The organism is Plantibacter flavus, assembly GCF_900177615.1.
GTDB lineage: Bacteria > Actinomycetota > Actinomycetes > Actinomycetales > Microbacteriaceae > Plantibacter > Plantibacter flavus.
Window position 1 is genome coordinate 1 of the sequence record NZ_FXAP01000009.1, and the last position, 55,461, is coordinate 55,461.

The 55,461-nt window shown below is 70.6% G+C and carries 55 protein-coding genes and 1 pseudogene (1 of these 56 only partly in view); 20 read left to right on the forward strand and 36 right to left on the reverse strand.

The annotated features are described in order from the left end of the window. The 3 genes and pseudogenes from B9Y95_RS19735 to B9Y95_RS19745 all read right to left on the reverse strand — a co-directional run. Positions 1 to 395, reverse strand: a pseudogene (locus B9Y95_RS19735) (hypothetical protein); the annotation flags it as partial. A gap of 466 nt (positions 396 to 861) precedes the next feature. Further along, entirely contained in the window at positions 862 to 1,344 is a 483-nt protein-coding gene (locus tag B9Y95_RS19740) for a hypothetical protein (RefSeq protein ID WP_085514361.1), read from the reverse strand. Between the two features lie 53 nt (positions 1,345 to 1,397). After that, positions 1,398 to 1,823 (reverse strand): VOC family protein, encoded by a 426-nt coding sequence (locus B9Y95_RS19745; protein ID WP_085514362.1) that lies wholly within the window; start codon positions 1,821 to 1,823, stop codon positions 1,398 to 1,400. 136 nt (positions 1,824 to 1,959) lie between these two features. Here B9Y95_RS19745 and B9Y95_RS19750 point away from each other — a divergent pair, with 136 nt between their 5' ends. Together B9Y95_RS19750 and B9Y95_RS19755 are read left to right on the forward strand one after the other, a co-directional pair. Next, entirely contained in the window at positions 1,960 to 3,189 is a 1,230-nt protein-coding gene (locus tag B9Y95_RS19750; RefSeq protein ID WP_085514363.1) for a glycosyltransferase, read from the forward strand. Then, positions 3,186 to 3,953, forward strand: a complete 768-nt coding sequence (locus B9Y95_RS19755) for a PIG-L deacetylase family protein (RefSeq protein WP_085514364.1) — start codon at positions 3,186 to 3,188, stop codon at positions 3,951 to 3,953. The genes B9Y95_RS19750 and B9Y95_RS19755 overlap by 4 nt, the downstream gene beginning before the upstream one ends. On the opposite strand, the gene B9Y95_RS19760 is transcribed toward B9Y95_RS19755, so the two are convergent. Together B9Y95_RS19760 and B9Y95_RS19765 are read right to left on the reverse strand one after the other, a co-directional pair. Further along, positions 3,950 to 5,173, reverse strand: coding sequence for an MFS transporter (locus B9Y95_RS19760; RefSeq protein WP_085514365.1), 1,224 nt, complete (start codon positions 5,171 to 5,173; stop codon positions 3,950 to 3,952). The genes B9Y95_RS19755 and B9Y95_RS19760 overlap by 4 nt on opposite strands. Before the next feature lie 21 nt (positions 5,174 to 5,194). Next, entirely contained in the window at positions 5,195 to 6,238 is a 1,044-nt protein-coding gene (locus B9Y95_RS19765) for an NAD(P)-dependent alcohol dehydrogenase (RefSeq protein WP_085514366.1), read from the reverse strand. A gap of 260 nt (positions 6,239 to 6,498) precedes the next feature. Between B9Y95_RS19765 and B9Y95_RS19770 the strand changes: the two genes are divergently transcribed. Next, complete coding sequence (locus tag B9Y95_RS19770; RefSeq protein ID WP_085514367.1) at positions 6,499 to 6,819, forward strand: hypothetical protein; 321 nt, start codon at positions 6,499 to 6,501, stop codon at positions 6,817 to 6,819. Between the two features lie 64 nt (positions 6,820 to 6,883). Here B9Y95_RS19770 and ligD read toward each other — a convergent pair whose 3' ends face one another. From ligD to B9Y95_RS19785, 3 genes are all read right to left on the reverse strand, one after another. After that, positions 6,884 to 7,909 (reverse strand): non-homologous end-joining DNA ligase, encoded by a 1,026-nt coding sequence (gene ligD / locus B9Y95_RS19775; RefSeq protein WP_085514368.1) that lies wholly within the window; start codon positions 7,907 to 7,909, stop codon positions 6,884 to 6,886. A gap of 70 nt (positions 7,910 to 7,979) precedes the next feature. Next, positions 7,980 to 9,461 carry an MFS transporter gene (locus tag B9Y95_RS19780; RefSeq protein WP_234994189.1) on the reverse strand — a complete coding sequence of 494 codons (1,482 nt, stop codon included), beginning with the start codon at positions 9,459 to 9,461 and terminating at the stop codon, positions 7,980 to 7,982. A 173-nt stretch (positions 9,462 to 9,634) separates the two neighbouring features. Then, positions 9,635 to 10,567 (reverse strand): alpha/beta fold hydrolase, encoded by a 933-nt coding sequence (locus tag B9Y95_RS19785; protein ID WP_085514428.1) that lies wholly within the window; start codon positions 10,565 to 10,567, stop codon positions 9,635 to 9,637. Positions 10,568 to 10,683: 116 nt separating this feature from the next. Here B9Y95_RS19785 and B9Y95_RS19790 point away from each other — a divergent pair, with 116 nt between their 5' ends. Together B9Y95_RS19790 and B9Y95_RS19795 are read left to right on the forward strand one after the other, a co-directional pair. After that, on the forward strand, positions 10,684 to 11,520 hold the full coding sequence (locus B9Y95_RS19790; RefSeq protein ID WP_085514369.1) for a DUF1206 domain-containing protein: 837 nt from the start codon (positions 10,684 to 10,686) through the stop codon (positions 11,518 to 11,520). Positions 11,521 to 11,612: 92 nt separating this feature from the next. Continuing rightward, positions 11,613 to 13,451, forward strand: coding sequence for a DEAD/DEAH box helicase (locus tag B9Y95_RS19795; protein ID WP_085514370.1), 1,839 nt, complete (start codon positions 11,613 to 11,615; stop codon positions 13,449 to 13,451). An 89-nt stretch (positions 13,452 to 13,540) separates the two neighbouring features. Here the strand turns inward: B9Y95_RS19795 and B9Y95_RS19800 are convergent, their stop codons facing one another. The 3 genes from B9Y95_RS19800 to B9Y95_RS19810 are packed head-to-tail and all read right to left on the reverse strand — an operon-like array spanning position 13,541 to position 16,190. After that, the gene (locus B9Y95_RS19800; protein ID WP_085514371.1) at positions 13,541 to 14,104 is read right to left on the reverse strand and encodes a hypothetical protein; all 564 of its coding nucleotides are present in this window, start codon (positions 14,102 to 14,104) and stop codon (positions 13,541 to 13,543) included. 57 nt (positions 14,105 to 14,161) lie between these two features. Beyond that, positions 14,162 to 15,520, reverse strand: coding sequence for a sensor histidine kinase (locus B9Y95_RS19805; protein WP_085514372.1), 1,359 nt, complete (start codon positions 15,518 to 15,520; stop codon positions 14,162 to 14,164). Continuing rightward, positions 15,513 to 16,190 (reverse strand): response regulator transcription factor, encoded by a 678-nt coding sequence (locus B9Y95_RS19810; RefSeq protein WP_085514373.1) that lies wholly within the window; start codon positions 16,188 to 16,190, stop codon positions 15,513 to 15,515. Before B9Y95_RS19810 ends, B9Y95_RS19805 begins: the two co-directional genes overlap by 8 nt. 122 nt (positions 16,191 to 16,312) lie before the next feature. Here B9Y95_RS19810 and B9Y95_RS19815 point away from each other — a divergent pair, with 122 nt between their 5' ends. From B9Y95_RS19815 to B9Y95_RS19840, 6 genes are all read left to right on the forward strand, one after another. Further along, positions 16,313 to 17,140 carry a helix-turn-helix domain-containing protein gene (locus B9Y95_RS19815; RefSeq protein ID WP_085514374.1) on the forward strand — a complete coding sequence of 276 codons (828 nt, stop codon included), beginning with the start codon at positions 16,313 to 16,315 and terminating at the stop codon, positions 17,138 to 17,140. 240 nt (positions 17,141 to 17,380) lie between these two features. Further along, complete coding sequence (locus tag B9Y95_RS19820; protein ID WP_085514375.1) at positions 17,381 to 18,406, forward strand: iron-siderophore ABC transporter substrate-binding protein; 1,026 nt, start codon at positions 17,381 to 17,383, stop codon at positions 18,404 to 18,406. After that, positions 18,406 to 19,449: a FecCD family ABC transporter permease gene (locus B9Y95_RS19825; RefSeq protein WP_412458841.1), complete on the forward strand. Its 1,044-nt coding sequence runs from the start codon at positions 18,406 to 18,408 to the stop codon at positions 19,447 to 19,449. Before B9Y95_RS19820 ends, B9Y95_RS19825 begins: the two co-directional genes overlap by 1 nt. Before the next feature lie 2 nt (positions 19,450 to 19,451). Then, positions 19,452 to 20,522 (forward strand): FecCD family ABC transporter permease, encoded by a 1,071-nt coding sequence (locus B9Y95_RS19830; RefSeq protein WP_234994193.1) that lies wholly within the window; start codon positions 19,452 to 19,454, stop codon positions 20,520 to 20,522. A 34-nt stretch (positions 20,523 to 20,556) separates the two neighbouring features. After that, positions 20,557 to 21,360, forward strand: coding sequence for an ABC transporter ATP-binding protein (locus B9Y95_RS19835; protein WP_085514377.1), 804 nt, complete (start codon positions 20,557 to 20,559; stop codon positions 21,358 to 21,360). Positions 21,361 to 21,398: 38 nt separating this feature from the next. Next, positions 21,399 to 21,584 (forward strand): hypothetical protein, encoded by a 186-nt coding sequence (locus tag B9Y95_RS19840; RefSeq protein ID WP_085514378.1) that lies wholly within the window; start codon positions 21,399 to 21,401, stop codon positions 21,582 to 21,584. A gap of 6 nt (positions 21,585 to 21,590) precedes the next feature. Here the strand turns inward: B9Y95_RS19840 and B9Y95_RS19845 are convergent, their stop codons facing one another. Further along, positions 21,591 to 22,055, reverse strand: coding sequence for a carboxymuconolactone decarboxylase family protein (locus B9Y95_RS19845; RefSeq protein WP_085514379.1), 465 nt, complete (start codon positions 22,053 to 22,055; stop codon positions 21,591 to 21,593). Positions 22,056 to 22,144: 89 nt separating this feature from the next. Beyond that, entirely contained in the window at positions 22,145 to 22,363 is a 219-nt protein-coding gene (locus B9Y95_RS19850; RefSeq protein WP_085514380.1) for a hypothetical protein, read from the reverse strand. 25 nt (positions 22,364 to 22,388) lie between these two features. Between B9Y95_RS19850 and B9Y95_RS19855 the strand changes: the two genes are divergently transcribed. Continuing rightward, a complete protein-coding gene (locus B9Y95_RS19855) occupies positions 22,389 to 22,934 on the forward strand; it encodes a CGNR zinc finger domain-containing protein (RefSeq protein WP_085514381.1) in 546 nt (181 codons plus the stop codon). Here B9Y95_RS19855 and B9Y95_RS19860 read toward each other — a convergent pair. The 7 genes from B9Y95_RS19860 to B9Y95_RS19890 all read right to left on the reverse strand — a co-directional run bounded on the left by B9Y95_RS19860 (position 22,923) and on the right by B9Y95_RS19890 (position 31,461). Further along, positions 22,923 to 24,107 (reverse strand): sensor histidine kinase, encoded by a 1,185-nt coding sequence (locus tag B9Y95_RS19860; RefSeq protein ID WP_085514382.1) that lies wholly within the window; start codon positions 24,105 to 24,107, stop codon positions 22,923 to 22,925. The genes B9Y95_RS19855 and B9Y95_RS19860 overlap by 12 nt on opposite strands. Positions 24,108 to 24,230: 123 nt before the next feature. Beyond that, positions 24,231 to 25,412, reverse strand: coding sequence for a M20 metallopeptidase family protein (locus B9Y95_RS19865; protein WP_085514383.1), 1,182 nt, complete (start codon positions 25,410 to 25,412; stop codon positions 24,231 to 24,233). Continuing rightward, positions 25,409 to 27,046, reverse strand: coding sequence for an amidohydrolase (locus tag B9Y95_RS19870; protein WP_159453472.1), 1,638 nt, complete (start codon positions 27,044 to 27,046; stop codon positions 25,409 to 25,411). The genes B9Y95_RS19865 and B9Y95_RS19870 overlap by 4 nt, the downstream gene beginning before the upstream one ends. Positions 27,047 to 27,078: 32 nt before the next feature. Then, positions 27,079 to 28,542, reverse strand: a complete 1,464-nt coding sequence (locus B9Y95_RS19875) for an amidohydrolase (protein ID WP_085514385.1) — start codon at positions 28,540 to 28,542, stop codon at positions 27,079 to 27,081. Continuing rightward, entirely contained in the window at positions 28,539 to 29,213 is a 675-nt protein-coding gene (locus B9Y95_RS19880) for an FMN-binding negative transcriptional regulator (RefSeq protein ID WP_085514386.1), read from the reverse strand. The genes B9Y95_RS19875 and B9Y95_RS19880 overlap by 4 nt, the downstream gene beginning before the upstream one ends. Continuing rightward, a complete protein-coding gene (locus B9Y95_RS19885) occupies positions 29,210 to 30,166 on the reverse strand; it encodes a hydroxymethylglutaryl-CoA lyase (protein WP_234994190.1) in 957 nt (318 codons plus the stop codon). The genes B9Y95_RS19880 and B9Y95_RS19885 overlap by 4 nt, the downstream gene beginning before the upstream one ends. A 20-nt stretch (positions 30,167 to 30,186) precedes the next feature. After that, positions 30,187 to 31,461, reverse strand: coding sequence for a hydroxymethylglutaryl-CoA reductase, degradative (locus B9Y95_RS19890; RefSeq protein WP_085514388.1), 1,275 nt, complete (start codon positions 31,459 to 31,461; stop codon positions 30,187 to 30,189). 202 nt (positions 31,462 to 31,663) lie between these two features. On the opposite strand from B9Y95_RS19890, the gene B9Y95_RS19895 reads away from it, so the two are divergent. Next, on the forward strand, positions 31,664 to 33,469 hold the full coding sequence (locus tag B9Y95_RS19895; protein ID WP_200811452.1) for a GAF domain-containing protein: 1,806 nt from the start codon (positions 31,664 to 31,666) through the stop codon (positions 33,467 to 33,469). A gap of 14 nt (positions 33,470 to 33,483) precedes the next feature. Here the strand turns inward: B9Y95_RS19895 and B9Y95_RS19900 are convergent, their stop codons facing one another. The 12 genes from B9Y95_RS19900 to B9Y95_RS19955 form a co-directional block, all read right to left on the reverse strand. Continuing rightward, positions 33,484 to 33,909 (reverse strand): cupin domain-containing protein, encoded by a 426-nt coding sequence (locus B9Y95_RS19900; RefSeq protein ID WP_085514390.1) that lies wholly within the window; start codon positions 33,907 to 33,909, stop codon positions 33,484 to 33,486. Positions 33,910 to 33,945: 36 nt separating this feature from the next. Continuing rightward, on the reverse strand, positions 33,946 to 34,719 hold the full coding sequence (locus B9Y95_RS19905) for an ATP-binding cassette domain-containing protein (protein WP_085514391.1): 774 nt from the start codon (positions 34,717 to 34,719) through the stop codon (positions 33,946 to 33,948). Continuing rightward, on the reverse strand, positions 34,716 to 35,585 hold the full coding sequence (locus B9Y95_RS19910; RefSeq protein WP_085514392.1) for an ABC transporter ATP-binding protein: 870 nt from the start codon (positions 35,583 to 35,585) through the stop codon (positions 34,716 to 34,718). Before B9Y95_RS19910 ends, B9Y95_RS19905 begins: the two co-directional genes overlap by 4 nt. A gap of 58 nt (positions 35,586 to 35,643) precedes the next feature. Beyond that, entirely contained in the window at positions 35,644 to 37,215 is a 1,572-nt protein-coding gene (locus B9Y95_RS19915) for an ABC transporter substrate-binding protein (protein WP_085514393.1), read from the reverse strand. After that, on the reverse strand, positions 37,212 to 38,192 hold the full coding sequence (locus tag B9Y95_RS19920) for an ABC transporter permease (RefSeq protein ID WP_085514394.1): 981 nt from the start codon (positions 38,190 to 38,192) through the stop codon (positions 37,212 to 37,214). Before B9Y95_RS19920 ends, B9Y95_RS19915 begins: the two co-directional genes overlap by 4 nt. Next, on the reverse strand, positions 38,189 to 39,139 hold the full coding sequence (locus B9Y95_RS19925) for an ABC transporter permease (RefSeq protein WP_085514395.1): 951 nt from the start codon (positions 39,137 to 39,139) through the stop codon (positions 38,189 to 38,191). The genes B9Y95_RS19920 and B9Y95_RS19925 overlap by 4 nt, the downstream gene beginning before the upstream one ends. Before the next feature lie 4 nt (positions 39,140 to 39,143). Continuing rightward, complete coding sequence (gene solA / locus B9Y95_RS19930) at positions 39,144 to 40,304, reverse strand: N-methyl-L-tryptophan oxidase (protein ID WP_085514396.1); 1,161 nt, start codon at positions 40,302 to 40,304, stop codon at positions 39,144 to 39,146. A 145-nt stretch (positions 40,305 to 40,449) separates the two neighbouring features. Next, positions 40,450 to 42,396, reverse strand: coding sequence for a helix-turn-helix domain-containing protein (locus B9Y95_RS19935; protein WP_085514397.1), 1,947 nt, complete (start codon positions 42,394 to 42,396; stop codon positions 40,450 to 40,452). 57 nt (positions 42,397 to 42,453) lie between these two features. Further along, on the reverse strand, positions 42,454 to 43,233 hold the full coding sequence (locus tag B9Y95_RS19940) for an enoyl-CoA hydratase/isomerase family protein (RefSeq protein ID WP_085514398.1): 780 nt from the start codon (positions 43,231 to 43,233) through the stop codon (positions 42,454 to 42,456). Beyond that, positions 43,233 to 44,519 carry a CaiB/BaiF CoA transferase family protein gene (locus tag B9Y95_RS19945; protein WP_085514399.1) on the reverse strand — a complete coding sequence of 429 codons (1,287 nt, stop codon included), beginning with the start codon at positions 44,517 to 44,519 and terminating at the stop codon, positions 43,233 to 43,235. The genes B9Y95_RS19940 and B9Y95_RS19945 overlap by 1 nt, the downstream gene beginning before the upstream one ends. Positions 44,520 to 44,698: 179 nt before the next feature. Then, complete coding sequence (locus B9Y95_RS19950) at positions 44,699 to 46,402, reverse strand: ABC1 kinase family protein (RefSeq protein WP_085514430.1); 1,704 nt, start codon at positions 46,400 to 46,402, stop codon at positions 44,699 to 44,701. Positions 46,403 to 46,463: 61 nt separating this feature from the next. After that, positions 46,464 to 46,955, reverse strand: coding sequence for a PadR family transcriptional regulator (locus B9Y95_RS19955; protein ID WP_085514431.1), 492 nt, complete (start codon positions 46,953 to 46,955; stop codon positions 46,464 to 46,466). Positions 46,956 to 47,154: 199 nt separating this feature from the next. Between B9Y95_RS19955 and B9Y95_RS19960 the strand changes: the two genes are divergently transcribed. Beyond that, complete coding sequence (locus B9Y95_RS19960) at positions 47,155 to 48,027, forward strand: oxidoreductase (protein ID WP_085514400.1); 873 nt, start codon at positions 47,155 to 47,157, stop codon at positions 48,025 to 48,027. A 21-nt stretch (positions 48,028 to 48,048) separates the two neighbouring features. Here B9Y95_RS19960 and B9Y95_RS19965 read toward each other — a convergent pair whose 3' ends face one another. Further along, complete coding sequence (locus tag B9Y95_RS19965) at positions 48,049 to 48,534, reverse strand: glutathione peroxidase (protein ID WP_085514401.1); 486 nt, start codon at positions 48,532 to 48,534, stop codon at positions 48,049 to 48,051. Positions 48,535 to 48,719: 185 nt separating this feature from the next. Here B9Y95_RS19965 and B9Y95_RS19970 point away from each other — a divergent pair, with 185 nt between their 5' ends. The 4 genes from B9Y95_RS19970 (at position 48,720) to B9Y95_RS19985 (ending at position 51,412) form a co-directional block, all read left to right on the forward strand. Beyond that, the gene (locus B9Y95_RS19970) at positions 48,720 to 49,346 is read left to right on the forward strand and encodes a dihydrofolate reductase family protein (RefSeq protein ID WP_085514402.1); all 627 of its coding nucleotides are present in this window, start codon (positions 48,720 to 48,722) and stop codon (positions 49,344 to 49,346) included. Beyond that, positions 49,343 to 50,752 carry a flavin monoamine oxidase family protein gene (locus B9Y95_RS19975; protein ID WP_085514403.1) on the forward strand — a complete coding sequence of 470 codons (1,410 nt, stop codon included), beginning with the start codon at positions 49,343 to 49,345 and terminating at the stop codon, positions 50,750 to 50,752. Before B9Y95_RS19970 ends, B9Y95_RS19975 begins: the two co-directional genes overlap by 4 nt. Positions 50,753 to 50,796: 44 nt before the next feature. Further along, positions 50,797 to 51,120: a YciI family protein gene (locus B9Y95_RS19980; RefSeq protein WP_085514404.1), complete on the forward strand. Its 324-nt coding sequence runs from the start codon at positions 50,797 to 50,799 to the stop codon at positions 51,118 to 51,120. Between the two features lie 103 nt (positions 51,121 to 51,223). Further along, positions 51,224 to 51,412, forward strand: coding sequence for a hypothetical protein (locus B9Y95_RS19985; RefSeq protein WP_085514405.1), 189 nt, complete (start codon positions 51,224 to 51,226; stop codon positions 51,410 to 51,412). A gap of 25 nt (positions 51,413 to 51,437) precedes the next feature. Here the strand turns inward: B9Y95_RS19985 and B9Y95_RS19990 are convergent, their stop codons facing one another. Then, positions 51,438 to 52,295, reverse strand: coding sequence for a helix-turn-helix transcriptional regulator (locus B9Y95_RS19990; protein ID WP_085514406.1), 858 nt, complete (start codon positions 52,293 to 52,295; stop codon positions 51,438 to 51,440). Between the two features lie 242 nt (positions 52,296 to 52,537). Here B9Y95_RS19990 and B9Y95_RS19995 point away from each other — a divergent pair, with 242 nt between their 5' ends. Continuing rightward, positions 52,538 to 53,458, forward strand: coding sequence for an SDR family oxidoreductase (locus B9Y95_RS19995; protein ID WP_085514407.1), 921 nt, complete (start codon positions 52,538 to 52,540; stop codon positions 53,456 to 53,458). 121 nt (positions 53,459 to 53,579) lie between these two features. Here B9Y95_RS19995 and B9Y95_RS20000 read toward each other — a convergent pair whose 3' ends face one another. After that, positions 53,580 to 54,569, reverse strand: a complete 990-nt coding sequence (locus B9Y95_RS20000; protein ID WP_085514408.1) for a helix-turn-helix transcriptional regulator — start codon at positions 54,567 to 54,569, stop codon at positions 53,580 to 53,582. Between the two features lie 96 nt (positions 54,570 to 54,665). Between B9Y95_RS20000 and B9Y95_RS20005 the strand changes: the two genes are divergently transcribed. After that, a complete protein-coding gene (locus B9Y95_RS20005; RefSeq protein ID WP_085514409.1) occupies positions 54,666 to 55,064 on the forward strand; it encodes a VOC family protein in 399 nt (132 codons plus the stop codon). A gap of 15 nt (positions 55,065 to 55,079) precedes the next feature. On the opposite strand, the gene B9Y95_RS20010 is transcribed toward B9Y95_RS20005, so the two are convergent. Continuing rightward, positions 55,080 to 55,461, reverse strand: the 3' portion of a protein-coding gene (locus tag B9Y95_RS20010) for a TetR/AcrR family transcriptional regulator (protein ID WP_123539722.1). It continues 248 nt past the right edge of the window; only the last 382 of its 630 coding nucleotides appear in the window; its start codon lies beyond the right edge, outside the window; its stop codon occupies positions 55,080 to 55,082.

The window sequence follows — 55,461 nt, forward strand, 5'->3', positions numbered from 1 at the left end:
AGGCGCTCGCGCAAGACACGGGCGCTCGTGCGGAGGCCAGCGGCCGTGGTGCGCTCGGCGACGACGAGAACCTGTTCGAGGAACACCGCCCGCCCGGCAGCTGGGACGTCGCAGAGTTGGTCGGTGATCACCTGCGCGTGTCGGGCCGAGATGCGGCCTGCCTCGAGCGATTCGAGCACTGCTGGTGCGTCGTTGACGAGACGTTCGGCGTCGTTGGTCGCCCGTTGGACCGTCCGTTCCGGCATCCGGATCGCCATCGCGAGGGCCGCACACGTCGACCGGCGGGAGAGGGCCTGACGCTCGGTCGGCGGGAAGACGGCCGGGACCGTGGCGTCGGCGAAGGAGTCGGCGTAGGCGGCGGAGCGGGCCAGGAGGCGCGCTTTGCGTGCGTCCAAGGCGGCCTGTTGCCGGTGGATCTCCGTCCACTCGTCCGAGAACTGCGCCAGCTGCGCGGCTTAGTCGTCGCTGACGCGGATCGCAGCGGAGGTGGTCTCGGTCATGGAACCAGTCCACCATGGACCACTGACATTCCAGATGCCGAGTCGAGTCGGTTGTGGAAGTTGTTCGTGTGCCCTTCGACAGGCTCAGGGACCGGTGGGGGGTGCTCAGGGACCGGAGGGGGGTGCTCAGGGACCGGAGGAGGTTGCTCGGGGACCGGTGGGGGTTGCTCAGGGACCGATGGGGGGTGCTCAGGGACCGGGGGGTGCTCAGCGACCGGGAGAAGATCACCGGAGCCGTAGCTCCATCGTGTGCCCTTCGACAAGCTCAGGGACCGGTGGGGGCGCTCAGGGACCGATGGGGGCGCTCAGGGACCGGAGAGCGTTGCTCGGAGGCGCTCTGGCGCTCAGGGGTCGGAAGAGGCTACCGGAGGATCTCCACGAGCAGCACCCATGCACCGACCACGGAGCCGACGAACACGAGGATGAAGCCGGCAGCCAGCCAGCCGAGACCGACCGATGAACCGAGGAGGAGCAACACGCCGCCGATCGCGAACGGGACCACCTGCAACACCGGCACCGCAGCCTTGAGGGCGCGCGGTCCACGCCCGGCATCCTGGTGGCGGAGGATCCGGACCGCGGCGTCGACCGCGAACCCCAGGGCGAGGGCGGTCAGGAGCAGGACCTCGACACCGTACAGGACGTCGGCCTGACCGGGGATGAGACCTGCAGCGGCCACGACGACGATCAACACGAGGGAGCTGATCGTCGCCGCCGCCCGCGCCGGCATGGCCGGGATCTCGATGATCTTGGCGATGTTCACGGACATCGCGACGATGATCAGTCCGGCGAGCGCCGCCGCAGCGCCCGCCGTCGCGACGAAGAAGTCGTTCCATGCTTCAGTCATCGCTGCTCCTCGGGCCGCTGTCCCCTCGCGACACCACCGCCGTCACGCTCACGTCACCCCTCGGCAGGGGCGGCTATGTTCACCAGCCAGGTGATCCCGAAGCGGTCCTGCACCATGCCGAAGGAGTCGCCCCAGGGGGCCACGCTCAGCGGCTGCTGGACGGTGCCGCCATCAGAGAGCCGCTCGAAGTACTCGCGCAGTTGGGCCTCGTCGGTGTCCGACCCGCTCAGCGACATCGAGAAGTTGCTGCCCTCGCGATAGTCCATGTGCTTCGGCGTGTCCGATCCCATGAAGACGACCCCGGCGTCGCCGGTCAGCTGGGAGTGCATCACCAGATCGACCTCGTCCGGCTCGACCGCGGCTCCGAAGTCGCCGAACGTCGACACCGTCAGTTCGCCGCCGAAGACCCCCTGATAGAACTCCATCGCCTCGCGGGCTGTCCCGCGGAAGCCGAGGTACGGGTTGAGCGTCGTCATGATCGTCCCTTTCGCCTGGGCGGGCGCATCGTCGCGCTCGTCTCGCGATCATCCTCACGCTCCGGCGTCGGATGCGCGAGCACGTTCTGGTGCCTCCGTCACGAGGAGCCGGGACGCCCACGGCTACTAGGCTCGTCTGGTGCCCTCGCAACCCCAGCCCCTCCGCATCGCGATGATCTCGCTCCACACCAGTCCCGGTGACGAGCCGGGTTCCGGTGATGCCGGCGGGATGAACGTCGTGGTCCGTCATCAGGCCGTCGCGATGGGCGCAGCGGGCCACGAGGTCGACGTCATCACCCGGCGGTCTTCGGCCGACCAGCCGTCCGCCGCCTCCCTCGCCCCCGGCGTGACCCTGCGCTTCCTCGACGCCGGTCCCGCCGAGCCGGTCGCGAAGGGTCGGCATGAGGAGTTCGTCGAGGACTTCCGCTCGGAACTCGCTCGACTGCCGCGATACGACGTCCTGCACGCCCACCACTGGTTCTCCGGCATGGCCGCACTCCCCCTCGCGCGGGAACTGGGGATCCCGCACGTGCAGAGCTTCCACAGCATCGCCGCCGAGTCCACCACGCCGCTCTCGCACGGCGAGCGCGCCGAGTCCCCCGGGCGCCTGGCCGGCGAGGCACGGCTCGCCGCGGAGTCGGACGCGGTCGTCGCGATCAGCGCGGCCGAAGCCGACACCGCGATCACCCGGCTCGGAGCCCGCCCCGATCGGGTGTCGATCGTGCCACCCGGTGTCGACGGGACGCTGTTCCAGCCGCTCGACGGTCCTCGTGCAGGTCGTCCGACCGCGGTGGTCGCCGGTCGCCTGCACCCTTTGAAGGGCTTCGACCTCGCCATCGAGACCATCGCCGCGGTCGCGCCCGAGCTACGCCCCGAACTCGTCATCGCCGGGGACGTCTCGGTCGACTACGACCGCTACGCCGAGGAACTCGCCGCCCTCGCCCGCGACCTCGGCGTCGCCGACGACGTCCGCTTCGTCGGGCCGCAGTCGCGCGTCGGGCTCGCCACGCTGTTCCGCAAGAGCACGCTCGTGCTCGTCCCCTCGCACTCGGAGACGTACGGTCTCGTCGCGCTGGAAGCCGCGGCGAGCGGCGTGCCGACCGTCGTGGCCGCCTCGGGCGGCTTGCGGGAGGCCGTCGTCGACGGCGAGACGGGCATCGTCATCGACTCCCGCGACCCGCAGGTCTGGGGTGCGGCGGTCTCGTCCATCCTCGGCGACCCGGGGCGGCTCGCGCAGCTCGGTTCGGCAGCGCGACGTCGGGCAGAGCGGTTCGACTGGCAGCGCTCGGGAGACGCCCTCGTCGACGTCTACCGGACCCTGCTCGACACCACTTCGGCCGCCGCCACCCCGGCGACCTCCGCCTCGTGACCCGCGGACTCCTCCCGCTCGTCGACAGCGGGCGCACCGTCCTGTTCGCCCATGCGCACCCCGACGACGAGACGCTCGCCTCGGGTGCGCTCATCGCCGAGCTCGTGGACCACGGTGCTCGCGTGGTCCTCGTGACGGCCACGCGAGGCGAGCGCGGCGAGGTCGTCGACGGCCCGCTCAGGTCCCTCGCCGGGTCCGCTGCACTCGCGTCCCACCGCGAGTCGGAGCTCGCCGCCGCCTGCCGGACGCTCGGCGTGGCCGAGCAGTTCTGGTTGGGGACGAGTCCGGCGGCCCGGCCGGAGACGTCGACGCGGTATGTGGACTCTGGCATGCGGTGGGTGCGCGAGGGACTCGCCGGCCCCGCCGACGACGTCTCCCCCGGCGCGTTCTCACTCGCTCCGCTCGACGACGTCGCCGACGACCTCGTCGCGCTCATCGGACACGTCTCGCCGGACCTGGTCATCAGCTACGACCACGGTGGCGGGTACGGGCACCCGGACCACCTCCGCATGCACGAGGCCGCGATCGTCGCGGCGCGGAGGAGCGGGGTGCCGTTCGCGGAACTCGTGCACCACCGCACCGATCTCGAGCCGCTGGGCGACGACGCCGTGTGGTTCCCACTCGCTCACCGCCTCCCGATCGTCGCCGCGGCGCTCGCGGAACACGCCAGCCAGCTGACGGTCGACGGCGAGCAACTCGTCCACTCCGGCGGTCAGCGCGAGGACATCACCACCTCGGTGGGCCTGCGACTCCGGTCCCGCTAAGCGGTCGCCGACTGGTTCCGGTGCTCCCGTGGCATGCGGGCCGCGAGCACGGGGACGAGCAGCATGAGCACGACCGCGGAACCGAAGGCCGCGGGGAACGAGAAGGCGTCGAGCAGCGCGCCGGCGACCAGCGGGCCGACGATGGCGCCGAGGTCGGACGTCGCCTGGAAGACCGCGACGGCCCGACCACCCCGACCACCCGCGGCGTCTCCGACGGCCGCCGCCGGAGCGGTCCCGAGGAAGGCCGCCGCGACACCGTAGACGCACAGGGCGACGACCAGCAGCCAGAGCTCACCGACGAACGGCATGGCGAGCAGCGCCCCTGCCGCGACCGGGAATGCGACGAGCATCGCGGGTCGTCGTCCGACGGTGTCGACGAAGCGGCCGGCGGGACCGAGCGCGAGCGTCTGGGCGACAGCGGCGATCGCGAAGGCGATCCCGGTCCAGGCGGCCTCCTCATGGAGCGCCTCCACGACGAGGACCGGCACGAGTGCGCCCCGGACGCCCATCGACGCCCACCCGTTCGCGAAGTTCGCGAGGAGCGCCGCCTGGTACCGGCGATCGGCGAGGACCGTGCGGAACGGCTCGGCCTGCGTGGCGGTCTCGACCGGCGCGGCGATCCGACTGCCGCGCAGCATCACGAGTCCGAGGACGCCGGCGACCGCGAGGGTCCCGGCGTAGAAGAAGAAGGGTGCCGTGAGCGAGATGGTCGCGAGCAGGCCACCGACGGCCGGTCCGGCCATACCGCCGACGAGGAACCCGCCCTGGTAGAACCCGACCGCCCGCCCACGACGGTGCGGTGGGGTGGTGCGCAGCAGCAGCGTCATGGCGGCGACGGAGAACATCGCCGACCCGATCCCGCCGACCCCGCGGAGCAGGAGCAGCTGCGGATAGTCCGCCGCGAGCCCGACGAGCGCGCTCGACACCGCGACGATCCCGATGCCGGTGGCCAGCACCACCCGCTCGCCGATCCGGTCGACGAGCGCACCCACGAACGGGTTCGCGATGAGCCGCATGAGCGCGAAGACGGATACGACCGCCCCGACCTCGAGGTAGCCGACGCCGAAACTGCGCACGTACACGGGCAGGACCGGGATCACGACACCGAACCCGAGCATCACGAAGAACGCGACACCGCCGAGGACGAGGACCTCGCGGCCGAGGGGCTCACGAGGAACGGCTCCCGCTCCGCCTGGACGACGGAACGGGAGCCGGATCATGCTCTCAGGGTATCGGTGCGATCAGCCGATCGTCGCCGTGTCGATGACGAAGCGGTAGCGGACGTCGCTGCGGACCACGCGGTCGTAGGCGCCCTCGACCTCGTCTGCACCGATGAGCTCGATCTGCGAGCCGATGCCGTGCTCGGCGCAGAAGTCGAGCATCTCCTGCGTCTCGCGGATGCCGCCGATGTTCGATCCGGCGAGCGAGCGGCGGCCGCCGACGAGCGAGAACACCCGGAACTGCTGCGTGTTCTCGGGCAGTCCGACGAAGACCATCGAGCCGTTGAGCTTGAGGGTCGACAGGTAGGCGTCGATGTCGAGGTCGGCGGAGACCGTGTTGATGATGAGGTCGAAGCGTCCGCGGAGCGACTTCAGGGTGCCCTCTTCGCCGGTCGCGTAGTAGTGGTCGGCCCCGAAGCGCTTGCCGTCCTCCTCCTTCGAGGTCGTCTGGCTGAGCACGGTCACCTCTGCGCCGAGGGCGTGGGCGATCTTGACACCCATGTGACCGAGGCCACCCATCCCGACGATGGCGACCTGCTTGCCGGGACCGGCGCCCCAGTGCTTCAACGGCGAGTAGGTGGTGATGCCGGCGCACAGGAGGGGTGCCGCGACGTCGAGCTCGATGCCCTCGGGGATGCTCAGCACGTAGTTCTCGTCGGCGACGATCTGCTTGCTGTAGCCGCCGTACGTGGGCTCGCCGTCGTACTCACGGCCGTTGTAGGTGGCGACGTTGCCCTTCAGGCAGAACTGCTCCTCGCCGGCGAGGCAGTTCTCGCACTCGCGGCAGGAGTCGACGAAGCAGCCGATGCCGACGCGGTCGCCGACCTGGTGCTTGGTGACCGCGTCGCCGACCTCGGTGACGATGCCGGCGATCTCGTGGCCGGGGACCATCGGGAAGATGGCCTTGCCCCATTCCTCGCGGGCCTGGTGGATGTCGCTGTGGCAGATGCCGGCGTAGTGGACGTCGATGACGACGTCGTTGGCGCGCGGCGCACGGCGCACGATGGTGCCGACCTCGAAAGGCGCGTCGGCGGTGGGCTTGATGATGGCGGCGACGGTGGTCATAGGACTCCTCGGGCTGGGGTGTTGGGGGTGCCGTGGGGCGGGATGCACGCGCCGGACAGCACGTTCGACGCTAGCAGCCCACTCCACCGGACGAACCCCCAAGGGACGATCACCCGAGCTGTGCTACGAGCGGCGTGGAGGTGTGAATCCCTGCAGAGTTGCTTGGCAGTTCCCGCAGAGGATCGGCCTCGGGGTGGCATCTCGCCGCGAACCCGAGCATGGTGGGGAACTCGTATTCGCGAACGGAACGGAGAACACACATGCTCACCCTGACCGAGAACGCTGGCCGAGTCGTCAAGACCCTCGCCGAGAACGCACCACTCACCCCGGGACTGGTCGTCCCGGACGACGCGTCGTCGCTCACGCACGGCGCCGGACTGCGCATCAGCAGCAGCTCCGACGACAACAACTTCGAAGTCACCATGACGGCGATGCCGCACGAGGCCGACCAGGTCATCGAGAGCGCCGGAGCGACCGTCTTCCTCGAGGAGTCCGCAGCCGTCGCCCTGAGTGACGCGGTCCTCGACGCGCAGATCGACGAGCAGGGCGGCGTCCGCTTCGCCCTCGGCAAGGCCGAATAGCGCCCTGAGTCCGCAGAACGCCCGGTGATCCACGATCACCGGGCGTTCGTGTGTCCGGGTGGGCTCAGTCCTCGGAGTGTCTGGCGCGACTCGGCTGCACCCGCGGCGGCTCGCCCGGCATCTTCGGGAAGTCGGGAGGGAACGGGAGCTCGCCGAATCCCTGCTCGAGGTCCCGCTCCCACCACTGCAGGAGGACGTCGATGCGCCCGGCGGTGTCGTGCATGCCGCCCCACGGGTCTCCGATCGTCCGGAGTCGCTTCGGGACGGTCCGCACCGTGAAGGCGCCTGGGTCGATCTCGGGGAGTTCGTCCCAGGTCACGGGGCACGAGACGGTCGCCGAGGCCAGCGCACGCGGGCTGTAGGCGCCGGCCATCGTCCGGTCGCGGTTCGCCTGGTTGTAGTCGACGAAGATGCGTTCACCGCGCTCCTCCTTCCACCACGAGGTCGTGACCCGGTCGGGATCCCGTCGCTCCAGTTCCCGAGCCGCCGCGATCACGGCGTGCCGGACGTCGAGGAACTCGTGCTCCGGCACGATGGGCGCGAACACGTGGACACCTCGGTTACCGGAGGTCTTCACGAACCCGGTCAGTCCGACCTCCGTCAGCAGCCCCCGCAGCGAGCCCGCAACGTGCACGGCGTCGGCGAAGTCGGTCCCCGGCTGCGGGTCGAGGTCGATCCGCAGTTCGTCGGGATGGTCGGTGTCCGATGCCCGTGACGGCCACGGATGGAACACGACCGTGTTCATCTGCGCGGCCCAGACGACCGCAGCGGCCTCGTCGAGGACGAGTTGAGGATGCCGCCGGCCACTCGGATACACGACGTCGACCGCCCGGACGTACTCCGGCGCTCCCTTCGGCGGGTTCTTCGAGAAGAACCACTCACCGTCCACCCCGCCCGGGAACCGCTGGAGGGACACCGGGCGGTCGCCGTTGGCGGCGAGGAAGGCTGGCGCGACCTCGATGAGGTATTCCGCGAGCTCCCGCTTCGTGACACCGGACTCCTCCCAGAGCACGCGGTCGGGACTGGAGAGACGCACCTCGCGGTCGCCGTGCGGTCCGGGGACGGTGAGGACGATCGCGGTGCTGGCCATGTCGGACACCGTACGCCGACGGCACCCTGCTGTCAGGAGGCTTGCGCTCGACGAGGCGGGGCCGTCCCGCTCAGCCCAGGTGGACGGCCTGCTGGTCGCCCGAGGGAAGGAGGTCCTCCTTGCGACCGCGGATGCAGACGATCGCGATGACGCTCGCGATCACGAGGCCGACCGCGGCCGCGATGAACGCCGCCGAATAGCCCTGGGTGAACGCCACGAGCTGCGACGCCTGATCGGTGACCGTCGCCTGGTCGGTGACACTCGCGTAGACCGTGGTGAAGACCGACAGGCCGATCGACCCACCGATCTGCATGGAGGCGTTCGCCGTGGCGGAGGCCGCACCGGCGTCGTGCGGGGCGACGCCCGTCAGCGCGAGGTTCTGCATCGGGACGAAGATCATCGCCATGCCGATCCCGAGCACGAGGAGCGCCGGCAGCACCTGGACGAAGTAGTCGCCGTCGGCCGTGATGCGGCTGAGGTACACGAGGGCGGCCGCCGCGATGAGCGGACCGACGATGAGCAGCGGGCGCGGGCCGATGGCCGGGAGGAGCTTCGTGGCGATCGGGGCGACGATCATGATCGCGACGGTCATCGGGAGGGTCGCGATGCCAGCCTCGAGCGGCGGGAAGCCGAGCACGATCTGCAGGTGGAACGTCAGGTAGAGCAGTGCCCCGATCATGACGCTGCCGACGATCATCTGCATGAGGAAGGCACCGCCGCGGACCCGGTCCGCCACGATGCGCAGCGGGAGCAGGGGCTGCGCGACGCGCATCTCGATGACGACGAAGAGGGAGAGGAGTCCCGCACCGAGCGCGAGGAAGCCGATGGTGTCGGCGCTCCCCCAGCCGCCCTCGGCGAGCGTGAAGCCGTAGACGAGGGAACCGAGGCCCAGGATGACCGTGATCGCGCCGAGCCAGTCGTAGCGGTTGTCGCCCTCGGCCTTGCTCTCGGTCACGAGGATGAGGCCGGCGATGAGTCCGACGATCACGAAGGGCACGTTGACGAGGAGGCACCAGCGCCAGTCGACGAACTCGGTGAGCACGCCGCCGAGGATCAGACCGACGGCCGCTCCCGCACCGGCGACGGTGCCGAAGACGGCGAAGGCCGTGTTGCGGTCGCGTCCGTGGGAGAAGGTGACGGTGAGGAGCGCGAGAGCGGCAGGTGCCATGAGCGCGGCGAACACGCCCTGCAGACCGCGGGCGATGATGAGCTCGGTCCCGCTCTGGGCGAACCCGCCGAAGGCCGATGCGGCGCCGAAGCCGACCATGCCGACCAGGTAGGTGCGCTTCCGGCCCCAGTAGTCGGCGATACGGCCACCGAGCAGCAGCAGCGCGCCGAACGCGAGCGCGTAGGCCGTGACGACCCACTGACGCTGCGTGTCGGACAGCTCGAGCTCCTGCTGGGCCGCCGGAAGGGCGATGTTCACGATCGTGCCGTCGAGGACGACGATGAGCTGCGTCATCGCGAGGACGACGAGGACCCACCAGCGGCGGGCCGGGGAACCGGACGGTGCGTTGGTGGGATGCGATGCGGTGGCTGCGGATGCAGACAAGGAGGACCTCCGTGCGAGGGGTGTGGGTGCTGGGGGTTTCCAGCCCCAGATCGATGCTCGGCACACGGCGCGAGTGCAGCACGGTGCGGACGATCAACCACCCCAACCACGAAGTCGGGCAGAGGACCAGGATAGCGGACGCCGACGTCGCTGCGCCCGTGAGGCCACGCGGATCACTCCGAGGTGACGAGCTCCAGGACGGCCTCCGGGTGTTCCACCGCCGCGAAGTGCCCGGTCGCCGGCAGTGTGCGCAGTCGGAGGTCCGGGACGAGGGCGGTGAGGACGGCTGCATCGTCGGGCCCGATGAAGACGTCGCGGTCGCCCATCATGCAGCGGACGGGACACCGCACGCCGCGCCAGACGTGCAGGTCGTAGGCGGCGGCCGCTCGGGCCGCCAGGAGGAACGACGCCGGCCGGACGTCGGCTGCGAGCGCGTCGACGACCGACCGATCGAGGTCCCGGCGTCGTCCGAACAGGGGCGACATGAGCGGTGCCAGCAGGCCGATCCGGTTCAGCGCCCGGACGAGCCCGGGCCCGCGTTCGCCGAGCGCCCGCAGCACGCGCATGCCGAGGAGCATGCCCGCGAACCACGGGAGCCGGGCGCCGCCACCGACCGGCTGGCGGATCGCCTCGACGACGCCGATCCCCGTCGGCGAGACGACGTCGACCCGGATCGTCGCCTCGGGTTCGAGGACCGCGAGGTCGAGCGCGACGAACCCGCCGAGCGAATGCCCGACCACACGCCAGGACCGGTAGCCGAGGGAGCGGGCGACGGTCGCGACGGCTGCGGAGAGGTCTCCGACCGTCACCGGGTCGGCGGTGGGAAGCGCCGATTCACCCCACCCCGGGAGGTCCACGGCGATGACGTCGTCGACGACCGCGCCCCGCTCGTCGTCGGCACGGAGGAGTGGTGACCACGTGGTCCAGGAACCGGCGGCGCCGTGCAGCAGGATCGTGGCCGGTCCGCCCGCTTCGCGACCCGCCCGGACGGTGACCGGTCCGATGTCGGTGTCCACCGTGACGCGTCCCAGGCCGAGCGCGGTCGCATCGGCGGTGATCACGGATGGGTCGTCCGGCGGGGCGGGACGCGAGGAGTTCACGGGCATGCGTGTCATTCGGAAACGAGGTGCCGCTCGGATCGGTGCTCGATCGACGAAGACGGTCCACCCGCACGGCGCGCAACCCCCCTGCTGGTCGGGAACCCGGCCGCTACCGTGGTCTGATGCCTGAGAACGCACGCGCCGCCGCAGACCAAGCCGCTGGAACCGCACAGAACAGCACGGCCCTCCGTACCCTCGCCCGCACCGGCCACGCCGTCAACGGCTTGCTCCACGTCCTCATCGGCGGGATCGCGATCTCCATCGCGCTGTCCGGCGCGAGCGGTGGATCCGGCGGCGGTGGTGACGCGGACCAGTCGGGTGCGCTCAAGACGCTTGCAGGCACGCCCGGCGGGATCGTGATCATCTGGGTCGTCGCCGTCGGCCTGTTCGCCCTCGGTCTCTGGACGGCGATCTCCGCCTTCCTCGTGCGCGAATCCGACACCCGCAAGCGGTGGAGCAAGCGGATCTCGACCGCCGGACGTGCGATCGCCTACCTCGCCGTCGGATCGACCGCGCTGACCTTCGCCCTCGGCGGCAGCCAGGACTCCTCACAGTCAAGCCAGGGCCTCACGGCGACGCTCCTGTCCTCCCCCGGTGGGGTGTTCGTCGTCATCGTCGTCGGCCTCGTGGTCATCGGCATCGGCGGCTTCTTCGTCTTCAAGGGCGTCACGCAGAAGTTCCTCGAGGACGTGCACCCGCCCGCCGGCACGACGAAGCGAGCCGTCGTCGTCCTCGGCGTCGTCGGGTGGATCGCGAAGGGCGTCGCGCTCGTCACGGTCGGGATCCTCTTCATCGTCGCCGCCGCCACCCAGGACCCCGAGAAGGCCTCCGGCATGGACGGCGCCATCTCGGCATTGGCCGCGCTCCCGTTCGGCGTCGTCATCCTGCTCGTGGTCGGCGTCGGGCTCATCGCCTACGGACTCTTCTGCGGCGCCCGGGCGCGCTGGGGCAGCCTCTAGGACGGTGAGGCGGGCGCCTCGGGCGGCGACGCGGAGGGGTCGGCTCCAGACCATGTCCTGCAAACGCTTGCGTTGCGACTACCGTTAGGAGTATGACGTCTTCTGATTCCACGACGCAGCCCGAGGCGGAACCCGCCGGCGCTACGCAGACCTTCTCCGACCTCGGCCTCGACGACGCGGTGCTCAAGGTACTCAAGGACGTCGGCTACGAGACCCCGTCCGCCATCCAGGCGGCCACCATCCCGCTGCTGCTCGAGGGACGCGACGTCGTCGGCCTCGCACAGACGGGCACCGGCAAGACCGCGGCGTTCGCCCTGCCGATCCTGTCCCGCCTCGACATCACGCAGAAGACGCCGCAGGCACTCGTCCTCGCACCGACCCGTGAGCTCGCCCTCCAGGTCTGCGAAGCGTTCGAGAAGTACGCCACCCACCTGCGCGGTGTCCACGTCCTGCCCGTCTACGGTGGCCAGGGCTACGGCGTCCAGCTGTCGGCCCTCCGTCGCGGCGTCCACATCGTCGTCGGCACGCCGGGTCGCATCATGGACCACCTGGAGAAGGGCACCCTCGACCTCACGGAGCTCAAGTACCTCGTGCTCGACGAGGCCGACGAGATGCTGAAGATGGGCTTCGCCGAGGATGTCGAGACGATCCTGGCCGACACCCCGAAGGACAAGCAGGTCGCGCTGTTCTCCGCGACGATGCCGTCGTCCATCCGTCGCATCTCCGCGAAGTACCTGAACAACCCGGAAGAGATCACGGTCAAGACGAAGACCACGACCTCGGCCAGCATCACGCAGCGCTACCTGACGGTCTCGTACCCGCAGAAGGTGGACGCGCTGACCCGCATCCTCGAGACCGAGAACTTCAGCGCGATGATCATCTTCACGCGCACGAAGAACGAGACCGAGACGCTCGCGGAGAAGCTCCGGGCGCGCGGCTACTCGGCGGCCGCCATCAACGGCGACGTCGCCCAGGTGCAGCGCGAGCGGACCGTCAACCAGCTGAAGGCCGGCAAGCTCGACATCCTCGTCGCGACCGACGTCGCCGCGCGCGGTCTCGACGTCGAGCGCATCAGCCACGTCGTCAACTACGACATCCCCGTCGACACCGAGTCCTACGTGCACCGCATCGGCCGCACCGGCCGCGCCGGACGCACGGGCGACGCGATCAGCTTCGTCACGCCGCGCGAGCGCCACCTGCTGAAGGCCATCGAGCGGGCCACCCGCCAGCCGCTCACGCAGATGCAGCTGCCGAGCGTCGACGACGTCAACGCCACGCGCCTCACCCGCTTCGACGACGCGATCACCGAAGCGCTCGGCCAGACCGACCGCATCGAGCGTTTCCGCGAGATCATCGCCCACTACGTCTCCCACCACGACGTCCCCGAGGCCGATGTCGCCGCGGCCCTGGCCGTCGTCTCCCAGGGCGAGACGCCGCTGCTCCTCTCCGCTGAGGACGAGCGCCGCCGCCGCGAGGAGTTCGACAACACCAACCGTGGCAACGACCGCGCCGGTCGCGACCGTCGCGACTCCGGTGACCGCGGCTCGCGCTTCGACCGCGGCGACCGTAGCGATCGTGGCGATCAGGGCGACCGTCCCGAGCGCCGCAGCCGTCCGTCCAGTGGACCGATGGCCCCGTACCGCATCGCGGTGGGTCGTCGCCAGAAGGTCGACCCGCGCCAGATCGTGGGTGCGCTCGCGAACGAGGGCGGCCTGAAGCGCGAGGACTTCGGCGCGATCCAGATCAAGCCGGACTTCTCGATCGTCGAACTCCCCGCGAGCCTCGGCAACGACGTCTTCGACCGTCTCGAGAACACCCGGATCAGCGGCAAGCTCATCGAGCTCCGTCCCGACCGCGGCAGCCCGGCCCGCCGACGCGACGACGAGGGTGGCACGGGCGGCGGTTCGTACGACCGCAAGCCGCGTTCCTAGCTCACACACACACACACACGACGAGGGCCGGACGGAATCCTGGGATTCCGTCCGGCCCTCGTCGTTCCGCACCCGGCGGGGCACGTCCGTCAGTCGCGCGGGTCGAGCACGCTCGTGACCACGGCGTAGTCCGCGTCGAGCGCGATCTCGAGCTCGTCGCCGTTCTCGAGGAGGACGTCGACCTCGAACGCCTCGCCCGGGTCGTCACTGCGGTCCACATCGGTCACGGTGCCGCCCTTCGCCTCGGCGAGCGCCGCCTTCGAGGCCGCGTCGAACTCGGTGTCGGTGAGCGGCACGTCGTCGGCGTCACGGGCGTCGCGATCATCGATGGCCGCCGTGGTGTCACCGTCGTCGATGGCGCCGCTGCCGTCGCGGTCGGTGTTGGACGCAGCCGCGACGCGGTCGTCGTCGGCGTCCCCGAACTCGTCCACCGCGTAGGCGGCACCGGCTCCGCCGAGGGCGAGGGCCCCGACAACGATCGCGGTGATCCACACGGGCTTCCGGCGCCAGAAGGCCGGCTTCCCCGTGGTCGCCGGGGTCGCGGGGACGGTGGTGTGGTCGGTCGCCTCGACGCGCTCGACGGGTTCGATGCGCTCGGTGGCTGCGGTGGGCTGCGTGGGATCGGTGGGCTGGGAGGCGGTGTTCTCGTTCATGTGCCCCAGACTGTCCGAGGAGCGCTGAAGCGGACCTGAAGCGAGCTGAAGCCGCGTTCAGGAAGCGGACGACGCCGGGAGCGTGACGATGAACGCCGCCCCGCCGAGCGCGCTGTCGACGAGTTCGATCGACCCACCGTGCAGCCGCACGACGTCGGCCACGATCGCCAGGCCGAGGCCCGAACCGCCGGCGTCACGCGAACGGCCCTCATCGAGGCGGACGAACCGTTCGAACACGTGTGCGCGGGACTCGACCGGCACACCGGGGCCGTCCTCCTCCACGGAGATCCTGACGACCCGGCCGTCGGTGGAGCATCCGAGCCGGACCACGGATCGTGCGTGCCGCACGGCGTTGTCGACGAGGTTCCGCACCACCCGGGCGAGCAGGACGTCGTCGCCGTCGACCCTGGCCGCCGCGACGGCCGCGGACTCGACACGCAGTCCGCCTGCGGACCGGAGGCGAACGGCCTCCGCCAACAGGAGGTCGTCGACGTCGACCGTGCGCCGCGCGGTGCCCGTCGCCCCTTCGTCGAGCTTCGCGAGCAGCAGGAGCGACTCGACGAGCCCCTGCATCCTGGCGCCCTCTTCGAGGACCGTCGAGGACAGCTCGGCCGGGTCGACCCGGTCCGGGTGGAGCGCCGCCACCTCGGCGTACTGCCTGATCACCGCGAGCGGTGAGCGGAGCTCGTGGGAGGCGTCCGACACGAACCGCCGCTGCGCCGTCTGGGCGTCCTCGAGCCGCTCGAGCATCCCGTTCATCGTCCCGGCCAGGCGACCGATCTCGTCGCCCGTGACGGGGACCTCGATCCGTCGATGCAGTTCGCCAGCCCCCAGTTCCGAGACCTCACGGCGGATGCGCTCCACCGGCGCCAACGCACGTCCCACGAGCAGCCAGGTCAGGCCGCCGACGAGGGCGACGAGCACGGGGACAGCGATGAGCAGGAGCATCGACACGAGTCCGACCGCGTCGTCGGTCTCCTCGAGGGAGCGGCCCGCGAGGACGACCAGGTCACGGCCGTCGACGTCGACGTCCTCACTGGCGAACACCACCGGCTCGTCGTCGACGACCGAGACGAACACGTCACCGTCCGGGATCGGCGTCGGGAGCTCGATCTCATCGTCCGTCCGGTCCACGACACGGCCGTCCTCGACGAGGACCAGGAGTCGACCGTCGTCCTCGGGCAGCGTCGTCACGTCCGCCGCGACCAGCTGCGCCGAAGCGCTCTCCGCCTCGGCCGACGCGCTCTGTTCGACGCCGGAACGGAGCGCCGCGGAGAACAGGCCGACGAACGCCACGGAGCCGACCCCGAGGAACAGTCCGACCGCGAGCACCGATCCCAGTGCCGCGCGGGCTCGGACCGACCGCCACGGCCGCCGTCGGGGCGCGACCGCCCCGGGCGGCCCGGCGTCAGCCACGCCCGCCCGCCAACCGGTAGCCGAACCCGCGCACCGTCTCGATCGAAGCACGCTCGAAGGGGCGGTCCACCTTGTTGCGGAGATGCCCGACGTAGACCTCGACGATGTTGGGATCGCCCTCGAAGTCGTCGTCCCAGACGTTCTGCAGGACCTCGCGCTTCGACACCACCTCGCCGCCGCGTCGCATGAGGAACTCGAGGACCGCGAATTCGCGCGAGGTGAGGTCGATCGGAACGTCGCGGCGGTGGACCTGCTTCGACGCCGGGTCGAGCCGCAGTTCGCCGACCTCGAGCACCACCGGCCGCTCCCGCGATCCACGTCGGACGAGTGAGCGGATCCGCGCGACGAGCACCGCGAAGGAGAACGGTTTGCTCAGGAAGTCGTCGGCACCGGTGTCGAGGGCTTCGACCTGGTCCCAGTCGCCGTCCTTCGCCGTGAGCATGAGGATCGGGGTCCAGTCGCCTGCGTCGCGGAGCTGCTGACAGACGCGGTACCCGCTGAGGCCCGGCATCATGATGTCGAGGATGATGGCGTCGTAGCGATGCTCGCCGGCCATCCACAGGCCGTCGACTCCGTTCGCAGCGACGTCGACCGCGAAGCCCTCCGCTTCGAGCCCTCTCCGAACGCCGTCGGCGAGTCGCACCTCATCGTCCACGACGAGTATCCGCATCCGGTGCAGCCTCCAGGTTCCGTGCCGGTCGACGGTCGAGCGGCGCGTCCCAGTCTGGCGCGGACAAGCTGAAGCAGCGCTGAAGCGGGACGGTCCGGCGTGGACCCCCGTACGCTGGAGCGGTGCCAGTCCCCGCCGCCGCCGACCCGTGGGAGCAGTCCCTCGACGCGACGGACACGGCACCGGCGCGTCGCAGACTCCCCCTCTACGAGGCCGGCGCGATCCCCGTGCCGTTCGTCATCCGCGGCAACACCGAGCGGATCGCGCGGGACACGCACTGGGACGAGCATTCCCACCCCACGCACGAACTCCTGTGGAACGATCGCGGCTCATCCACCGCGACTGTCGGCGATCGCGTCTGGACCGTGACCCCGCACCACGGTCTCTGGATCCCGGCCGGTGTCCGCCACACCGGGTGGACCCCGGCCGGCACCTGGCAGCGGGCCGCGATGTTCAGCGTCGACCGCGTCCCCACGATCTCCGAGCAGCCGACCGCGGTGGAGGTGACGCCCCTGCTGCGCCTCCTGCTCGACCGGCTCGGCGACGCCGAGCTCGAGGACCGCGCGCGTGCCACCACCGAGGCGGCCATCGTAGACGTGCTGGAGCCGGCCGAGCACGAGCTGCTTCTCCGACTCCCCCGGTCGGCGCTCCTGACACCCATCGCCGAGCGGATGCGCACGACCCCGTCCGACACGACCTCGCTCGCCGAATGGGCGACCCGGCTGGGCGTGAGCACGCGGACGGTGACGCGCGCCTTCGAATCCGAGACCGGGTTGGGGTTCACCCGGTGGGTCGCCACCGCCCGAGCTCAGCACGCGATCACCCGGCTGACGGCGGGTGACAGCATCGCCGAGGTCGCGACCGCCGTCGGGTACCGCTCGTCGACGGCGTTCGGGACCGCGTTCCGCCGCGTCACCGGCACGAGCCCCGGGCGGTTCCGAAACCGCTGACGACTGGGTCGCGAATCGGTGATCGCGTGTCCGATTCGCGAAAGAACACGTCGGATCCACTCGATTGCGCCAGAGTGAGATGACAGCTAACTTTGGTTAGGCAATCCTTCATCATCTCCTCCTTGTGTGTGACGCCGGCTGTTCACGGCCGCCATGCCCGACCCCTCGACGACGTCCTCCGGCGCCGTCGTTCGTCGTGCGCGCACGCAGGTGTCAGCAAGCAGCACCCGAAAGGACCCCATGCAGCGCGCATCACGTCTCGTCGCCCTCTCCGCGGCGGCGTTCCTCACCATCGGCCTCGCGGCCTGCTCGTCGTCTTCGGCCGAAGAAGGCACCGGCAGTGGCGACGGCTTCACGCCGATCACGATCGAGCACGCGCTCGGCACCACGACGATCGACGCCAAGCCGGAGCGTGTCGCCACCGTGAACTGGGCGAACCACGAGGTGCCACTGGCCCTCGGCGTCGTGCCCGTCGGGATGGCCGCCGCGAACTTCGGTGACGACGACGGTGACGGGATGCTCCCCTGGGTCGAGGAGAAGCTCGAAGCGCTCGACGCCGAGCCCCCGGTGCTCTTCGACGAGACCGACGGGATCGACTTCGAGGCCGTCGCCGACACGAACCCCGACGTCATCCTCGCCGCATACTCTGGGCTCACCCAGGAGGACTACGACACCCTCACCGAGATCGCCCCCGTCGTGGCCTACCCGGAGACCGCCTGGGGCACGTCCTGGCGCGACACCATCCTGTTCAACAGCGAGGCGATGGGAATGGCCGACGAGGGCGAAGCGCTCGTGACGCAGCTCGAAGAGGAGATCGGCGAGGCGGCGGCGGCGTACCCGCAGCTCGAGGGCAAGACCGCGATGTTCCTCACCCACGTCGACACCAGTGACCTCAGCGAGGTCAGCTACTACACGACCCACGACACCCGCACCGCGTTCTTCGAGGACCTCGGCCTCGCGTTCCCAGAGAGCGTCGCGACGGCCTCCGCCGAGACCGAGTTGTTCTCCCTGACGCAGAGCGCCGAACAGGCCGACGAGTTCAGCGACGTCGACATCATCGTGACGTACGGCGGCGACGAGCTCATCGCGGCACTCGAGGCCGACCCGCTGCTGTCGCAGATGCCCGCCGTCGCGAACGGCGCCATCGTCGCCCTCCCCGGCACCAGCCCCCTCGGAACGGCCGCCAACCCGACGCCGCTCTCGATCTCCTGGATCCTCGACGACTACCTGAAGCTGCTCGCGCAGGCGGCAGACCAGGCGGCGTGATCACCGGTACCGCCACCCCACCCGCCCCGGGTGTCGCCGTCGTGCGACGCCCGAGGCGGGTTCGTGGGCTCTGGCTCCTCGTCGCAGCCCTCGTCCTCCTCGCCGCGATGGTCGGTTCCGTGACGATCGGCTCGCGCGACGTCGACTGGTCAGCGGTCCTCGGTGCCGTCGCGGGTGGCGTGGACGGCTTCGACCAGGCGGCGGTGGCCAAGCGGATCCCACGCACGCTCCTCGCGGTCGTGGCCGGTGCGGCGCTCGGCGTCTCCGGCGCCGTCATGCAGGGCGTGACCCGCAACCCCCTCGCCGACCCGGGCATCCTCGGGATCAACCTCGGTGCCTCCCTCGCCGTCGTGACCGGCCTCGCGTACTTCGGGCTCGCAGCGGCGAGCACCACCATCTGGGTCGCGATCATCGGCGCCGGAGCCACGGCGGTCTTCGTCTACACGGTCGGCTCGCTCGGCCGCGGCGGCGCGACACCGCTCAAGCTCGCCCTCGCGGGCGCCGCGACGTCCGCCGCGCTCGCCTCCGTCATCACGGCCGTCGTGCTGCCCCGCGGTGACATCGCGAGCAGTGTGCGGTCCTGGCAGATCGGTGGCGTCGGTGGCGCCACCGTCGTCCAACTCGAGCAGGTGCTGCCGTTCCTGGTCGTCGGGTTCCTCGTCTGCCTGCTGTCCGCACGCGGTCTCAACTCCCTCGCGCTCGGCGACGAGCTCGCCGCCGGCCTCGGTGAACGCGTCGCCATCGCACGCGGTGCGGCGGCCCTCGGTTCTGTGGTGCTCTGCGGGGCGGCGACCGCGGTCACCGGCCCCATCGGCTTCGTCGGGCTCGTCGTGCCGCATGCCTGTCGGCTCATCGTCGGCGTCGACCACCGGTGGCTCCTCCCCTTCTCAGCCGTCGTCGGGGCGATACTCCTCACCGTCGCCGACGTCCTCGGCCGCATCGTCGCCCGCCCCACGGAGATCGACGTGGGCATCATCACCGCGTTGATCGGCGCTCCGATCTTCATCGCGATCGTCCGTCGGCAGAAGGTGAGCGCCCTGTGACCGTGCGCGAACCCGTCGCGGCGCCCGGCCTCGGTGGACGGACGCCCTCGACCATCGACCGCGTCGTCGGTGGACGCCGGGTGCGCCGTCGTCGCCGGGTCGCCGTGATGACCACCCTCGCCGCGCTCATCGTCGCGGTCTTCCTGATCTCCCTGATGGTTGGCAACACCTTCTATCCGCCGAGCGACGTCATGCGCGTCATCCTCGGTCAGGACGTGCCGGGCGCCTCCTTCACCGTCGGACGGCTGCGGCTCCCCCGGGCGGCCCTCGCGGTCGTCGCCGGGGCTTCGTTCGGCCTGGCCGGCGTCACCTTCCAGACGATGCTGCGGAACCCCCTCGCGAGCCCGGACATCATCGGCATCAGCGCCGGGTCGAGCGCGGCCGCCGCCTTCGCGATCGTTACCCTCTCGCTCGGCGCGACCGAGGTGTCGGTCTTCGCCATCGTCGTCGGCCTCGCCGTGGCGGTCCTCGTCTACGTCCTGGCCTACCGCGGCGGCGTCGCCGGAACCCGACTCATCCTGATCGGCATCGGTGTCGCCGCCATGCTCGACAGTGTGACGACGTACATCCTGTCGCGGGCGGCCCAGTGGGACCTGCAGGAGGCGACCCGGTGGCTGACCGGCAGTCTCAACGGGACGAGCTGGTCGCAGGTCGGTCCGGTCGTCGTCGCGCTGCTCGTGCTCGTGCCCGTCCTCCTCGCCCAGTCGAGGAACCTCGCCGCGACCAGACTCGGCGACGACACCGCCGCCGCACTCGGCGTCCACGTCGACCGGACGCGCCTGATCGTGATCGTCGCGGCAGTCGGCCTCATCGCGTTCGCGACCGCGGCGTCTGGGCCCATCGCGTTCGTCGCGTTCCTCTCCGGCCCCATCGCCTCGCGGATCGTCGGACGCGGCGGGTCGATGCTCGTGCCCGCCGCGCTCGTGGGTGCCCTCCTCGTCCTCGTGGCCGATCTCACCGGGCAGTACCTCCTCGGCGCGCGCTACCCCGTCGGCGTCGTGACCGGGGTGCTCGGAGCGCCGTTCCTCATCTGGCTCATCATCCGCACCAACCGCGCCGGTGGCTCGCTGTGACCGGCACACCGCCCGACCATCCCGGAGGCACCCTGTGACCACGGAACACCACCTCCTCGTCGAGCGACTCGCGCTCGGCTACGGCGACCGGACCGTCATCGACGGACTCGACCTCCTCGTCCCACCCGGCCGGGTGACGGCGATCGTCGGCGCGAACGCCTGCGGCAAGTCGACGCTGCTGCGATCGATGTCCCGCCTGCTGACGCCTCGGAGCGGCCGCGTCGTCCTCGACGGCAAGGACGTGCACCGACTGCCGGCGAAGCAGCTGGCACGCACGCTCGGCCTGCTCCCGCAGTCGCCCATCGCGCCGGAGGGGATCACGGTCGCCGACCTCGTCGGACGAGGCAGACACCCGCACCAGGGCTTCCTCTCCCGCTGGAGCACCGAGGACGACGTCGCGGTCGCTGCGGCGCTCGACGCCACCGAGACGAGCGAGCTCGCGGACCGGCATGTCGATGAGCTGTCCGGCGGACAACGTCAGCGCGTGTGGATCGCGATGGCGCTCGCGCAGCAGACCGACCTGCTCCTCCTCGACGAACCGACCACCTTCCTCGACGTGAGCCACCAGGTGGAGGTGCTCGACCTCCTCACGGACCTCAACCGTTCCCGCGGGACGACCATCGTCATGGTGCTCCACGACCTGAACCTCGCCGCACGTTACGCCGACCACCTCATCGCCCTCGCCGGTGGCCGTCTCCATGCGGCGGGGACACCCCACGAGGTGCTGACGGAGTCGACGGTGCGTGCGGTGTTCGGACTGCAGAACCAGGTCATCACCGACCCGACCTCGGGCAAGCCGCTCATGCTGCCGATCGGCCGTCACCACGTGACGGTCTGAACGGGGGCGTCACCGTCGACCCCGTCTAGGCTGGGCGCATGGGTGATGAGGACCGCCGGAAGCGAGCCGCCGAGCAGGAGGCCCGGGCGCTGCGTGCGCTCGAGTCGATCAGGAACGGCGGCGATCTCGGCAAGGAGACCCTCGACCTCTCGAACGAGTACTCCGACGGACTGCGCACCCGCGTCGCAGCGTGGTTCCGTGGCGCGAGGCGCCGGAAGGACTGAGCGCTGTCAGTCCGCCTGCGCCGGGTGCACCGGGTAGTGGCTCGTGATCGAGACGCGGTTGAAGGCGTTGATCACGATCGCCAGCCACCGGACCGCGGCGATCTGACCGTTCGTGAGCGTCGACAGGTCGTCGTCCGGCAAGCGCCTTCGGTGCTGGACGTCCGCGATGAGGGTGACGTCCTCGGTGATCGCGAGTGCGGCCTGCTCCACCGGGCTGAAGTACTCGCTGTCGCGCCAGGCGGACAGGATGGCGAGGCGTTCCGTGGTCTCGCCGACCGCGATCGCGTCGTCGACGTGGAGACGCAGGCAGTACGCGCAACCGTTGATCTGCGAGGCCCGGATCCGGATCAGCTCGATGAGCCGCTTGTCGATGCCGGCGTCGAGTGCCGCGCGACCCGCGGCGCGGCCGGTCTCGACGAGCGCCTGATAGACCTCGGGTGATTCCTTGTCGAGCCAGACGTCGGCGCTCATGGGGTTCCTCTCGTCACTGGGCGGGCGCGGTCCCGCAGACCACTCCTCCAACGCTAACGCGCGTGGCGAGAGGACGTCACCGTGCTGCGTCACCGCGGCGGGATGTCCTGGCGCGTGACCGGGACCGCTGGTGCGTCGTCGTGGGGTCGCAGTTCCACCCGACGACTGCCGCAGGCGGCGCACCGAAGGTAGCGCAGCGACCCCTCCGAGGTGGTGTGCGCCGACTCCGTCGCCCAGGTGTGGCGGCAGGCGTCGACGGCGTTCGGCGACGGTTCGGAGGACTGCGGGGGTGCGTCGAGGAGGGTCATGACTCCACCATGATGTAATGGCGTTATGCATCTCAACCCTTACGGCTCGTACGCCGTCCTCCTGGCCGCTTCGCTGGCGAACGACTGGCCCGACGACCGGGACGACATCGTCGCCCGCACCCGCGAGCACGGGATGACGATGCCCTTCACCGAGGTGGCCCGTGACCACGCCCGCGTCCGCCGGGTCGTCGACGAGTGGCTGACCGTCGTCGACGCGGCCGACGATCAGGCCAGGGCGGCCGCGCTCAACCGCCAGATGGCCGCTGCGGCCGCGTTCCCGCGGCTGACGGACCACGACGGCGAGGGGTGGCACCTGCACTACCGCGATGAGCACCAGGCGCTCCCCGAGGTCCTCGCCGCGGTGATCAGCGTCGGGACCGCCCTCCACCTGACGACGAGGGGGATGCAGCGTCTCGGTCGGTGTGCCGCGGGGACCGAACCGGGCGACACCTGCCGGAGGGTCGTCGTCGACGTCACCCGCAACGGCCGTCAGCGCTACTGCTCGGTGCGGTGCGCCAACCGGTCGGGCGTCCGCAGGCACCGCGCACGCGCGGGCGGCTCAGGCCGCTGATCGGGCGTCGGGCAACAGGAACCAGACGCTCGCTCCCCCGAGCCCCGACTCGTCGATCTCGATCCGGCCACCGTGCGCCTCGACGATGCGTCGACAGGTCGAGAGGCCGATGCCGAGGCCGGCGACCTCGCTCCCCGCCGCGCGTTCCATGAGGTCGAAGACGCGCTCACGCTGCTCCGGAGCGACACCGGGACCGTTGTCCTCGACCGCGACCAGCACCCCGGCGGAGACCCGCTCGGCCTGCACCAGCACGTGCGGGACGACTCCGGCGGCTGCACTGAACTTCACCGCGTTCGCGATCAGATTCTGCAGCAGCGCGCCCAGCAACGTCTCGTCGCCGTGCACCTGGAAGGGCGTGTCGACGTCGACGGTCGCGCCGGTCGAGGTGATGGTCGCATCGAGGTCCTCGATCACCGAGGACACGAGCGGCCCGAGGTCGATCGGCGCGCGTCGCGGACGGGCGCCACCGATCCGGGCGAAGTCGAGCAGGTCGGTGATCATCGCCGCCATCCGGTCGGCGGCGGACTCGGCTCGCGCGAGTGCCTTCGCCGCGTGCGGTGCGTTCACCATGTCCGGGCTGTCGGTCGCGAGCTCGAGGAACCCGGAGACCGCCATGAGCGGGTTGCGCAGGTCGTGGCTCACCTGGCCGGCGAACTGGGCGAGCTGCTCGTTGGACTGGCCGAGCTCGTAGGTGAGGCGGAGCAGCTCGAGGACGTCGACGACCTGCCTCGCGAGGAGGTCGAGGGCCTTGCCCTGTTCCGGAGACAGCTCACGGACCCGGTCGTCGAAGATGCACAGGGTGCCGATCGGGACGCCGTCGGGGGTGACGAGCGGGCTCGATGCGTAGAAGCGGACGTTGGCGAGCTCACCGGTGACGAAGGGGTTCGCCGCGAAGCGCGGGTCCTCACGAGCGTCCGAGACGATCGTCCGCACCTGCTGTTGGAACACGACCGCGCACATCGAGTCCTCGCGGGAGCAGCTCGCCGGTTCCAACCCGACCGCAGCGATCTGGTGCTGGAACCGGTCGTCGATGATGTTGATGACGGCCGTCGGCACGTCGCACATGGTCGCGGCGAGGTGGACGAGGCTCTCGAGGTCCGTCTCGGGCGGACGACCGACGACCTGGTATTCGGCGATCGCGGAGCGCCTCGTGATGTCCTCTGCGGTGATCACGCGCGCCCTTTCGTCGTCGGAATCCGGAACGTGTCCATGCTACCCATCCAGGGCACATGCACTGCCCCGGCTGTCGGATACGTCCGGGATGTGCCGCTCGCTACCCGGACGGTCGACCGTCGCTCACGCGAGCTGGAGGCGCCTCCAGGCGAGTTCGGCGAGCACCGCGGCCTGCAGGTCCAGGACGCCGTCGTCGAACACCGCGCGTTCGGAGTGCAGGGCGACGGAGCCCTCATCCGGGGCGGCACCGACGAAGACGAGCACACCGGGGACCTCGTCGAGGATGTAGGCGAAGTCCTCCGACGCCATCGACGGCACCTCCTGCCGGACGACCCGGCCGGGCCCAACGAGCGCGTCGAGCGTGCCGAGGACGAACCGCGTCTCCACCGGGTCGTTGACGGTGACGGGGTAGGACGCGATGAACGTCGACTCGAGGGTGCAGCCGTGCGCCTCGGCGATCGCGGTCAGCAGCTCAGGCAGCTGCTCACGCACCGTGGTGAGCGTCGCCTTCGACAGCGTGCGGATGTTCGCCTCCAGGATGACGGCCGAGGCGAGCACGTTGCTGGCCTCGGAGTCGCTGCTCAGCCGGGTGATGGACAGGACGGCCTGGTCGGTGGCCGGGAGCCTCCGGGCCGCGAAGGTCTGCACGGCGAGGATGAGGTGTGCGGCGACCGGTACCGGATCGACGGCGAGGTGCGGGAACGCCGCGTGACCGCCCGTCCCACGGACGGTGAGCTGCAACGCGTTGGCACTCGCCATCATCGCGCCCTCCCGCGTGACGAGCTGCCCGCGTTGGGTGCTGCAGTCGACGTGCAGCGCGTACGCCGCGACGGGTCGCTCCCCGGCGATGTCGAGCAGACCTTCCTCGAGCATGATCCGCGCGCCGGCCTGACCCTCCTCTCCGGGCTGGAACATGAACACGACCGTGCCGGCGAGGTCGGCGCGACGGGCGACGAGCAGGCGGACGGCGCCGAGGAGACCCGCCATGTGGAGGTCGTGGCCGCAGGCGTGCATGGCCCCGGAGGTCGACGCGAACGGCAGCCCGGTCGCCTCGGTGACCGGCAGACCGTCCATGTCGGCGCGGAGCAACACGGTGGGGCCCGGGGCGCCGCCCCGGAGGACGGCGACGACCGAGGAGAGCCCGGTGCCCGTCGTGATCTCCAGGCCGAGCCCCGCGAGTTCGCGCAGGATGATCCCCTGGGTCACGGGCAGGTCGAGGCCGATCTCGACGGCCTGGTGCAGTTCGCGTCGGACGGCCACGAGCTCGTCGCGCATCGCGGTCGCGTCCTCCTGGAAGCCGGTCATGAGCGGACCCCCTCGTCCTGCGGCGAGCGCTGGTACACCTGCTCGCCGCGGATCCACGTCTCGGCCACCCGGACGGTGGCGATCTCGTCCGCGGGGACGGAGAAGACGTCGCGGTCGAGGACGGCGAAGCTGCCGTCGTACCCCGTGGCGATCCTGCCGACGCTGTCGAGCGGCGAGAGCAGGCCGGCTCGTCCCGTGTACAGCAGGAGCGCCTGGGCGACGCTGATGGCTTCCTCGGGGACGAAGTCGGCGCCGTTGTAGGCCTGTCGTCGGACGGCGGCCTCGACGGAGAGCATGACGTCGTCGGCGCCGCTCCAGGCGGTGGCCGGGCGGTCGGAGGAGAGCGCGAGGGGCCCGATGGTGCGGAACAACCGGGCGATCGGGTAGGCGTCGGGGACCTGTTCGGCGCGCAGGGCGAGCTCGTAGCCGTCGTATTCGGCGAAGAAGAACACGGTGTGGGTGGCGATCCCGAACGTCATGCGCGCGGAGCGGAGCCGTTCGGCGTACCCCTCGCTGATGATGGTCGCGTGCTCGATGCGGACGGACGGGATGCCGTCGAGCCAGGGCTCCTGGTCTTCGAAGAGGCTCGCGACGCGCTCGAGCGCTCGGTCGCCCATGGCGTGCACCGCGAGCTGGACGCCGTTGCGGCGAGCCCAGGCGCCGGCTGCGAGGACGTCGTCGTCCTCGACGAGTCGGAGTCCGTGGTCGCAGGATTCGGGATACGGTTCGGCGACCCAGGCGGTGCGGTTCGAGTAGGCCCCGTCGAGGACGACCTTCACCCCGCCGATGCGGATCCGCCCCTCGCGATCGTCGGGAGTGAGCTCGGCGAGTGGCGCGGAGGGGTCCCAGCCCGGGTAGAGGGCGACGCGGGTGCGGAGCCCCTTGGCGGCAGCGGCGCGGAAGGCGTCGAGGGGGTCCTGCAGGCGGTTGGACAGCAGGTCGCACACGGCGACGATCCCTCGCGAGGCCAGTTCCTCGCCGATCGCGACGAGCGAGGCGACCTGCTCGTCGCGTTCCGGAACCGGGATGAACCTGGCGACCGCCTCGACCGCGGCGATCTCGGTGAGGACGCCGTTCGGCTCGCCGTCCGGTCCGCGTTCGAAACGCGCACCGGCCGGGTCGGGCGTGGTGGCCGTGATGCCCGCGAGGCGGAGCGCCGCGGTGTTGCAGACGGCGGAGTGGGCGTCGCATCGCCAGACGAGGACGGGGCGTTCTGCGGACACCGCGTCGAGGTCGGCCGTGGTCGGCATCCGCCCCTCGGGGAACTTCGTGTCGTCGAACCCGCGGCCGAGCACCCAGGCGCTCGGCGAGGTCAGCGTCGCCTGATGCTCTCGCAGCCGCTCCACGAGTCCGTCGATCGAGACCACCGACGGCGGGAAGCACTCGGCGGCCACGGCGGTGGCGGCCATGAGCGCAGGGTGGGTGTGGCTGTCGATGAGGCCGGGGAGCACGGTGCGTCCGCCGAGGTCGACTGCGGGTTCCCCCGCGACCGCGGACGCCTCCCCTACCCAGTCGAAGCGGCCGTCGACGATGCGGAACGCGGAGGCGACGTCCGTCTCGTCGGTGCCGGTGAACACCCGGGCGTTCGTGAAGAGCTGCGAGTGGGTCGGTGTCGCGGTGTCGGTCTGCGTCATGGTGGGGGTCTCCTTCTCGGTCTCAGCTGCCATCAGAACGCGCGCCAGGTGAAGCGTCCGCCGAGCAGGGTCGCGGCGACCGGCATCGACCGCAGCCGTTCGGCGTCGGCGTCGAACGGGTCGAGGTCCGTGATGACGAGGTCGGCGGGTTGCCCGACCGCGATCGACGTCCGGACGCTCGCTTCCATCGCCACGTCCAGCGGGAGCCGCTGCTCGGGGTGCCAGGCGTCGCGGCCGTCGCGACTCCGACTCGTCGCGGAGGCGATGGCCTGCCACGGGTCGAGGGGCGAGACCGGAGCGTCCGAGCCGAGCCGGAGGCCGACGCCTGCGCGGTGCAGGGATCCGAACGCGAAGGCGCGACCCGTGCGGCCGATCCAGTGGCGGTCGGCGACGTCCCGGTCGTCCATCGCGTGCTCGGGCTGCACGCTCGCGATGAGCCCGAGGCTCGCGAACCGGGCGAAGTCCTGCTCGCGCACGAGCTGGGCGTGCTCGATGACGCCGCGCATCCCGAGCGCTTCGAAGGTGTCGAGGACCTCGGTGTTGGCTCGGTCGCCGATCGCGTGGACGGCCGCCTCGATCCCGGCGCCCCTCGCACGTTCCAGCAGTCGGCGGAGCTCGTCGACCGAGACGCTCTCGACACCGCAGGCGTGCGCACTCGACGGGTCGACGCCCGGATACGGGTCCCAGCACCAGGCGGTCCTCGTGTTGAGGGAACCGTCGACGACGACCTTGAGTCGCCCCATGGTGAGGAGGCCGGCCGGGTCGACCGCGTCGCCGGTGCGGAGTCCCGCTGCGATGACGGACTCCAGCCGGTCGGGCCACGCGGCGGCCTCGATTCGCAGGCTCCTCGCGCCGTTCGCGATGCGCTCGGACCACTCGCCGAGGTTGTCGGTGTTCTCGAACTCGACGACCCCGACGACACCGCGTCGGGCTGCCGCGTCGGCGGCGTCCCGGTAGGCGTGTGCGGCGAGCCCCGAGTGCTGGTCGATCCGCTGCAGCGCCTCGATCCACGGCGCTTCGGCGACGACACCGCTCGCGTCGAGGTCCAGGCCGAGTCGTCGGGCGGCGCGCGTGTTCATCCAGGCGCAGTGCAGGTCGCCGCTGACGAGGACGACGGGCAGGTCCGATTCGGTGGCCTCCAGCGCGGCGAGCGTCGCCGGCTGCGCCCACAGGCCGTCGCGGAACCCGTACCCCATGAGGAACCCGTCGGTGAGGGGTGCATCGGTGTCGACCGCACGACGGACGGCCGCGAGGACGTCGGCTGCGCTGGCGGTCTCCGTCAGGTCGATCCGTCGCCGCTGGATCACCCACTGGGTCATGTGGACGTGGGCGTCCCAGAGCCCCGGTCCGATCGTGCGTCCGGCGACGTCCACGACCTCGCCGGACGCCGGGGCCGTCCCGGCCGGTCGGATCTCGGCGATCCGACCGTCGCGGACGAGGATGTCGACGGGCTCGCCGCCGGAGGGCCGTGCGTTCCGGAGGGTGAGGTCGGTCACGGTGCGCGTGTCCCGTCGTCGGTGGTCGGCGCAGCTGTCCCCGTGTCGAGCCCGTGGAGGGCCGCCATGCGGGCGGCGAGGGTCGGGTTCCGGTACGGACCCGGCTCCCCGAGCGCCGTGACGACCCGTTCGACGACCTCCGCCGGTTTGTCCTGGCTCATCTTCTCCTTGGCCTCGAACCGGGTCACGCGCAGGCGGAATCCGACCGTCCCATGGACGATGCGTGCCGCGTACTCGCTGTTCGCGATCGTCCCGTTCATCAGGTACGGCTCGGGCAGCACACGCTCGAAGTGGGCGACGAGGCGGTCGAGCACCTGCAGGTTCTCCTCGTCCGAGAGCAGTTCGGGCACCCCGTACAGGTGCGCGACCGCGAAGTTCCAGGTGGGGACGGCCGGCGACGTGTCGTACCAGCTCGGCGACACGTACCCCTGGGGACCGTAGACGATCACCATGGCCTCGTGCTGGCCGAGCTCGTGCAGTCGCTCATCCGGCCGCCCGACGTGGCTGAGGAGCACGATCCCGTCCTCGTCCTCCTCGAGTAGGACCGGATAGTGCGACGACACGAGCCCACGACCCGGGACGTGACTGACGACCGTCGCCCAGGGGTGCTCGCGCACGAGTGCGCGGACCGCTTCGACGTCGCCCTGGACGTACTCGGTGGTGTGCCTCATCTGCCGGCTCCTGCGGTGCTCGGGGTGTCGACCGCGGACGCTGCGGCCGCCAGGGCCGTCGCCACGTTCGAGGGGGCTGCGACGCCCCGGACGCGCGCCAACCAGGCGGTCGTCGCGGCGAGGGCCCCGAGGTCGAGCCCGGTCTCGATCCCGAGCCCGTGGAGCATCCACACGAGGTCCTCGGTTGCGAGGTTACCGGTGGCGCCCTTCGCGTACGGGCAGCGACCCAGGCCACCCACGGAGGAGTCGAACTCGGCGACGCCCAACGAGAGCGCCGCGTACACGTTGGCGAGTCCCTGCCCGTAGGTGTCGTGCAGGTGCAGCGCGACCGCCTCGACCGGGATCCCGGCGGCGAGCACGTCCCGGACGACCCGGGTCGTGAGCCCGGGCGTCCCGACCCCGATCGTGTCGCTGACGGCGACCGTCGAACACCCGGCGCGGTGCAGCCGCGCGGCGGCCTCGACGACCGTCGCCGGATCGACCGCACCCTCCCAGGGGTCGCCGAACGCCATCGACACGTAGCCGCGCACCGGCACGCCCGCCGCGGTCGCGGCGGCGACGACCTCCTCGGCCCGTTCGACGGCCCCCTCGCGCGAGGTGTTGAGATTGGCCCTGGCGAACGACTCCGACGCGCTCACGACGACGGAGACCTCCCGGACACCCGCGTCGATCGCCCGATGCAGGCCGCGCAGGTTCGGCACGAGGCCGACCGCCCGCGCACCCGTCGGCACGTCGAGGCCCGCGACGAGCCGTTCCGCGTCCGCGAACTGCGGGATCCAGGTGGCCGGCACGAAACTCGTCACCTCGAGGTCCCGCGACCCGGCCTCGTACAGACGCCGACAGAGCTCCGCCTTCACCGCCGTGGGCAGGATGTCCGTCTCGGCCTGCAGCCCGTCGCGCGGCGCCACCTCGTAGACGCGCACCCGCGTCGGGAGGCCGTCCACCGGTTCCATCCGGGGCTGCGGAAGGCCGCTCATGCCGAGGTCGCCCGGAGCTCGTCGAGCACCTCGCGCGCGTACTCGACCCGGATCCGGCGGTCGGCGACGATCCTCGCCGCGACCGCCCCGATCTCGTCCACGGTCGCGCCGGCGCTCGCCGCGATCGTCCGGGCGTGCAGGGTCATGTGTCCGCGCTGGATGCCCTCGGCGGCGAGCGCCCGACACGCGGCCAGGTTCTGGGCGAGGCCCACCGAGGCGATGACGGCCGCGAGTTCCCGGGCCGTCTCGACGCCGAGAAGGGTCACGCCCGCCTGCGCCGTCGGATGCGCCTTCGTCGCTCCACCGACGAGCCCGACGGCCAGAGGGACCTCGATCGTGCCGACGAGGTTCCCGTCGGCATCCTGCTCGAACTGCGACAGCGCCGAATAGCGACCGGACCGAGCCGCGTGGGAGTGGCAGCCGGCCTCGACCGCCCGAGTGTCGTTGCCCGTGGCGAGGACGACGGCCGTGATGCCGTTCATGATGCCCTTGTTGTGCGTGGCCGCCCGGTACGGATCGGCCTCGGCGAACGCGCTCGCGGCGACGATGTCGGCGACGACCTGCGCACCACCGAGGAGGTCGGCGTCGAAGACCGCCCTGGCACGGGTGATGCGCTGATCGGCCTTGTTGGTGAGGATCCGCAGGAGGGTCCGCGATCCGGCGATCTCGGCGATGCGGGGCGCGATCGCCTCGGCCATCGTGTTCACGGCGTTCGCGCCCATGGCGTCGCGGACGTCGACGTGGAGGTGGACGATGACCTGTGTCCCCACGCGCGTCGGCAGGATCCGGACGTCGATGTCGCGGGCGCCACCGCCGAAGGAGACGAGGATCGGGTCGAGCTCGTTCGCGAGGGCGAGCAGTTCGTCCCGGGCCTCGAGGACGCGGAGCCGCGCGGCGTGCGGGTCGACCGCGTCGAGGATCTGGATCTGCGCGATCATGACGTCGCCCGACGACGACGTCCGGAAGCCGCCGTGCACGCGCGCGATGCGGGCGGCGTTGGAGGCCGCGGCGACGACGCTCGGTTCCTCGGTCGCCATGGGGACGAGTCGGTCCTCGCCGTCGATGGTGAAGTTCGTGGCGACGCCCACCGGGACGGCGATGACACCGACGACGTTCTCCACGAGGTGGTCCGCCTGGGCGATCGACAGGCCGGCGTCGGGTCGCAGTGCGGCGAGTGCCTCCGCCGCGATCCCGGCCCCCTCGGCGACGAGGTCGAGCCGCTCGTCCGGCGTGTGGTCGCGCAGCCCCTGGATTCGGCTGTTTCTCGGCATGGGTCGCCCTTCGGTACAGGCAGACACCGGATCCTCGGTGCTGCGGTCAAGACGACCCTAGGAGCGGTGATCGTCGACGACGATGGGTGGATGACTCAGCGGATCGGTGATCGTGTGGGTGGATCCCACACCCCGCTGGACCGGCCATCGCTTTAGACTCCTGAGGGACCAGTCAGGAGACCCGATGCGAGAGCCTGCCGACGTGCGAACGGCCACCGACCTCGTCGACGCCGAACCCGTCCACGACACCGAGCGGGAGCTGATCCGGCTGCGACGCCGCGAGCACGAACTCTCCGCCCTGTTCTCCAGCGCCCGCGAACTGGCCGAGCTCCGCGACAGCGACGCCGTGCTCGCCAGGCTCGTCCAGCGCGCCCACCAGATGATGGGCGTCGATCTCGCATACTTGTCCGAGTTCGACCCGGTCACCCACGAGTTGCGGGTCCGCGAGACGAGTGGCTCCGTCAGTCCGTCCTTCCAGACGCTCCGGGTGCCTCCCGGGCGCGGGCTCGCGAGCGTCGTCGTCGAATCGCGCACGGCCCAGTGGGTCGCAGACTACTCCGACTACTCGACCGACCGACACGAGCGCGGCATCGACGACGCGGTCGCGGCGGAGGGGCTCGTCTCCCTGCTCGGCGTGCCGATGCTCACGAGCGACGACGTCCTCGGCGTCCTCTTCGTCGGCAACCGCGACCGGAAGGACTTCTCCCCCGACGAGGTCGCGCTCCTGGCAGCGCTCGCGGACCATGCCTCGGTCATCCTCCAGACGACGCAGACCCTCCGCGACCTGCAGGACTCCGAGGACGCCAGCCGACGGAACCTCGCGGACCTCACCGCCCACCTCGTCGAACGCGATCGGGCGAACACCGTCCACCAGGAACTCGTCCAGGCGGTCCTCGCCGGGGGCGGATTCGCACCCGTCGCGGAGACGCTCGCCACCGCACTCGGCCGCGCGGTCGCCGTCACCGACGCGCAGGACCGGGTGATCGCAGCAGCCGGTCTCCCGCTCTCCCCCGGCATGCTCGACCTCGACGACGTCACCCACGCGGCCATCACCGACAGCCGTCGCTCGGGCCACTGCGTCCTGGTCGCGAGCGGCGGTGTCGGAGCGGTCGCCGCCCTGTCCGCCGGCAGCCAGCACTTCGGCGCCCTCATCCTCGGCGACGGCGACTTCGAGCTCGGCGCAGTGGACCTCCGCACCGTCGAACGCGCGGCGCAGGTCGCGGCGCTCCTCGAGCTGCAGCAGGAGGCGGCCTCGGGTGCCGACCACCGCGTCCGCAGCGAACTCATCGCCGACCTCCTCGACGACGTGCCCGAACGACGATCCGACGTCGAACGACGCGCCAGGCGCCTCGGCATCGACCTGCACGAACTCGACTCCCTGCTCCTCCTCGCCGTCCCGGGAGACCAGCAGACCACCGCCGCCCGAGCGCTCAGCCGCCGACTCGACGACCATGCGCTCGTCGGCGAGTACCGCGGGTACGTCGTCGCCGCACACTCCTCCGGCCGTCGGCCGCTCGACGCCGACGCCGTCCGCCGACACGTCGCCGGCAGCATCCAGCAGCCCGTCGTCGCCGTCGTGCCCCGCACCGCCCCCGATGCCCTCACCTCCGCGTTCACCAGCGCGATGCGCACCGCCAGACTCATCGCCGCACTGGAACTCTCGGACCTCACCGCATCGACCGACGACTTCCTGCCCTACTCGGCGATCTTCGACACCGATGCGCGGGCGCTCGCCGACTTCCTGCGCGACACCATCGGACTCGTCCGGCGCTACGACGCCGAGCGGAACGCCGACCTACTCGGGACGCTGCGCGCGTTCGTGCGGAACAATGCGAGCCCCACCCGCACGGCGCGCGCCCTGAACTTCCACACGAACACGATCCTCCAGCGGCTCGACCGGCTCGACCAGGTGCTCGGAGCCTCCTGGCGCGAGGACGAGCGCATGTTCCGGCTCGGCATCGCCGTCCGCCTCGACGAGCTCCGCGAGCAGTTGCAGGCCGGACGGTAGGCGAGGCCGCCGGTTCAGCGGTCCGTGTCCGTGGAGAAGGCCTCCTCGCCCGATTGCGGGAACGGGTTCCCCGTCGGCGTGCCGAAGACGAGGATCATCTCGGCCACGGCGTCGGACTCGTTGCGGACACCGTGGACGAGCCCGGCCGGCGCGTAGAACGCATCGCCGGATCGCAGCAGCCTCCGGTGCTCACCCGAGGTCACGACGAGTTCACCCGCGGTGACGACGTACAGTTCGTCGGAGCTGTTCGGCGAACAACTCGCGTCGTCGCCCTCCAGGTGGAGGTGCTCGCCCTCGGCCGCTCCAGGTTCGAGGCGATACCGCATGACCGATGACGGCAGGGCAGTGGTCTGCTGGAAGTACCACTCCAGATCGATCCGGCCCGGGCCCTCGTACAGCGCCACCTCGTGAGCGTTGTCGCCGAGTCGTTGCACGCGCATCCGGTTCCTCCTGGTGGTCGTCGATCGGTGGTGGGATCAGGTCCGGTAGAGGACGGGCATCGACTCGAGGAGTTCGCGCGTGTAGGCGTCCTGAGGCCGGGTCATGACCTGCTCCCCCGTCCCCTCCTCCACGACGCGGCCGTTGCGCATCACCGCCACCCGATGCGCGACGTGATGGACGACCGCGAGGTTGTGGGTGATGAAGAGGTACGTCACGCCCGTCTCCTCCTGGAGGCGGACGAGCAGATTGAGCACCTGCGCCTGCACGGAGACGTCGAGGGCCGAGGTCGGCTCGTCCAGGACGACGAACTCCGGCTTCGCCGCCATGGCCCGGGCGATCGCGATGCGCTGCCGTTGCCCGCCGGAGAACTCGTGCGGGAAGCGCCCCGCGGCGTCCCCTGGCAGCCCCACCTGGTGGAGTGACTCGACGACCCGGGCTCGACGGGAGGCCGCGCCCATCCCCGCGGCGACGAGCGGTTCGGCGATCGAACGTGCCACCGTGAAGCGCGGGTCGAGGGAGTCGTTGGGGTCCTGGAACACCATCTGCACCCGCCGCCGGTGCGTCCGCAGCGCCGACCCGCGGAGCCGCGCGACCTCGCCACCGTCGAACTCGATGCGGCCCGAGCTCGGTCGCCGCATCAGCAGGATCGCCCTGGCGAGGGTGCTCTTCCCGGAGCCGGATTCTCCGACGAGTCCGAGCGTCTCCCCCCGGCGCACCTCGAGCGACACGTCGTCGAGTGCGAGCGTCGCATGCTCACCGTGGCCGAACCGTTGCGTGACGCCGTCGACGCGGAGCAGGGTGTCGCTCATCGGACCTCCTCCAAGACCGCCGGCGCCTCGGCGAAGTCATTGTCGACGGGGATGACCGCCAACGGCGACCGCACCGGCACCGACGGTCGCGGAATGCTCTCGAGGAGCGCCCGAGTGTACGGATGCTGCGGATCCGCGAGGACCCGCTCAGCGCGACCGGTCTCGACGATGCGCCCGCGGTACATCACGGCGACCCGCTCGCAGAGCTGCCCGATGACGCCGAGGTCGTGGCTGATGAACAGCACGCCCATCCCCGTCTCGTCGCGCAGGGTCCTCAACAGCTCCAGGATCTGTGCCTGCACCGTCACGTCGAGCGCGGTCGTGGGCTCGTCCGCGACGAGCAGGGTCGGTCCGGCGGCCACCGCGATGGCGATCACGACTCGCTGGCGTTGACCGCCGGACAGCTGGTGGGGGTAGTAACCGAGCCGTCGTTCGGCGTCGGGCATCCGCACGAGGTGGAGGATCTCCAACGCCCGCGCCCGGGCCTGCCGTTTGTCGGCGACCCCGTGGATGCGGAGGACCTCGGCGATCTGTGCTCCGATCCGCATGCACGGGTTGAGGGCGGACATCGGCTCCTGGAACACCATCGAAGCGCGCGCACCGCGGAGCCCCGACCAGTCTCGTTCCGTGGCGCCCTGCATGTCGGTCCCCGCGACGTCGAGGCGGGAGGCCGTGACCGTCGCCGAGTCCGGCAGCAGCCCCATCATCGCGAGGGCGATGCTCGACTTGCCACTCCCGGACTCGCCGATCACCCCGACGATCTCCCCCGGACCGACACGCAGGGACACGTCCTGCACCGATGGCGCAGCGCCGCCGTAGGCGATGCTCAGCCCCTCCACGTGGAGGGCGTCGACGTCTCGATCCATGGGTCAGACCAGCTTTCGCTCGAGTGGTGCGGGAGGGACGGTGGGGTGGACGACAGGACTACTGGCTCAGCCAGGCCTCGTCGAGCCGGTACCGCGAGTAGTACGCGTCGCTCTGGTAGTCGTGCAGCTTGGCGCTGTCCCAGACCTCGAAGTAGACCGGGACCGCGACCGGTACGATCTCGAGGACCTGCTCGGCCGCCTCTTCCGCCAGCTGGTCGACGAGCTTCGCGTACTCGGTCGGATCCGAGGCGCTCTTCGCCTGCTGGAACAGCTCTCGAGCCGCATCCGCCTCAGGGTTCCCCTCCCAGTGGTTGTAGACACCGCCGTCGACGAGCACGGGGTCGTAGTAGAACAGCGACGCCGCACGGGGGCTGCCCGGGATGGCGACGAGGTCGGTCCAGCTCTCACCGGTCGTGAAGACCGGGGCGATCTCCGAGAGCGGCTTCGCGTCGAGCTGCAGGGTGATGCCCGCTTCGGCGAGCTGCTGCTGCATCATCTCGTAGACGGGGTGGTGCGACTGCGCGACGTCGCCCATGTAGCTGAGCGTGATGGTCGGGTTCGGCTGGCCGGCGTCCGCGAGGAGTTCCTTCGCGCGGCTGACGTCGCGCTCGTAGTAGGGCAGACCCTCCGGGTCGAGCGCGCCTGGGTCACCGGCCGGCGGAACGAACGACAGCGCGGCGTAGCCGAGCATCGCCGTGTCGACGAGGGCCTGGCGGTCGAGGGACAACGCGACGGCCCGACGGACGTCGATGTCGGCGAGCGGCCCGGTCTCCGGGTTGATGTAGATCGCGAGGTTCTGGCGGTAGGACGCCTCCCCGAGGGTGAATCCGGCCTGGACCGCCTGATCGGCGAGGCTCCCGTCCGTGAAGTACGCGGCCTGGATGCTGCCCTGCTGCAGCGCGGCGAGGCGCGCGGACTCGTCGGGGATGAAGTCGAAGACGATCTCGTCGAGGTACGGCTTCGTGTCCTGCCAGGCGTTCTCGTTCTTCGCCATCGTGACGCTGACGCCGTCGCTCCAATCGGTCACCTGGAACGCGCCGGTCCCGAAGGTGGTCCGCTGCCGCTCGTCCGGGGTCGCCGCACCATAGCCCTCCTCGCTCACGATGAAGAACGTCTGGCGGGCGGAGACCGCGTCCACGAAGGTGCCGTCCGGCGCGCTGAACCGGAACGTGACCTCGGTCTCACCGGTCTTCTCGATGCTCGAGACGTTCGCGAGGTAGGTGCTCGCCGAGGTGGTGGCCTCCTTCATCAGGTTGAAGGAGTAGACGACGTCATCGGCGCTGAACGCGCTGCCGTCAGCGAAGGTGACGTCGTCGCGCAGCTCGAAGACCCAGGTGAGGTCGTCCGGTTGCGACCACTCGGTGGCGAGTGCCGGGATGACCTCGCCGTCGTCGTCCTTCGCGAGCAGCGTGTCGTACGCGACGGCGTTGATGACCTCGGCGGCGATGGCGCTGGCGGCCATCGGGTCGAGACCGCCGGCCGACGGCTCGGCCGGGACACCCCAGTGCAGGGTGCCACCGGCGACCGGGTCGCCGCCCGCGTCGGCCGTGGATCCGCCGGGCGCACAGCCGCTGAGCGCGAGGGACGCCGCCACGATGGCGACCGTCCCCGCGAGGATGCGTGTCTTCATTGCTGCCTCTTCTCTGGAGCGTCGTCCGTGGACGCCGCGTCGATGGTGGTGCGGGATGACGTTCCGTGGTGCGCCGCTGCCGCTCCCCGGCGCCCGCGCGGGCGGCCGAGCGAGAACGCGGGCTCCCGCCTCGGGGCGAAGTGGTCCTGGAGCCCGTCGGCGAGGAGGTTCCAGGCCGCCGAGAGCAGGATGATCACGAGGGAGGGCAGGACGATGAGGAGTGGCTGCACCTGCATGAAGCGCGTGAACTCGCTGATCATGCGGCCGGCCGAGGGTTCGGGCGCCTGGACGCCCTGACCGAGGTAGCTGAGCGCGGCTTCGATGAGGACCACCTGCGAGGCGACGGACGCGAACTGCACGAACAGTGGCGTCAGGACGTTCGGCAGCAGGTGCTCGACGATCACCCGATGTCCCCGCACGCCACTGAGCGTCGCTGCGAGGACGAAGTCCCGTTCGCGCAGGGCGATGACCGGGGCTCGCATGACACGGGCGAAGCCCGGAGCGAACACGAGGCCGAGGGCGATGATGAGCGGCCACGGCCCGGTGCCGATGACGACCCCGACGACGAGCGCGACGAGGATCGCCGGCAGGGCGAGCGCCGCGTCCACGATCCGCATGATGATCGCGTCGACCCAGCGGCCGAAGTACCCGGCCACCAGTCCCAGGGCCGTACCGATGACGGCGCCGAGCAGGGCGGCGGCGCCCGAGATGAGCAGACTCGTCCGGGCGGCGAGCGCCAGGCGGGTGAGGTTGTCGCGGCCGAGGTTGTCGGTGCCGAGCAGGTGGTCGAGGCTCGGCGCGGCGAGGGCCGGTCCGGAGGCGGCGAACGGGTCGTAGGGCGGCGCGAGGGTCATCCATCCGGCGAGCAGGAGGATGCCGACGAGGATGCCGGACCCACTCCAGAAGGCGGGACCGAACCCGTTGCGACGGCGGCGGCCGTCGATCTTCGCGAGCGCGATGGCGCGGGTGACCGTCATGACGTGTGGACCCTCACTCGTGGGTCGATCAGCGGGTAGATCAGATCGACGATGAAGTTGATGAGCACGTAGACCGCGCCGATGAGCAGCACGGTCGCCTGGATGATCGGGTAGTCGGACGAGCGGATGCCGGTGAGGAGGAGCGAGCCCATCCCGGGGAGCGCGAACACGGTCTCGATGACGACCGTGCCGCCGACGAGCGCGGCGAGTTCGATGCCGATCACGGTCGTGACGGGGATGAGGGCGTTGCGCAGCGCGTGCCGTCCGACCAGTCGGGACGGTGAGGCCCCCTTGGCTCGCGCCGTCCGGACGAAGTCCTGCCCGAGCGTGTCGAGCAGGGTGCCGCGGGTGTACCTGGCGACGATGGCCGCAAGGACGAGACCGATGAGGAGCGCCGGCAGGACGAGCACGCCGACGAGTCGCAGCGGATCCCCGCCTGCCCCCGCGGTACCGACGAGCGGGAGGCGCAGGGTGAGTGAGTTCACGAGGATGAGGACGGTTCCGAGCACGAACGGCGGGGTCGCGAGGAGCACGAAGGACAGCCCGCGCACCGCGTTGTCGGGGGCCCGACGCCACCGGGTCGCTGCGAGGACACCGGCCGGGATGCCGAGGACGGTCCCGAACAGCGTCGCCATGACGGCGAGGGTGAGGCTGAGCGGGAGGCGCTGGGCGATGAGGTTGGACACCTCGTTGGGGACGGTGATGGCTCGTCCGAAGTCCCCCTGCAGGACGCCGAGCAGCCACGCGAGGTATTGCGTCAGCCAGGGGCGGTCGAGGCCGAGTTCCGTGCGGAGGGCGTCCAGTGCGGCCGGGTCGGGGTTCGAGGGGTCCGCGAACGCCGACAGGGGGTCGCCCGGGATCACCCGGACCATCGAGAAGACGAGGACGGACAGGACGAGCAGGACGAAGAGCGACGACAGGACCCGGGAGACGATGTATCGCACCATGGGATCAGCTCGCGGAGGTCGGCATCGGTGAGACGCGGTCGGCGCTGCGAGCGTGGGACGGGGCGAAGCTCGCGATGTCGTCGCTCGTCTCCCCGTCGAGCGCGAGCTCCGCGAGGATGCGCCCGAAGGCGGGTGTGAACTTGAAGCCGTGACCGGCGGCGAGGGCGACGACGACGTCCGGGTGCTCCTCGAGGGGGCCGAGGACGAAGTTCCGGTCCGGGGTGAGCGCGTACTGGCAGGTCACCGTGCGGAGCTCGGGGCCCGACGCCGGCACGAGGTCCGCCATGAAGTCGGCCAGCTGCCCCGTGAGCTCCGGCGATGGGACGAAGGTACGCTCCGCCGGCGACATGCGGTTCTCCGAGACGTCGCGGGCGGCCTTCACCGTCGGTTCCCCGAAGGTCGGGAAGCCGTAGTAGCACTCCTCGTCCTCCCAGATCCACACCGGGAACCGCTCACGATCGAGCTGCTCGGCGTCGGCCGGACGGAAGTAGGTGACCTGCTCCTGCATGACGTCGAGCGGGATCGCCGCGTCGAGGGGTTCGAGCAGCTCGTTGGCCCAGGCATCGGCGGCCAGGACGACCTTGCCGGCATGCACCGGGCCGCTGGAGGTCTGCACCACGACACCATCGCCGTCGGGAGTCAGCGCGTCGACCCGGGTGCGGTCGCGGATGTCCGCACCGAGCGCGCGAGCACGGAGCTGCAGCGTCGCGACGGTGCGCGCAGCGTGGGCGATGCCGGTGTCGGCGGTGTAAACCGTCTCCACGTTCTCGGGGATCCGGAACTGCGGCCACCGCGCCTGCACCTCGGCCGGCGTCAGCAGCTCGTGCGGTACCCCGCACTCCGCCAGGGCCGCGGTGAAGTCGGTGGCCGAGTAGGGTCCGTCGACCGGCAGGAAGATGACACCGCCGGTGATGGTGAGCAACCGTTCGCCCGACTCCTGCTCGAGGTCCGCCCAATCGCGGTACGCCGACTGCGCGAGTCGCACGTACTGCGGTGCGCCGTAGGACGTCCGGACGATCCGCGAGGTGTCGTGCGAGGCGCCGCGGACGTGCCCGAGTTCGAACTGCTCGAAGGCGACGACCTTCGCGCCCCGACGGGCGAGGTGGTAGGCGGCGGCACTGCCGAGGGCTCCCATGCCGACAACCGCGACGTCGAACGATTCCATCCGGTGGTGCTCCCTCGTGCTTGCCCGATCGATTCAGGCAAGTGTGCTGGAGCGCCGGAGACCGGCCTATGGACCGAGCACCCATGTTTCCGCGCTGACAGTGTGTCGGAACGACCGTCGGTGCCGATCGACGGTCCGCGCGGCTTCAGCCGGCCGGGTGCGCATCGCGCAAGGACCGCCGGAGTCGCTCGAGTCGCGCAGCGGCCTGCACCCGGAATCGGAACTCGCTGTCGTCCCAGTCACCGACGAGGAGCGAGCGGATGCGGTCGAGACGCTGCTGCACCGTGTTCGGATGGATGCGGAGGCGTCTCGCCACCGCGTGTCGGCTCTCTCCGTCGTCGAAGAAGCCGGCCAGCGTGTCGAACAGGGCGGTGCCACGTCGTTCGTCCCAAGCGAGGATCGGCCCGAGGAGTTCGTCCACGAAGCGGATCACCGCCGTCGGCTCGCCCGAGGTGAGCGCGTGATACGGCGCGAGACTGTCGGAGGGCACCGTTGCGGCCTCGATGCCGAGTGGGTGGAGGAACCGCAGGTCGGCCGTCGCGCGTTCGACGGCCGGGCCGAGATCCGCCCATCCGCCGAGGCCGGTGCAGACCACCGCGGTGAGCGCCGACTCGTGCAGGCGGTCGGCCAGCAGCCGTCGCAGCCGCTCCGTCTCGGCGACGGGGTCCGTGACCGACCAGGCCACGATCACCCGGTGATCGCGCCGGGCGACGACACCGTTCTCACCGACGGCACCCGCGGCGACGAACGCCGCGTCGGCGACGTCCCGCTCGAGGACGTCGACGACAGCGCAGGCTTCCGGCGTCATGGCACGCAGCGAGGGTTCGACCTCCGCCGAGAGGACGTCGTCCGCTCCGTCGACGACCGCCAGGAGCCAGCGCGCTCGACGCTCGGCTCGCAACGCGATCACCGCGTCGCGCTTGAAGGAGACCAACGCGGCCACCTGGGCGGCCCGCTCCAGCGCGCGGCGGAGGACGCTGTCGTCGGGACCGGAACCGGCCTCCGCGACGATCGACCCGAGGACGCGGTCGGCCCCGACGATCGCCACGACCAGCCAGCGGTGCTCTCGGGCTTCCACGAGCTCGGCGTGCCCGCTCAGCTGGCTCCGACCGACCGCGTCGCGGAGCACCGGTCTGCTCGGCAGCTCACCACCGCCGTCGAGGAGCCTCGCCTGGTCGTCCAGCGCCCAGACCCGGCGTCCGAGTCGTTGGGAGAGGGTCACGACGAGGTCCACCACCGTACCACCGGACATCGCCGCCGAGGTGAGCTCCTCATGGATACCGCTCGCGAGCTCCGTCGCGGCGAGGTGACGTTCGAGCTCGCGGTAGGCCTCTTCGGCGCGGACGACGGCTGCCGCCCGCTCCGCGAGCGCCCGCGCCGTGTGCAGGACGGCCGCGGCGTGGTCGGCGAACGCCGAGAGCAGGAGGACGTCGTCCGGTGTGTAGTCGTAACCGAACCGGTTGCACGCGAAGAGTGCGCCGAGCACCTCGTCCCCGACCGCGAGCGGGACACCGAGGAACGACACGAGTCCCTCCGCCCGCACGGCGGCGTCGATGCGGTCGTCGTGGCCGACCTCGGTCATCGTCTCGTACCGCGCGACCCAGGCGGGCTCACGCGTCCCCGCGACCAGGCTGGCGAGCCCGACCCCGGCCGGGACGGCCAGGTCTCGGAACCCGGGCGTCACCGTCCCGACGGAGTGCCGCACCCGGAGGTCTCCGCGGACGTTCTCGACTTCGGAGAGATAGGTGACGTCGGTGCCCATGAGATGGTGCGCACGCTCGACCAGGCGGCCGAGGACCTCGTCGACGTCCTGCAGGCGGACGAGCTCTCGCGCGGTCGAGAAGAGCGCCTCGAGCTCGTTCGCCCGACGCCGCAACCGTGCACCACGCAGTTGCGACTCGCGGACGGACTCGACCACCGCCTCGGCCTCGGCTCCGGCGACACCGGCCCGGGCGAGCAGGTCCCGGACGCCTGCGCCGGGACGCCCGGGCTCGTCGCGGGACGCCGCGAGGAGGTCGAGCGCGAGTGATGCTCCCGAGGTCGCAGCGTCGACGCTCGGGCGCGGTTCGTCGGAGCCGATCGCCGGACTCATGCGGACTCCATCAGCGTGGGGGCGGGACACGTCCGCCTCGGGCAGGATGGCCTCAGTCTAGGAGTCGTGCGAGGGGAACACGGGCGGAGTGCGGGCGGCGAACGCGACGAGCCCCTCGCGGGCGTCCTCACTGGTGAAGGCTTCCTGACCGAGGACCGCCTCACGGTGGAAGGCCTGCTCGAGCGGCAGGTCCGAGAGTTCGCGGACCGCCCGTTTGACGGTGGCGACGGCGGTGCGACTCTTCGCGAGCAGCTCGTCGGCGACCTCGTGCGCGGTGTCCATCAGCTCCGTCGCCGGGACGACGCGGTTGACGAGACCGTACCGGAGGGCGGTCGCCGCGTCGATGCGGTCGCCGCGCAACATGAGGTCCATCGCGAAGGCGTACGGGATCTGGCGGACCAGACGACTCAGCGTACCTCCCGCGGGCACGACGCCGACACCCGTCTCCGGGAGCGCGAACCCCGCGTGCTCGGCGGCGATGCGGATGTCGGTGGACAGCAGGATCTCGAACCCGCCCCCGAGGCAGAGCCCGTTGACCGCGCCGATCACCGGCTTGTCGAGACGGGTGTGCTTCTGATGCGCGTCGTCCCACTCGCTGATGTCGAACCGGCCGTCGGCCAGGGCCGGTATCGACTCGCCGAGGTCCGCTCCGACGCAGAACGCCCGGTCGCCGGCACCGGTCAGGATCGCGACACCGATGCGCGGGTCGTCGCGGACCTCGGCGAACGCTTCGCCGAGCTGGTCGTACATCGCGAGGGTCAGCGCGTTGAGCTTGTCCGGACGGTCGATCGTGATGACGGCGGTCGCTCCTGACCGGTCCAGTCGTACTCCGCCCATCAGATGGTCCCCGCCGCCCGCAGCTCGTCGATGGCGGCCTCGTCGTAGTCGAGGAGCTCCCGGAGCACCGCGGCGGTGTGGGCCCCCGTCGACGGCGCTCGGCCGTTCGTCCTCGGTGGGGTCGCGTCGAGCTTGACGGGTGAGCCGAAGGTCCGGAGGGCGCCGAATCCGGGATAGGCGGTCTCGACGACCATGTCCCGAGCCGCGATCTGCGGGTCGGCCACCACCTCGCCGATGTCCTTCACCGCACTCAGCGGGACGAGGTCCCCGGCGAGCGCCTCGAGCTCCGCTTTGGTGCGGTCCGCGAACCAGCGTTCGACGAGGGGACGGACCGCATGCTCGTAGACCTCCTCGTCGAACCGGTCGCCCATCGCGTGGAGCTCGGGGTGGGCCTCGTACTCCCCCGGGCCTCCGAACAGCTCGCAGGAGATCCGCCAGAACTTGTCGGTGTAGCCGCCGAAGAAGACGAAACCGTCTCGGCAGGGGAACGCCTCGTAGGGGCGCACGAAGGGATGCGCGTTCCCGAGCGGGACCGGCACCGTGCCCTCGGTCGTGTAGGCGACGACCGCGTTCTCGGTCAGGGTGAGGACCGAGTCCTGTTGCGAGATGTCGACGAGCTGCCCGTACCCCGTGGCGTCGGCGTGCCGGAGCGCCGCGAGAACGCCGATCGTCCCGTACAGGCTCGCTGCGAGGTCGCCGATGATGGTGCCGACCCTCGTCGGCGGTCCACCGGCCGGGCCGTTCATCGACCACAGACCGCCGGTCGCCTGGGCGCTGTTGTCGTAGGCCGGTCGACCACGGTACGGGCCGGTCTGACCGTAGCCGCTGAGGGCGGCGTACACGAGGCGCGGGTTGATCGTCCGCAGGTGCTCGTACCCCAGGCCGAGGCGGTCCATCGTGCCCGGACGGAAGTTCTCGACGAGCACGTCGGCGCGAGCCACCAGCTGCTCGAGCAGCGCAGCACCCGAGGGATGCCGGAGGTTGGCGGTGACGCCGAGCTTGTTGCGGTTGTACTGCGCGAAGAAGCCGCTCAGTCGGTCCTCACCCACCGGGCCGTCGGGGTCGTCCTCCTCCGCGAGCAACGGCGGGAAGGTCCGCGTGTAGTCGGGTTCGTCCGGGTGCTCGACCTTGATCACGGTGGCCCCGAGGTCGGCGAGGACCATCGAACAGTACGGGCCGGCGACGACCCTGGTGACGTCGACGACCACCACGCCCGCGAGCGAGCCGCGTGCGGTGTCGAACCCGCCGAGATCGGCGAGGCGGATACGCAGGTCCTCATCGATCATCGGTTGCCACCCGTCGTCGACGTGGTGTGATCCGGCCGCCTGCGCATGTCGCTCCGCTCTGCACCTCGGAACGGTCCCGATCGTGCGTGGCGATCCTGTCACCGCCATCGACGGCGCGGACATGTCCGTCTGGACCACATCCGCGGCCTCAGGGACGGCCGCGACACATGCCGGATCGGTCAGTGACCGCGGCGCCCCGAGAACAGTGCGTGGAGGAGCGGCAAGACGGAGACCACCATGAAGACGGTGCCGAGCACGGCGTCGTCGGCCCGGATCACGGCACCCGCGACGAGCAGCGCGGCGAACAGCACGGCTGAGACGACTCGGCCCGTCGTGCGGTCGAGCCGCGCGATCCGCTGTTCAAGTCTCGGGTTGGTGGTCGCGACCGTGCCCGCTTCGACCCGCGTGAGGACCGCGTCGAGACGCTTCGGCAGGCGGACCGCGACCGTGGCGATGTCGAGTGCCTCGCGACCGAGGTCCTGGACGACGTTGCCGCGTTCGTCACGGAGCAGCTGCGCGGCGTAGGGCTCGACGGAGTCCCAGAGGTTGAACTCGGGATCGAGGGCGCTGCAGACACCGGAGGTGAGCGAGATCGCGCGGATGATGAGCAGGAAGTTCTCGGGCAGCTGGAACGGCAGCGTGCGGATGACCTCGCTGAACTGGTTGCCGAAGTCGCGGAACTCCTTCGGGTCGACGTCGCGCAGTTCCGCGAACCCCATGCCGCCGAAGCGTCCGAACAGCGCGGTCATGGCCCGCTCGAGCTCGGTCGTGTCGGCCGAGGGCAGGAGGACGCCGAGGTCGCGGATCGCGTCGACCAGGCCCTTGCCGTCGCGCGATGCGGCGGCGATGAGGAGCTTCCGGAGGCCGCGCCTCGTGGTCGGCGGGACCTCGCCCATCATCCCGAAGTCGATGAAGGTCAGCTTCCAGGGTCGCTCGCCCGGGGCGGCGTCGACCGGCGTCACGAAGATGTTGCCGGGATGCGGGTCGGCGTGGAAGAACCCGTTGGTGAAGAGCTGGTCGAACATGACGGCGGCGAACACGGGCGCCACATCGACCGGGTCGATGCCGGCGCCGCGCAGGGCGTCCGCGTCGGTGATCTTGATGGCGGTGACGTCTTCGAGCGTCAGGACGCGCTGGGTCGTGCGCTCCCACACCACCGCGGGTACGGAGACGCGGTCGTCACCTGCGAAGTCGGCGGCGAACCGCTCGGAGCTCGCAGCCTCATGGAGGTAGTCGATCTCCTCGAGGCTCGTCGCGGCGAACTCCTCGACGAGCGCCGGCATGTCGACGCGGTCGGAGACGAGCCGGACGCGGCGCAACCAGCCGCCCACCTTGCGCAGGGCGGCGAGGTCGACGGTGACGATCTCGTCGATGCCCGGCCGCTGGACCTTGAGCACCACGGCGTCGAGCCCGGTGTCCGCGGCGAGCGCCGGAGCGAGCAGGGCGCGGTGCGCCTGGCCGAGCGAGGCCGCTGCGACGGGGCGTTCGTCGATGCCGGCGAAGACCTGCGAGAGCGGCACACGGAGTTCCGACTCGGCGAGCGCGCGGATGCGGGGGAAGGCGACGGGCGGGACTTCGTCCTGGAGGCCTTCGAGCTCCTTCGTGATCTCCGGCGGGAGCACGTCGAGGCGCGACGACATGAACTGGCCGACCTTGATCATGAGGCCGCCGAGGTCGACGGCGAGCACGTGGAACCGTCGTGCGAACTTCTGCATGCGGCGCGTGCGGGTACGCTCCGTCAGCTTGATGAGCCCGAACCGTGGCAGGACGATCTCGAACCACCAGGCGGCGGCCAGGTGCCAGCTCGCGAAGCGGAGGATGCGACGGTACCGGGCGCGCCCGTGAGCGGGCGGACCGACAGGAACGCCGGCCCGCCCGCTCACGGGGAGCGCGCCGAAACGGGACGCCGAGTCGCTGGGCGTCCCGTCGGTCGACGACACTCGGTCAGTCCTGGGCGAGGATCGCGTAGAGGCGCTTGCGAGCGTCGTCGAGGATGGTCACGGCCTGCTGGACCTGCTCGGGCGTTCCGGTGCGGCCGACCTGGGCTGCGGCCTGGGCCAGCTCGACGCCGGCCTTCGGCAGGGCGGTGAAGCCGGGGTGCTCGGACGACTCGGCGTTCTGCCACGGAGCGGATGCTCCGGACTCCGCGACCTCGTCGCGACCGGCCTCGGTCAGTGCGTAGGTCTTGCGGCCGCCCGACTCCTCGGCCGTGATGATGCCCTCGTCGGAGAGGAGCTGCAGCGTCGGGTAGACCGAGCCTGCGCTGGGCTTCCATGAGCCGCCGCTGCGCTCCTCGATCTCGCGGATGATCTGGTAGCCGTGCATCGGCTGCTCGGCCAGGAGGGCCAGCACGGCGGAGCGGACGTCGCCGCGGCCGACGCGCGAACCGGCGCTCTTCTCGAACTTCGAACGCAGCTGTTCCATCATCTGCCACATGCCGTCGGTACCGAAGCCTGCTCCGTTGCCGAAGCCTCCGCCGTTACCGAACCCTGCGCCACCGAATCCTGCGCCACCGCTTGGGAATCCACCCATGATTGCTCTCCTTCGTCGTACGTGAACGATGCTCAACGATATATCGGTGAAGCTGTGAGCGATATGTGTAATCGGAAGATCGTGATGGCGTAACGTCGCCCTCATGAGCCCTTGGACCGCAGCAGACATCCCCGATCAAAACGGCCGCGTCGCGATCGTGACCGGTGCGAACAGCGGGATCGGCGCGGTCACGGCCCGCGAGCTCGCCGCCCACGGTGCCGCCGTGATCCTCGCCTGCCGCGATACGGACAAGGGCGCGCGTGCCGCGGCGACGATGACCGGTGACGTCGAGGTGCGGCAGCTCGATCTCGCCGACCTCGCGTCCGTCCGTCGATTCGCCGACGGTGTCGAGCGGGTCGACGTGCTGGTGAACAACGCGGGCGTGATGGCGGTTCCCGAACGACGCACGGCCGACGGCTTCGAGATGCAGATCGGCACGAACTTCCTCGGGCCCTTCGCGCTCACCGGCCTCCTGATCGACCGCATCACCACGCGGGTCGTGACGCTGTCGAGTGCTGCACACCGCGCCGGCAAGATCGACCTGGCCGATCTCAACTGGCGCAACCGCACCTATCGACGCTGGTCGGCCTACGGCCAGTCGAAGCTCGCCGACCTCATGTTCTCGGCCGAACTGCAGCGACGCCTCACGGCGGAGGGGTCCTCGGTGCTGTCCGTGGCCGCACACCCCGGCTTCGCGTCGACCGAACTCCAGTCCCACACCGAGTCCGCGCAGGGTCCGCTCCTCGCCTGGGGAACCCGGCTCCTCGGTCAGAGCGCGGACATGGGTGCGCTTCCGACGCTCTACGCGGCGACGTCGCCCGACGTCGAGCCCGGCGGCTACTACGGTCCGAGCGGCTTCGGTGAGATGCGCGGTGGTCCGAAGCCCGTCGACCGGACCTCGGCGGCCCGCGACGAGCACGTCGCCGCCGAACTCTGGAAGACGGCCGAGGCGCTCACCGGAGTCACCTACCGGTGAGCGTGCCCGGCCGTCCCGGCATCACGCGGGCAGGCTCTCCTCGATCGCGGCGATGACCTCGGGGGAGTCCGGCTCGGTCGTCGGACGGAAGCGGTGCACGGTGCCGTCTGGCGCGATGAGGAACTTCTCGAAGTTCCACTTGACGTTGCCGGCCTTGCCGTTGGCGTCGGCGGTCTTCACGAGCTCCTGGTAGAGCGGGTGCCGGTTCCGGCCGTTGACCTTCACCTTGTCCATCATCGGGAAGGTGACGCCCCAGGTGGCCGAGCAGTACTCGGCGATCTTCTCGTTGTCGCCGAGCTCCTGCAGGAACTGGTTGCTCGGGAACCCGATCACCGTAAAGCCGCGGTCGGCGTACTCCTTCTGGAGGGCCTCGAGCTTCTCGTACTGCGGCGCGAGGCCGCAGCGGCTCGCGACGTTGACCACGAGTTTGGCCTTCCCGTCCCACTCCGCGAGGGTCGTGTCCCGGCCGTCGAGGGTGGTGACGGGGATGGTGTCCAGATCGGTCATGGTGTGATGCCTCTCATCTGTCGAACGACGTCCTGCTCGAGCACTGGTGTGCGCAAGCGGATCCACTCCGAACGCTACTCGCCCAGGACACGGCCGACGCCCTTTCGTCAGTGCGTTCTCAGCCGACAGCCGTTGACACCGCCTGCCCGCCGGTGGATCGTGAGTGCAGCAGATCGGAGCAGGACATGGGACGCATCCATATCGACCTCTTCATGACCCTCGACGGCGTCGCTCAGGCGCCCGGTGGGCCGGAGGAGGACCCCAGTGACGGGTTCGCGTTCGGCGGCTGGCAGGCGCCGCTCATCGACGAGGTCGACGGGGAGCAGATCGACGCCGGCATGGTGGGCATGGACGCCCTCCTGCTCGGGCGACGGACCTACGACATCTTCGCCGGATACTGGCCGCACCAGGAGGGCGGTCAGGACGACGGCATCGCGAGGCTCTTCAACCGACTGCCGAAGTACGTCGCGTCACGCGAGGCACGGGAGCTGGGGTGGGCGAACTCGACGCAGCTCGGCCCGGACCTCCCGGAAGCCGTTCGAGCACTCCGCGAGCGTCACTCGCAGATCCACGTCATCGGCAGCCTCGACCTCGTGCAGACCCTGCTCGCCGACGCACTCTTCGATCAGCTGAACCTCTGGGTGTACCCGATCACGCTCGGCACCGGGAAGCGCGTCTTCGCAGATGGCACCGTGCCGTCCTCGCTGCGGCTGCTCGGCCCGGCGACCACGTCCCCCGCGGGGACGGTCCACCTTCGCTACGAACGGATCGACGGCACACCGGCCACCGGCGACATGGGCGACCCACGATGAGCGCGTCGGACGAGGCGTCGGCGCAGTCGCCCGAAGCCGACATCCGCTACGACACGGTCGTCGTCGGTGCCGGCGTCGCCGGGCTCGTCGCCGCGCGGCTCCTCGCGGCCGCTGGACGCATGGTGGTCGTGGTCGAGGCCCGTGACCGGGTCGGCGGGCGGGTGTCGACCGAGCGTCGCGACGGTCAGGTGACCGACCTCGGTGCGTCATGGGTGCACGGGGTGGATGACAGTGCGGTAGCTGCGGCGGCCGACGCGTTCGGGATGCGGACGGTCGAGTTCACCGTCGGCGGCTACCAGCCGGACAGCCGGCCGATCGCGTACTACGGACCCGACGGCGAGCGCCTGTCGGACGCCGAGGCTCGCCGCTTCGCAGAGGACGTCCACGCCCTCGACGCGACGCTGCTCGGTGTCGTCGCCGAGTCCGCGCCGGACGCGTCCTACCGTGATGTGACCGAGGCGGCGCTCGCGCTGCAGGACTGGGACGCCGAGCGGGTGCAGCGGGTCCGTGAGTATCTGGAGCATCGTTCGGAGGAGCAGTACGGCGCGTGGATCGAGGACCTCGCGGCCCACGGGCTCGACGACGATGCGATCGACGGTGACGAGGTCGTGTTCCCCGAGGGGTACGACGTGCTCCCCCAGCGATTGGCCGAGGGGCTCGACGTGCGCCTGGAGCACGTGGTGACGAACGTGCGGTGGTCCGGAGACGTCGAGGTCACCGCGCAGGGACCGACTGGCGAGGTGGTGCTGCACGCGGGCTCGGTGGTGGTGACAGTGCCGGTCGGGGTGCTGCAGTCGGAGGAGTTCACGATCGATCCCCCGCTGCCGGAGCCCGTCGCCGGCGCACTCTCGCGGTTGCGGATGAACGGGTTCGAGAAAGTGTTCCTGCGGTTCGAGCGGCGGTTCTGGGACGACGACGTCTACGCCGTCAGACAGCAAGGACCGGAGAGTCGACGCTGGCACTCCTGGTACGACCTCACGACGGCGCACGGATCGCCGACGCTGCTCACGTTCGCCGCAGGCCCGACGGCTGTGGAGATCCGGGACTGGGACGAGTCGCGCGTCGTGGAGTCGATCCTCGAGCAGCTGCGGCGCCTGTACGGCGACCGTGTCGAGGAACCGACGGAGGTGCACGTCACCCGGTGGCAGGACGACCCGTTCTCCCGCGGGTCCTACGCCTACATGACCGTCGGCTCGACGACCGACGACCACGACGCCCTCGCGACCCCGATCGACGGCGTCCTGCACCTCGCGGGCGAGGCAACCTGGACCGACGACCCCGCGACGGTGACGGCGGCATTCCACTCCGGCCATCGGGCGGCGGAGCGCGTCCTCGGTCAGTCGATCCCCATCGAGACCCTCTGGCGCGACGAGAGCGCAGTACCGGTCGTCAACCAGCTCAGATAACGACCACGAGTGCGCTCTCGCGAGCGTTGAGAGAGAGGAACCGTATGCGATTCATGATGTTCGTCCTCACGGACCCCGTGCCCGACGAGCCCATCGACGACTCGGACGTCGACCACTGGGTCCAGGAGCTGGACACGACGCGGCGGCGACTCCTCGGCGACGTGCTCGATCCGAGCGAGGCGCGCGGCGTCCGTGTCCGCGCCGGCGAGCGCCTGGTCACCAACGGCCCGATCCCAGGAGCGACCGACACGCTCTGGGGCTTCGACATCCTCGAGTGCGCCGACCTCGACGAGGCGATCGACGTCGCCGCCCGCCACCCGATGGCCCGCAACGGCCGCCTGGAGCTGCGCCCGTTCCCGAGTTCGTAGGGCTTCGCCCGGAGGACCGCGAACGAGTCCGGCGAGCTGCCGCGATCCGCAACCCATGGGAGGTCGGTCAAGCCAGGAGGCGAGTATCCCCTAGCCTCGGGGCATGCAGATCGAATACGTCTACTCTTTCGCCTCCGCTCTCTGGCTGACCGTCGCCATCCTCGCGGGCGGCTACGCGCGCACCCGCAACCGGTCGGCTTGGATCTGGTTCCTGCTCGTCTTGTTCTTCGGACCGATCGGCGCGTTCCTCCTGGTCGTCTTCCCCGCGGCGGAGCGGAAGCCGACGAGCTGAGCGGCCCCGACGCGGATCACCGTTCTCAGGAGCCCGCCGCCAGGCCTGGCAGGGATTGGGCCCCGATGACGGCGAGGAGTCGGAGTTTCTCGGAGCTCTCACTGCCGGGTTCTGCGGTGTAGACGAGCAGGCGGTGGGACTGGTCGGGGTCCAGCAGCGTCTGGCAGTGCAGTTCCAGCTCGCCGACCTCAGGGTGGAGGAACCGCTTGACCTCCGTCGGGCGGAGCCCGACCTCCTGCGCGGCCCACAACTCACGGAAGTCCTCGCTCCGTTCCAGCAGTGCGTTCGCGAGTCGTTCCGCACGCGATCCGGGACCGCGCATCGTGACGACCTCGCGGAGCCCGGCAGCGTACACGCGCGAGAGCAGCCGGCGATCGGCAGGCGGGTAGGCCGCGCTCGCCGTCGGATCGGTGAACCACCGGTAGCCCAGGCTCCGGTCGTCGCCGATGAACCGGGAGGCGTCGCCGTTGAGCGCGACGGCCATCGGCGTCTGGCGAAGCGTCTCGCCGAGTTCGTTGATGATCTCGGCCGGTGTGTCCTGCAAGCGGTCGAGGATCCGCAGCAGACCGGGGCCGACATGGTCGCCGTGCGCTCCTCGCGCGGGAGGAGTGCGCCCGGCCAGCCGGAAGACGTGGTCCCGTTCGTCGAGGGAGAGGTGCAGGCCCTGCGCGATCGCGGCGATCATCTGTTCGGACGGTTGCGGCCCCACCCCGCGCTCGAGCCGCGCGTAGTAGTCGGTCGACATGTTGCAGAGCGCCGCGACCTCCTCCCGGCGGAGTCCGTCCGTCCGTCGCCGCGGACCGCGCGGCAGACCGACGTCCTCAGGCTGGAGCTGGTGCCGACGGTGGCTGAGGAAGGTCGCCAGACCCGGTCGATCGATCATCGCGCTCCTTTTCCTGTTGCAGTCGGTCGAGTCCCTTTCTATCGTGCGTGGGCGCGGACAGCCACGGCCTGTCGATCCACCCCGAGCGAGGATGACCGCAGTCGAGTTGTCTCCGAGCCGCAGCAGAGGTATCCACGGACCGACGATCAGTGGATGAACCGGTCCTGGCACCCGCGGTGGGCGAGACCGCAGTCTGGGTCCTACACACCACGCTGTGCCACCTCTCAGACGAAGGACCGACCATGCCACGAACACCCGCGTTCACCATCCCCGACCTGACCGGGTCGTTCGCCGTCGTCACCGGCGCGAGCGACGGCCTCGGTCGGGTCATTGCCACCGACCTTGCCCGGGCGGGCGCCGAGGTCCTCCTGCCCGTGCGCTCAACGACGAAAGGCGAGCACGTCGCCGACGGTATCCGTGCTGCGGTTCCGGGCGCGGCGGTGTCGGTCCGTCGTCTGGACCTCGCCTCCTTGGAGTCCGTCTCGGCGCTCGTCGACCGACTCACGACGGAGGGCCGCACGATCGACCTGCTCGTCAACAACGCCGGCGTGATGACGCCGCCGGAGCGGCAGGAGACGCGGGACGGCTTCGAGCTGCAGTTCGGCGTCAACCACCTCGGCCACTTCGCGCTGACCCTCGGTCTGCTGCCGCTGCTCAAGGCCGGTGGAGCGCGCGTCACGCATCAGACGAGCATCGCCGCCCGGAGCGGCTCGATCAACTGGGACGACCTCGACTGGAAGAACAGCTACGACGGGATGCGGGCCTATCAGCAGTCCAAGATCGCCGTGGCCCTGTTCGCGCGCGAACTCGATGCCCGCAGCAGAGCCGGCGGCTGGGGTGTCTCCAGCAACCTGTCCCACCCAGGAGTCTCCCCCACCAATCTGTTGGCGGCACAACCGGGCATGGGTCGGCAGCGGGACACCGGAGCCCGTCGCGTGGTCAGTCTGCTCTCACGCCTGGGCGTTGCGGGCTCGGTGTCGAGTGCCGCTCAGCCCGCGCTCATGGCTGCGACGGCTTCGACCGCGCGAGGCGACGAGTTCTACGGCCCGGTCAGGACCATCGGTGGCCGACCAGCGCTCCTCCCGGCCCTGTGGCCGCCGATGCGGAACCTGCACGACGCGCGTCGGCTCTGGGACGAATCCGAGCGGCTCATCGGACGGTGACGCGGCGGCTGGGCGCTGGTCGGACGGCCGGCGCTCCGAGCACGCCCGCCGGAACCCCTGGAGGTCACCGCCACCCCGGGCGACCGGCGGCGTGCTTCGACGTGATTCGCATGGTCGCGCCCTACGGGAGCGGAGGCGCCCCGTCCGCGCCGCACGCGATGCGGAGCATCCGCATCGCTGTCGCGTGGAGGAGTGCTCTGAGGTCTTCAGGCTCGTCGACGATCACCGCATGATCTCCCAGCCCGGCTATCACCGCTGGAAGCCAGTCGAGGCGTTTGGCTCGGATCGAAAGCCGATGCCAGCCGGGTGCGTCCTCGATCGACTCCACGACGGCCACGATCTCCGGGAAGTGGGCCCGGATCTGTGGGACGCTCGCCTGGATGCGCAACCGGACGTGCCATCGGTAGTCCGCCCCCGCGAAGCGATCGACGAGTGGAGGGCGCTCCGCTCGAACAACCGGGCCCGAGACGACGCCGGGCAACGTCCGCGCCGATCGGATGCGGTCGACCCGGAAGGTGCGCTCCTCCGCTCGCTCGACGTCGAACGCGTCCAGGTACCAACGACCGGCATGGACGAGCAGGTCGAACGGATGCACCGTGCGACGCGAGGGCGTGTCCTCCGCGTCGCGATAGCGCAATTCCACGAGGCGTCTCGCTCGGAGCGCGTCCGACACGGTGAGCAGGACTCCCGCGTCGGGCACGTCGTGGCGCGACGGTCTCAGTGCTGCGGCCTGCAGGACCGCCTCGACTCGTTCCACGGATGCGGCCGGGAGGGAACGCCGGACCTTCGCGAGGGCGATCTGCGCTGCGACGTCCGGGGAGTGCGAGGACGACTGGGCTTCACTCAAGCCGAGGAAGACGGCGACCGCTTCCTCGTCAGTGAGCATGATCGGCGACACCCGTCGGCCGACGGCGAGGCGGTACCCACCGTAGCGACCGCGCACCGATTCGATCGGGACATCCATGTCTACGAGACGCTGCACGGAGCGGCGCACGGTCCGCTCATCGACGCCCAACCGCTCGGCGAGCTCTGGCACGCTGCGGATCTCCGCGGACTGCAGCAGCTCGAGCAACTGCAGCGCTCGAGCAGTCGGCGAGCTGGCATGTCCCATCTCCTGAGAATACCGGGCGTAAACAGTCCGGTATTGGCTCTATCGTCGTCACCGCCCCGCACCTGTGGGGAAACACCACCAGCCAAGGAGACACGCATGCAACTCGCAGCCACCCGGATCATCACTGACGACGTCGACACCCTGGTCACGTTCTACGAGCGGGTCACCGGTGTGACCGCGGCACGATTGCACCCACTGTTCGCCGAGGTGCGCACCGACACCGGCACGCTCGCCATCGCCAGTTCAGCGACCATCCCACTGTTGGGCGAGGACGCCGCAGCGCCGCATGCCAACCGATCCGTCATCCTCGATCTGCTCGTCGATGACGTCGACGCGATCTACGCGACGCTCCAGGGCGTCGTGGAGACGTTCGTGAACGAGCCGACGACCATGCCGTGGGGCAACCGGTCGCTGCTGTTCCGCGACCCCGACGGCAACCTCGTCAACGTCTTCACCCCGACCACCGCTGACGCGAGCAAGCGGGTCGCATTGTGAACCTGGACGTGCGGCCTACGCCGGGATGACGCTCGGGATGAGTCGCGGCGCTGGAGGGAGCGGTCCGTGCCGGTCGGACGCACGCAGTCCGTCGATCACGAGTGCGGCGTAGCGTCGCGCAGCTCGGACGCGCTCCGTCTCCGTCGTACTCGAGAGTCCGCGAGCCGCGAGCAGGACCACGAGGAAGTCGTCGAGGACGAAGTCCGCGCGCAGCGCGCCGACGTCGATGGCACGACGAGCGACGGCGGTGATCGCCCGCACGGCCTGTTCACGCTGGGTCCGGAAGTCGACGGCATCGGGGTAGGCGGCGAGGAACGCGTCCGTGAACCCCTGGTTCCGAGCGTTGAGGACCAAAACCTCCTCGATGATGCTGCGGAATCCACGCCAGGGGTCGACG

Bases quoted from the DNA above. Each gene is read 5' to 3' on its own strand.
- B9Y95_RS19740 (WP_085514361.1), bottom strand. From the start codon at position 1,344: ATGACTGAAGCATGGAACGACTTCTTCGTCGCGACGGCGGGCGCTGCG.
- B9Y95_RS19760 (WP_085514365.1), bottom strand. From the start codon at position 5,173: ATGATCCGGCTCCCGTTCCGTCGTCCAGGCGGAGCGGGAGCCGTTCCT.
- B9Y95_RS19765 (WP_085514366.1), bottom strand. From the start codon at position 6,238: ATGACCACCGTCGCCGCCATCATCAAGCCCACCGCCGACGCGCCTTTC.
- B9Y95_RS19770 (WP_085514367.1), top strand. From the start codon at position 6,499: ATGCTCACCCTGACCGAGAACGCTGGCCGAGTCGTCAAGACCCTCGCC.
- ligD (WP_085514368.1), bottom strand. From the start codon at position 7,909: ATGGCCAGCACCGCGATCGTCCTCACCGTCCCCGGACCGCACGGCGAC.
- B9Y95_RS19785 (WP_085514428.1), bottom strand. From the start codon at position 10,567: ATGCCCGTGAACTCCTCGCGTCCCGCCCCGCCGGACGACCCATCCGTG.
- B9Y95_RS19790 (WP_085514369.1), top strand. From the start codon at position 10,684: ATGCCTGAGAACGCACGCGCCGCCGCAGACCAAGCCGCTGGAACCGCA.
- B9Y95_RS19795 (WP_085514370.1), top strand. From the start codon at position 11,613: ATGACGTCTTCTGATTCCACGACGCAGCCCGAGGCGGAACCCGCCGGC.
- B9Y95_RS19800 (WP_085514371.1), bottom strand. From the start codon at position 14,104: ATGAACGAGAACACCGCCTCCCAGCCCACCGATCCCACGCAGCCCACC.
- B9Y95_RS19810 (WP_085514373.1), bottom strand. From the start codon at position 16,190: ATGCGGATACTCGTCGTGGACGATGAGGTGCGACTCGCCGACGGCGTT.
- B9Y95_RS19820 (WP_085514375.1), top strand. From the start codon at position 17,381: ATGCAGCGCGCATCACGTCTCGTCGCCCTCTCCGCGGCGGCGTTCCTC.
- B9Y95_RS19840 (WP_085514378.1), top strand. From the start codon at position 21,399: ATGGGTGATGAGGACCGCCGGAAGCGAGCCGCCGAGCAGGAGGCCCGG.
- B9Y95_RS19845 (WP_085514379.1), bottom strand. From the start codon at position 22,055: ATGAGCGCCGACGTCTGGCTCGACAAGGAATCACCCGAGGTCTATCAG.
- B9Y95_RS19850 (WP_085514380.1), bottom strand. From the start codon at position 22,363: ATGACCCTCCTCGACGCACCCCCGCAGTCCTCCGAACCGTCGCCGAAC.
- B9Y95_RS19855 (WP_085514381.1), top strand. From the start codon at position 22,389: ATGCATCTCAACCCTTACGGCTCGTACGCCGTCCTCCTGGCCGCTTCG.
- B9Y95_RS19865 (WP_085514383.1), bottom strand. From the start codon at position 25,412: ATGACCGGCTTCCAGGAGGACGCGACCGCGATGCGCGACGAGCTCGTG.
- B9Y95_RS19870 (WP_159453472.1), bottom strand. From the start codon at position 27,046: ATGACGCAGACCGACACCGCGACACCGACCCACTCGCAGCTCTTCACG.
- B9Y95_RS19880 (WP_085514386.1), bottom strand. From the start codon at position 29,213: ATGAGGCACACCACCGAGTACGTCCAGGGCGACGTCGAAGCGGTCCGC.
- B9Y95_RS19885 (WP_234994190.1), bottom strand. From the start codon at position 30,166: ATGGAACCGGTGGACGGCCTCCCGACGCGGGTGCGCGTCTACGAGGTG.
- B9Y95_RS19890 (WP_085514388.1), bottom strand. From the start codon at position 31,461: ATGCCGAGAAACAGCCGAATCCAGGGGCTGCGCGACCACACGCCGGAC.
- B9Y95_RS19900 (WP_085514390.1), bottom strand. From the start codon at position 33,909: ATGCGCGTGCAACGACTCGGCGACAACGCTCACGAGGTGGCGCTGTAC.
- B9Y95_RS19905 (WP_085514391.1), bottom strand. From the start codon at position 34,719: ATGAGCGACACCCTGCTCCGCGTCGACGGCGTCACGCAACGGTTCGGC.
- B9Y95_RS19910 (WP_085514392.1), bottom strand. From the start codon at position 35,585: ATGGATCGAGACGTCGACGCCCTCCACGTGGAGGGGCTGAGCATCGCC.
- B9Y95_RS19915 (WP_085514393.1), bottom strand. From the start codon at position 37,215: ATGAAGACACGCATCCTCGCGGGGACGGTCGCCATCGTGGCGGCGTCC.
- B9Y95_RS19920 (WP_085514394.1), bottom strand. From the start codon at position 38,192: ATGACGGTCACCCGCGCCATCGCGCTCGCGAAGATCGACGGCCGCCGC.
- B9Y95_RS19925 (WP_085514395.1), bottom strand. From the start codon at position 39,139: ATGGTGCGATACATCGTCTCCCGGGTCCTGTCGTCGCTCTTCGTCCTG.
- solA (WP_085514396.1), bottom strand. From the start codon at position 40,304: ATGGAATCGTTCGACGTCGCGGTTGTCGGCATGGGAGCCCTCGGCAGT.
- B9Y95_RS19935 (WP_085514397.1), bottom strand. From the start codon at position 42,396: ATGAGTCCGGCGATCGGCTCCGACGAACCGCGCCCGAGCGTCGACGCT.
- B9Y95_RS19940 (WP_085514398.1), bottom strand. From the start codon at position 43,233: ATGGGCGGAGTACGACTGGACCGGTCAGGAGCGACCGCCGTCATCACG.
- B9Y95_RS19945 (WP_085514399.1), bottom strand. From the start codon at position 44,519: ATGATCGATGAGGACCTGCGTATCCGCCTCGCCGATCTCGGCGGGTTC.
- B9Y95_RS19955 (WP_085514431.1), bottom strand. From the start codon at position 46,955: ATGTGGCAGATGATGGAACAGCTGCGTTCGAAGTTCGAGAAGAGCGCC.
- B9Y95_RS19960 (WP_085514400.1), top strand. From the start codon at position 47,155: ATGAGCCCTTGGACCGCAGCAGACATCCCCGATCAAAACGGCCGCGTC.
- B9Y95_RS19965 (WP_085514401.1), bottom strand. From the start codon at position 48,534: ATGACCGATCTGGACACCATCCCCGTCACCACCCTCGACGGCCGGGAC.
- B9Y95_RS19970 (WP_085514402.1), top strand. From the start codon at position 48,720: ATGGGACGCATCCATATCGACCTCTTCATGACCCTCGACGGCGTCGCT.
- B9Y95_RS19975 (WP_085514403.1), top strand. From the start codon at position 49,343: ATGAGCGCGTCGGACGAGGCGTCGGCGCAGTCGCCCGAAGCCGACATC.
- B9Y95_RS19980 (WP_085514404.1), top strand. From the start codon at position 50,797: ATGCGATTCATGATGTTCGTCCTCACGGACCCCGTGCCCGACGAGCCC.
- B9Y95_RS19985 (WP_085514405.1), top strand. From the start codon at position 51,224: ATGCAGATCGAATACGTCTACTCTTTCGCCTCCGCTCTCTGGCTGACC.
- B9Y95_RS19990 (WP_085514406.1), bottom strand. From the start codon at position 52,295: ATGATCGATCGACCGGGTCTGGCGACCTTCCTCAGCCACCGTCGGCAC.
- B9Y95_RS19995 (WP_085514407.1), top strand. From the start codon at position 52,538: ATGCCACGAACACCCGCGTTCACCATCCCCGACCTGACCGGGTCGTTC.
- B9Y95_RS20000 (WP_085514408.1), bottom strand. From the start codon at position 54,569: ATGGGACATGCCAGCTCGCCGACTGCTCGAGCGCTGCAGTTGCTCGAG.
- B9Y95_RS20005 (WP_085514409.1), top strand. From the start codon at position 54,666: ATGCAACTCGCAGCCACCCGGATCATCACTGACGACGTCGACACCCTG.